The sequence below is a fragment of the Streptomyces sp. NPDC048434 genome, from assembly GCF_043200375.1.
In the GTDB taxonomy this organism is placed as follows: Bacteria; Actinomycetota; Actinomycetes; order Streptomycetales; family Streptomycetaceae; genus Streptomyces.
Genome location: NZ_JBICXQ010000017.1, coordinates 1 through 57,671, shown reverse-complemented (window position 1 = coordinate 57,671; position 57,671 = coordinate 1). Strand labels below are relative to the sequence as shown.

45 protein-coding genes and 2 pseudogenes (1 of these 47 running past the window's edge) are annotated in these 57,671 nt (G+C 72.0%); 21 read left to right on the top strand and 26 right to left on the bottom strand.

Annotated elements, in window-relative coordinates; translation table 11 throughout:
* From ACGFWI_RS20875 to ACGFWI_RS20865, 3 genes and pseudogenes are all read right to left on the bottom strand, one after another.
* On the bottom strand, window positions 1-25 hold the start of the coding sequence (locus tag ACGFWI_RS20875) for an LLM class F420-dependent oxidoreductase (protein WP_393907458.1). The gene continues 962 nt to the left of window position 1, outside the view; the window shows 25 of its 987 coding nt (coding positions 1-25); the start codon lies at window positions 23-25; its stop codon lies off the left edge, out of view.
* 139 nt (window positions 26-164) lie between these two features.
* Window positions 165-325 (bottom strand): annotated as a pseudogene (gene cutA / locus ACGFWI_RS20870) (divalent cation tolerance protein CutA); the annotation flags it as partial.
* A gap of 114 nt (window positions 326-439) precedes the next feature.
* Window positions 440-1,678, bottom strand: a complete 1,239-nt coding sequence (locus ACGFWI_RS20865; RefSeq protein ID WP_393907457.1) for an amidohydrolase family protein — start codon at window positions 1,676-1,678, stop codon at window positions 440-442.
* Between the two features lie 257 nt (window positions 1,679-1,935).
* On the opposite strand from ACGFWI_RS20865, the gene ACGFWI_RS20860 reads away from it, so the two are divergent.
* The 5 genes from ACGFWI_RS20860 to ACGFWI_RS20840 all read left to right on the top strand — a co-directional run bounded on the left by ACGFWI_RS20860 (window position 1,936) and on the right by ACGFWI_RS20840 (window position 8,151).
* Window positions 1,936-4,869 carry a BTAD domain-containing putative transcriptional regulator gene (locus ACGFWI_RS20860; RefSeq protein ID WP_393907456.1) on the top strand — a complete coding sequence of 978 codons (2,934 nt, stop codon included), beginning with the start codon at window positions 1,936-1,938 and terminating at the stop codon, window positions 4,867-4,869.
* Window positions 4,870-5,080: 211 nt separating this feature from the next.
* Complete coding sequence (locus tag ACGFWI_RS20855; protein ID WP_393907455.1) at window positions 5,081-5,353, top strand: hypothetical protein; 273 nt, start codon at window positions 5,081-5,083, stop codon at window positions 5,351-5,353.
* A 206-nt stretch (window positions 5,354-5,559) separates the two neighbouring features.
* Window positions 5,560-5,754, top strand: coding sequence for a hypothetical protein (locus ACGFWI_RS20850; protein WP_393907454.1), 195 nt, complete (start codon window positions 5,560-5,562; stop codon window positions 5,752-5,754).
* A gap of 96 nt (window positions 5,755-5,850) precedes the next feature.
* On the top strand, window positions 5,851-7,419 hold the full coding sequence (locus ACGFWI_RS20845) for a class I adenylate-forming enzyme family protein (protein ID WP_393907453.1): 1,569 nt from the start codon (window positions 5,851-5,853) through the stop codon (window positions 7,417-7,419).
* A 141-nt stretch (window positions 7,420-7,560) separates the two neighbouring features.
* Window positions 7,561-8,151, top strand: a complete 591-nt coding sequence (locus ACGFWI_RS20840) for a TIGR03086 family metal-binding protein (protein ID WP_393907452.1) — start codon at window positions 7,561-7,563, stop codon at window positions 8,149-8,151.
* Window positions 8,152-8,177: 26 nt separating this feature from the next.
* Here the strand turns inward: ACGFWI_RS20840 and ACGFWI_RS20835 are convergent, their stop codons facing one another.
* Entirely contained in the window at window positions 8,178-9,815 is a 1,638-nt protein-coding gene (locus ACGFWI_RS20835) for a FadD3 family acyl-CoA ligase (RefSeq protein WP_393907451.1), read from the bottom strand.
* A 105-nt stretch (window positions 9,816-9,920) separates the two neighbouring features.
* On the opposite strand from ACGFWI_RS20835, the gene ACGFWI_RS20830 reads away from it, so the two are divergent.
* From ACGFWI_RS20830 to ACGFWI_RS20820, 3 genes are read left to right on the top strand one after another with little or no spacing between them, the layout of a single operon-like run.
* The gene (locus ACGFWI_RS20830) at window positions 9,921-11,072 is read left to right on the top strand and encodes a lipid-transfer protein (protein ID WP_393907450.1); all 1,152 of its coding nucleotides are present in this window, start codon (window positions 9,921-9,923) and stop codon (window positions 11,070-11,072) included.
* 36 nt (window positions 11,073-11,108) lie between these two features.
* The gene (locus ACGFWI_RS20825; RefSeq protein ID WP_393907563.1) at window positions 11,109-11,591 is read left to right on the top strand and encodes a Zn-ribbon domain-containing OB-fold protein; all 483 of its coding nucleotides are present in this window, start codon (window positions 11,109-11,111) and stop codon (window positions 11,589-11,591) included.
* Window positions 11,588-12,382: an enoyl-CoA hydratase/isomerase family protein gene (locus ACGFWI_RS20820; protein WP_393907449.1), complete on the top strand. Its 795-nt coding sequence runs from the start codon at window positions 11,588-11,590 to the stop codon at window positions 12,380-12,382. The genes ACGFWI_RS20825 and ACGFWI_RS20820 overlap by 4 nt, the downstream gene beginning before the upstream one ends.
* Window positions 12,383-12,385: 3 nt before the next feature.
* On the opposite strand, the gene ACGFWI_RS20815 is transcribed toward ACGFWI_RS20820, so the two are convergent.
* Window positions 12,386-12,931 (bottom strand): hypothetical protein, encoded by a 546-nt coding sequence (locus tag ACGFWI_RS20815; protein WP_393907448.1) that lies wholly within the window; start codon window positions 12,929-12,931, stop codon window positions 12,386-12,388.
* Window positions 12,932-13,128: 197 nt separating this feature from the next.
* Between ACGFWI_RS20815 and ACGFWI_RS20810 the strand changes: the two genes are divergently transcribed.
* Window positions 13,129-14,037 carry a hypothetical protein gene (locus ACGFWI_RS20810; protein ID WP_393907447.1) on the top strand — a complete coding sequence of 303 codons (909 nt, stop codon included), beginning with the start codon at window positions 13,129-13,131 and terminating at the stop codon, window positions 14,035-14,037.
* Window positions 14,038-14,150: 113 nt separating this feature from the next.
* Here ACGFWI_RS20810 and ACGFWI_RS20805 read toward each other — a convergent pair whose 3' ends face one another.
* Window positions 14,151-16,787 (bottom strand): PQQ-binding-like beta-propeller repeat protein, encoded by a 2,637-nt coding sequence (locus ACGFWI_RS20805; RefSeq protein WP_393907446.1) that lies wholly within the window; start codon window positions 16,785-16,787, stop codon window positions 14,151-14,153.
* Window positions 16,788-17,707: 920 nt separating this feature from the next.
* Here ACGFWI_RS20805 and ACGFWI_RS20800 point away from each other — a divergent pair.
* Complete coding sequence (locus ACGFWI_RS20800; protein ID WP_393907445.1) at window positions 17,708-18,355, top strand: TetR family transcriptional regulator; 648 nt, start codon at window positions 17,708-17,710, stop codon at window positions 18,353-18,355.
* Window positions 18,356-18,578: 223 nt separating this feature from the next.
* On the opposite strand, the gene ACGFWI_RS20795 is transcribed toward ACGFWI_RS20800, so the two are convergent.
* The 3 genes from ACGFWI_RS20795 to ACGFWI_RS20785 all read right to left on the bottom strand — a co-directional run bounded on the left by ACGFWI_RS20795 (window position 18,579) and on the right by ACGFWI_RS20785 (window position 21,172).
* Entirely contained in the window at window positions 18,579-19,049 is a 471-nt protein-coding gene (locus ACGFWI_RS20795) for a nitroreductase family deazaflavin-dependent oxidoreductase (RefSeq protein ID WP_393907444.1), read from the bottom strand.
* Entirely contained in the window at window positions 19,049-20,452 is a 1,404-nt protein-coding gene (locus tag ACGFWI_RS20790) for an acyl-CoA dehydrogenase family protein (protein ID WP_393907443.1), read from the bottom strand. Before ACGFWI_RS20790 ends, ACGFWI_RS20795 begins: the two co-directional genes overlap by 1 nt.
* A 216-nt stretch (window positions 20,453-20,668) precedes the next feature.
* Window positions 20,669-21,172 (bottom strand): hypothetical protein, encoded by a 504-nt coding sequence (locus ACGFWI_RS20785; protein WP_393907442.1) that lies wholly within the window; start codon window positions 21,170-21,172, stop codon window positions 20,669-20,671.
* A gap of 728 nt (window positions 21,173-21,900) precedes the next feature.
* Between ACGFWI_RS20785 and ACGFWI_RS20780 the strand changes: the two genes are divergently transcribed.
* Window positions 21,901-23,085: an acetyl-CoA acetyltransferase gene (locus ACGFWI_RS20780; protein WP_393907441.1), complete on the top strand. Its 1,185-nt coding sequence runs from the start codon at window positions 21,901-21,903 to the stop codon at window positions 23,083-23,085.
* A 63-nt stretch (window positions 23,086-23,148) separates the two neighbouring features.
* Here ACGFWI_RS20780 and ACGFWI_RS20775 read toward each other — a convergent pair whose 3' ends face one another.
* Both ACGFWI_RS20775 and ACGFWI_RS20770 read right to left on the bottom strand, forming a co-directional pair.
* A complete protein-coding gene (locus ACGFWI_RS20775; protein WP_393907440.1) occupies window positions 23,149-24,333 on the bottom strand; it encodes a macrolide family glycosyltransferase in 1,185 nt (394 codons plus the stop codon).
* Window positions 24,334-24,672: 339 nt separating this feature from the next.
* Window positions 24,673-25,449, bottom strand: coding sequence for a VOC family protein (locus ACGFWI_RS20770; protein WP_393907439.1), 777 nt, complete (start codon window positions 25,447-25,449; stop codon window positions 24,673-24,675).
* A 467-nt stretch (window positions 25,450-25,916) separates the two neighbouring features.
* On the opposite strand from ACGFWI_RS20770, the gene ACGFWI_RS20765 reads away from it, so the two are divergent.
* Both ACGFWI_RS20765 and ACGFWI_RS20760 read left to right on the top strand, forming a co-directional pair.
* Window positions 25,917-27,398 carry an FAD-dependent monooxygenase gene (locus tag ACGFWI_RS20765; RefSeq protein ID WP_393907438.1) on the top strand — a complete coding sequence of 494 codons (1,482 nt, stop codon included), beginning with the start codon at window positions 25,917-25,919 and terminating at the stop codon, window positions 27,396-27,398.
* A 1-nt stretch (window position 27,399) separates the two neighbouring features.
* Window positions 27,400-28,134, top strand: a complete 735-nt coding sequence (locus ACGFWI_RS20760) for a pyridoxal 5'-phosphate synthase (protein WP_393907437.1) — start codon at window positions 27,400-27,402, stop codon at window positions 28,132-28,134.
* 241 nt (window positions 28,135-28,375) lie between these two features.
* Here ACGFWI_RS20760 and ACGFWI_RS20755 read toward each other — a convergent pair whose 3' ends face one another.
* From ACGFWI_RS20755 to ACGFWI_RS20745, 3 genes and pseudogenes are all read right to left on the bottom strand, one after another.
* Window positions 28,376-28,864: a GNAT family N-acetyltransferase gene (locus ACGFWI_RS20755; protein ID WP_393907436.1), complete on the bottom strand. Its 489-nt coding sequence runs from the start codon at window positions 28,862-28,864 to the stop codon at window positions 28,376-28,378.
* A gap of 196 nt (window positions 28,865-29,060) precedes the next feature.
* A complete protein-coding gene (locus tag ACGFWI_RS20750) occupies window positions 29,061-29,561 on the bottom strand; it encodes a Zn-ribbon domain-containing OB-fold protein (RefSeq protein WP_393907435.1) in 501 nt (166 codons plus the stop codon).
* 26 nt (window positions 29,562-29,587) lie between these two features.
* Window positions 29,588-29,716: pseudogene (locus tag ACGFWI_RS20745) on the bottom strand (DoxX family protein); the annotation flags it as partial.
* Between the two features lie 225 nt (window positions 29,717-29,941).
* Here ACGFWI_RS20745 and ACGFWI_RS20740 point away from each other — a divergent pair.
* Together ACGFWI_RS20740 and ACGFWI_RS20735 are read left to right on the top strand one after the other, a co-directional pair.
* On the top strand, window positions 29,942-32,197 hold the full coding sequence (locus ACGFWI_RS20740; protein WP_393907434.1) for an acetate--CoA ligase family protein: 2,256 nt from the start codon (window positions 29,942-29,944) through the stop codon (window positions 32,195-32,197).
* Window positions 32,198-32,324: 127 nt separating this feature from the next.
* Entirely contained in the window at window positions 32,325-33,242 is a 918-nt protein-coding gene (locus tag ACGFWI_RS20735; RefSeq protein ID WP_393907433.1) for an enoyl-CoA hydratase/isomerase family protein, read from the top strand.
* Window positions 33,243-33,391: 149 nt separating this feature from the next.
* Here ACGFWI_RS20735 and ACGFWI_RS20730 read toward each other — a convergent pair whose 3' ends face one another.
* Together ACGFWI_RS20730 and ACGFWI_RS20725 are read right to left on the bottom strand one after the other, a co-directional pair.
* Entirely contained in the window at window positions 33,392-34,045 is a 654-nt protein-coding gene (locus ACGFWI_RS20730) for a hypothetical protein (RefSeq protein ID WP_393907432.1), read from the bottom strand.
* An 8-nt stretch (window positions 34,046-34,053) separates the two neighbouring features.
* Window positions 34,054-34,647 carry an RNA polymerase sigma factor gene (locus ACGFWI_RS20725; protein ID WP_393907431.1) on the bottom strand — a complete coding sequence of 198 codons (594 nt, stop codon included), beginning with the start codon at window positions 34,645-34,647 and terminating at the stop codon, window positions 34,054-34,056.
* Window positions 34,648-34,868: 221 nt separating this feature from the next.
* On the opposite strand from ACGFWI_RS20725, the gene ACGFWI_RS20720 reads away from it, so the two are divergent.
* Window positions 34,869-35,483 (top strand): flavin reductase family protein, encoded by a 615-nt coding sequence (locus tag ACGFWI_RS20720; RefSeq protein WP_393907562.1) that lies wholly within the window; start codon window positions 34,869-34,871, stop codon window positions 35,481-35,483.
* A gap of 39 nt (window positions 35,484-35,522) precedes the next feature.
* On the opposite strand, the gene ACGFWI_RS20715 is transcribed toward ACGFWI_RS20720, so the two are convergent.
* The 4 genes from ACGFWI_RS20715 to ACGFWI_RS20700 all read right to left on the bottom strand — a co-directional run bounded on the left by ACGFWI_RS20715 (window position 35,523) and on the right by ACGFWI_RS20700 (window position 40,387).
* Entirely contained in the window at window positions 35,523-36,860 is a 1,338-nt protein-coding gene (locus ACGFWI_RS20715; RefSeq protein WP_393907561.1) for an MFS transporter, read from the bottom strand.
* Window positions 36,861-36,957: 97 nt separating this feature from the next.
* A complete protein-coding gene (locus ACGFWI_RS20710; protein ID WP_393907430.1) occupies window positions 36,958-38,028 on the bottom strand; it encodes a Zn-dependent alcohol dehydrogenase in 1,071 nt (356 codons plus the stop codon).
* Window positions 38,025-39,218: an acyl-CoA dehydrogenase family protein gene (locus tag ACGFWI_RS20705; protein WP_393907429.1), complete on the bottom strand. Its 1,194-nt coding sequence runs from the start codon at window positions 39,216-39,218 to the stop codon at window positions 38,025-38,027. Before ACGFWI_RS20705 ends, ACGFWI_RS20710 begins: the two co-directional genes overlap by 4 nt.
* Window positions 39,219-39,478: 260 nt before the next feature.
* Window positions 39,479-40,387, bottom strand: a complete 909-nt coding sequence (locus ACGFWI_RS20700) for an SDR family oxidoreductase (RefSeq protein WP_393907428.1) — start codon at window positions 40,385-40,387, stop codon at window positions 39,479-39,481.
* A 108-nt stretch (window positions 40,388-40,495) separates the two neighbouring features.
* Here ACGFWI_RS20700 and ACGFWI_RS20695 point away from each other — a divergent pair, with 108 nt between their 5' ends.
* Window positions 40,496-41,422: a cyclase family protein gene (locus ACGFWI_RS20695; protein WP_393907427.1), complete on the top strand. Its 927-nt coding sequence runs from the start codon at window positions 40,496-40,498 to the stop codon at window positions 41,420-41,422.
* A gap of 340 nt (window positions 41,423-41,762) precedes the next feature.
* Here ACGFWI_RS20695 and ACGFWI_RS20690 read toward each other — a convergent pair whose 3' ends face one another.
* The 3 genes from ACGFWI_RS20690 to ACGFWI_RS20680 form a co-directional block, all read right to left on the bottom strand.
* Window positions 41,763-42,248, bottom strand: coding sequence for an ATP-binding protein (locus ACGFWI_RS20690; RefSeq protein WP_393907426.1), 486 nt, complete (start codon window positions 42,246-42,248; stop codon window positions 41,763-41,765).
* A gap of 473 nt (window positions 42,249-42,721) precedes the next feature.
* Window positions 42,722-43,708 carry an acyl-CoA dehydrogenase family protein gene (locus ACGFWI_RS20685; RefSeq protein ID WP_393907425.1) on the bottom strand — a complete coding sequence of 329 codons (987 nt, stop codon included), beginning with the start codon at window positions 43,706-43,708 and terminating at the stop codon, window positions 42,722-42,724.
* Between the two features lie 7 nt (window positions 43,709-43,715).
* Window positions 43,716-44,870 (bottom strand): acyl-CoA dehydrogenase family protein, encoded by a 1,155-nt coding sequence (locus ACGFWI_RS20680; protein WP_393907424.1) that lies wholly within the window; start codon window positions 44,868-44,870, stop codon window positions 43,716-43,718.
* 131 nt (window positions 44,871-45,001) lie between these two features.
* Here ACGFWI_RS20680 and ACGFWI_RS20675 point away from each other — a divergent pair, with 131 nt between their 5' ends.
* Both ACGFWI_RS20675 and ACGFWI_RS20670 read left to right on the top strand, forming a co-directional pair.
* The gene (locus tag ACGFWI_RS20675) at window positions 45,002-46,537 is read left to right on the top strand and encodes an AMP-binding protein (RefSeq protein ID WP_393907423.1); all 1,536 of its coding nucleotides are present in this window, start codon (window positions 45,002-45,004) and stop codon (window positions 46,535-46,537) included.
* A 37-nt stretch (window positions 46,538-46,574) separates the two neighbouring features.
* Window positions 46,575-47,762 carry a winged helix DNA-binding domain-containing protein gene (locus ACGFWI_RS20670; RefSeq protein WP_393907422.1) on the top strand — a complete coding sequence of 396 codons (1,188 nt, stop codon included), beginning with the start codon at window positions 46,575-46,577 and terminating at the stop codon, window positions 47,760-47,762.
* Window positions 47,763-47,907: 145 nt separating this feature from the next.
* On the opposite strand, the gene ACGFWI_RS20665 is transcribed toward ACGFWI_RS20670, so the two are convergent.
* Both ACGFWI_RS20665 and ACGFWI_RS20660 read right to left on the bottom strand, forming a co-directional pair.
* Complete coding sequence (locus ACGFWI_RS20665) at window positions 47,908-50,229, bottom strand: protein kinase (RefSeq protein WP_393907421.1); 2,322 nt, start codon at window positions 50,227-50,229, stop codon at window positions 47,908-47,910.
* A 226-nt stretch (window positions 50,230-50,455) separates the two neighbouring features.
* Window positions 50,456-52,585, bottom strand: a complete 2,130-nt coding sequence (locus ACGFWI_RS20660) for a protein kinase (RefSeq protein WP_393907420.1) — start codon at window positions 52,583-52,585, stop codon at window positions 50,456-50,458.
* Window positions 52,586-52,774: 189 nt separating this feature from the next.
* On the opposite strand from ACGFWI_RS20660, the gene ACGFWI_RS20655 reads away from it, so the two are divergent.
* Window positions 52,775-54,010, top strand: coding sequence for a serine hydrolase domain-containing protein (locus ACGFWI_RS20655; RefSeq protein WP_393907419.1), 1,236 nt, complete (start codon window positions 52,775-52,777; stop codon window positions 54,008-54,010).
* A gap of 18 nt (window positions 54,011-54,028) precedes the next feature.
* Here ACGFWI_RS20655 and ACGFWI_RS20650 read toward each other — a convergent pair whose 3' ends face one another.
* Window positions 54,029-55,735 (bottom strand): glycerol-3-phosphate dehydrogenase/oxidase, encoded by a 1,707-nt coding sequence (locus ACGFWI_RS20650; protein ID WP_393907418.1) that lies wholly within the window; start codon window positions 55,733-55,735, stop codon window positions 54,029-54,031.
* Window positions 55,736-55,957: 222 nt separating this feature from the next.
* Between ACGFWI_RS20650 and ACGFWI_RS20645 the strand changes: the two genes are divergently transcribed.
* Entirely contained in the window at window positions 55,958-57,205 is a 1,248-nt protein-coding gene (locus ACGFWI_RS20645; RefSeq protein ID WP_393907417.1) for a nucleotide sugar dehydrogenase, read from the top strand.
* The last annotated feature ends 466 nt before the right edge of the window (window positions 57,206-57,671 follow it).

The following is a 57,671-nucleotide window of genomic DNA, read 5'->3' as shown; positions in this document are numbered from 1 at the left end:
CGTCCACCACATGCCCTCCAGCCATATCTGACGCACCGTCATATAGCTTGCGCGGGCCATCGTCGTGCTTGCGGGGCCAACAGGCAAGGGGAGGGGGCAGGGGAGGCCGGTCCCGGACGAGCCGCCGCCCCTCGGGGCCAGGGGGCCTTGAGGAGAAGCTGTCACTCCTCACCCGTGCCGAACTCGCCCTGCTGCCAGAACACGGAGACGACGGGCCCTACGATCTGCGCCCTGCGGCGAGCCGCGCGGACACGACCGGCTGCGCCAACTTCACAGCCGCCTCACGGTTCTCCGTAGCGGTGGACACCTGGAGAAACTCCGTCACGCGACGACCTGATCCCCGACTCGGCGGACGGGGGGACGCCGTGAAGGGCTGACAGCCAGCGACCGCCGCGCCCCGAATTTCCCGCCGTCGCCCCGTCCATCAGCCCGTGCCCCGTCAGCCCCCGCTCCCCGCCGCCGACGGCTCCCAGAGCCCCTCCCCCGTCAACCCCAGCAGCGAAATCGCGTTCCCCCGAACGATCTGTTCCACCACGTCCGGCGCGAGGTGCCCCATCTGGGATTCGCCGACCTCCCTCGACTTGGGCCAGGTGGAGTCGGAGTGTGGGTAGTCCGTCTCGTACAGGACGTTCCCGACGCCGATCGCGTCCAGGTTCTTCAGCCCGAAGGCGTCGTCGAAGAAGCAGCCGTAGACGTGCTCGCTGAAGAGTTCGGACGGCGGACGGAGGACCTTGTCGGCGACACCGCCCCAGCCGCGGTTCTCCTCCCAGACCACGTTCGCGCGTTCGAGGATGTACGGGATCCAGCCGATCTGGCCCTCGGCGTACATGATCTTCAGGTCGGGGAAGCGGTCGAACTTGCCGCTCATCAGCCAGTCGACCATCGAGAAGCAGCAGTTGGCGAAGGTGATGGTGGAGCCGACGGCGGGCGGGGCGTCGGCGGAGGTCGAGGGCATCTTCGACGAGGAGCCGATGTGCATCGCGACGACCGTGCCGGTCTCGTCGCAGGCGCGCAGGAAGGGGTCCCAGTAGTCGGTGTGGATGCTGGGCAGCCCCAGATGGGGCGGGATCTCGCTGAAGCAGACCGCCCGTACGCCCCGGGCGGCGTTGCGCCGTACTTCCGCGGCGGCCAGCTCGGCGTCCCACAGGGGGACGAGGGTCAGCGGGATCAGCCGGCCCTGCGCCTGCGGGCCGCACCACTCCTCCACCATCCAGTCGTTGTACGCGCGTACGCCCAGCAGCCCCAGTTCGCGGTCCTTGGCCTCGGTGAAGGTCTGGCCGCAGAAGCGGGGGAAGGTGGGGAAACAGAGCGCGGACTGGACGTGGTTGATGTCCATGTCGGCCAGCCGTTCGGGCACGCTGAACGAGCCCGGACGCATCTGCTCGTAGGTGATGCCTTCGAGCTTGATGTCGTCGCGGGAGTAGCCGACGGCGGTGTCGAGGCGGGTCAGCGGACGCTGCAGATCTTCGTAGACCCACCAGTCGGCTATCGGGCCGTCCTCCGCCGTGGCGCCCATCTTCGGCGCGAACTTGCCGCCCACGAAGGTCATTTCCTTCACGGGCGCCCGGACGATGCGCGGGCCGAGGTCTCGATACTTCGACGGGAGCCGGTCCCGCCAGACGTTGGGGGGCTCCACCGTGTGGTCGTCCACCGAGATGATCTTCGGGAAGGTCTCCATGCGGGATACGGTAGCGCTGATCTGACGATCCGTCAGTGACGGCGAAAGGGCCGGGCGACAACAGGGGGCGCACGGAAGCACGGTCTTCGCGCCCCCGCCTTGCGTCACTCCGACCTCCGCCCCGATCAGCCGAGGAGGCTTTGTGGACGGTCCGGACCCCTACTGACGTAAGAGGGCGCGACAAGGCAGACTGACGGTTGCGCACAGCGAGGTGGTGCGCACAGTGCGAACAAAATGACTGAGAGCAGGGAGACACCATGGACGACGGTCCGGGGCGGGAGCGGCTCCGCTTCACCGTGCTCGGTCCCGTACGGGCCTGGCGTGGCGCAACGCCGCTGGCAGCGGGCTCCCCGCAGCAGCGCGCGCTGCTCGCCGCGCTACTCCTGCGCGGCGGACACACCGCCACCGCGCCCGAGCTCGTCGACGCGCTCTGGGGCGACGAACCGCCGCATGCCGCACTCGCCGCGCTGCGTACGTACGCCTCCCGACTCCGCAAGGCGCTGGGCGCGGACGCCGACACCCTGGTCAGCGAGTCCGGCGGCTACGCGATCCGGCCGGTGAACGGCCGCGCCCTGGACCTCGACCACGACCTTGCCGAGCAGTACGCCGCCGAGGCGGAGAAGGCCAAGGCCTCCGGCGACCGCCGCCGCGCACGCGAACTCCTCGAATGCGCCCTGGCGCTGTGGGACGGCGAGCCACTGGCCGGACTCGCCGGTCCGTACGCCGATACCCAGCGCACCCGCCTCGAGGAGTGGCGGCTCTCCCTCGCCGAATCCCGGCTCGAACTCATACTGGAAGCCGGCTGCCACGCCGACGCGGTGTCCGAGCTGACCGTACTCACCGCCGCCCACCCGCTGCGCGAGCGGCTGCGGGAACTGCTGATGCTGGCGCTGTACCGCAGCGGACGGCAGGCCGAAGCACTCGCGGTGTACGCCGACACGCGTCGGCTGCTCGCCGATGAGCTGGGGGTCGACCCGTGCGCCTCACTCTCCGATCTTCATCAGCGGATTCTTCGCGCGGACACCGATCTGGACGCACCGCCCGTCACCGACAGCCCGGACTCCGCCGACCAGGTCGCCGTACGCCCACAGCAGCTGCCCGCCACCGTGGCGGACTTCACCGGCCGAACGGCCTTCGTCGCCGAACTCGGTGAACAACTCGCCACTGCCGAGGGCAGCGTGATGGCCGTCTCCGCGCTCACCGGCATCGGTGGCGTCGGCAAGACGACCCTCGCCGTTCATGTAGCGCACGCCGCCCGCGAGCACTTTCCCGACGGGCAGCTGTATGTCGACCTCCAGGGCGCCGGCCACACCCCGTCCGAACCCGAGGCCGTACTCGGTGCCTTCCTGCGTTCCCTGGGCACCCCGGACTCCTCCATCCCCGACGGGCTGGAGGAGCGGGCCGCCCTCTACCGCTCCACCCTCGCCGGCCGGCGCGTCCTGGCGCTGCTGGACAATGCCCGCGACGCCGCGCAGATCCGGCCACTGCTCCCCGGCACGGAGGGCTGCGCCGCCCTGGTCACCAGCCGCGCACGCATGATCGACCTGGCCGGCGCGCACCTCATCGACCTCGACGTCATGAGCCCCGAGGAGGCGATGAGCCTCTTCACCCGGATCGTCGGCGAGGAGCGGGTCACCTCCGAACGCAAGGCCGTCATGGCGGTCGTCGGCGCCTGCGGTTTCCTGCCCCTGGCCATCCGCATCGCCGCCTCCCGCCTCGCTGCCCGCCGTACGTGGACGGTCTCGACCCTGGCCCGCAAGCTCGCCGACGAGCGCCGTCGCCTGGACGAACTCCGCGCCGGCGACCTCGCCGTCAAGGCCACCTTCGAACTGGGCTACGGCCAGCTGGAGCCCCAACAGGCCCGTGCCTTCCGACTGTTGGGACTGGCCGACGGCCCGGACATCTCGCTCACGGCCGCGGCCGCCATCCTCGATCTGGACATCGAGGCTGCCGAGGAGCTGCTGGAGTCCCTCGTGGACACCTCCCTGCTGGAATCCGCTGCGCCCGGGCGCTACCGCTACCACGACCTCGTACGGCTGTACGCGCGCGCCTGCGCCGAACGCGACGAGCAGCCGCCCTCCGAGCGCGCGGCCGCGCTGTCGCGGCTGCTGGACTTCTACTCCGCCACCGCCGCCACCATGTATCTGCTCGAACGCCCCGGCGACCGGCTCGTCGATCACAGGGAGGCCACCTCCTACCCGGGCCTGGAGTTCGCCGACCGCACCACTGCCCTGGAGTGGCTGTTCAGCGAGGCCGGCTGCCTGCTGGCCTGCGCTCGCCAGTGCAGCGGACCGACGACCTTGCGGCGCGCCGTCGACCTCTTGCTGCTCACCAAGGACCTGGCCGAATCCGGCGCCGACGCTCTCCAGTACGAGCAGACCAACGTCTCCTTGCTGGCCGCTGCCCAGGAGAGCGGGGACCAGCATGCGCAGGCGAGGATCCACACCTCGCTCACCTATGCCCGTACGCTCGCAGGACGGCTGAACGAGGCCGACGAGAACGCCAAGTCCGCCATGCTGCTCGGCGTTGCCGCCGGAGACCCGTTCTCCTCCTCGTACGCACCCAACGACCGGGCCATCATCGCCAACTCCCAGCGGCGGCACGCCGATGCGGAGGCCTATCTGCGACAGGCCCTGACCGCGTTCCGGGAGGACCGCAACTGGCAGTCCGAGGCCAGCGCGCTGTGCAACCTCTCCCGTGTCCACCTGGACACCGGGCGGGTGGACAGCGCCATACAGCTCGCGGAAGAAGGCATCGCCATCTACCGTCGGGTGGGCGCCAAGCGCCGGCTCGCCAACGGCATGTACGCACTCGCGCTGGCTTACACACAGGCCAACCGGCTGGCGGAGGCGACCGAGCAGCTTCACGCCGCACTGGCCATCTTCCAGGACAGCCGGCAGAGGTTCTGGGAAGGCATGACCAACTTCCGCCTCGCCGAGGTCGATCTCGCCGCGCGCCAGCCGGCCGCGGCCGCCAACCACGCCGAGCAGGCGCTGGCCGCCCTGCGCGGCATCGGAGGCGAATCCCGGCGAGCCAGTGTCCTCACCACGCTCGGCCGGGCGCTCAACGACATCGGGCACACCGACCGGGCGCGAGTGTGCTGGCAGGAGGCACTGGCCATGTTCGAGCGTGTCGGGTCGCCGGAAGGGAAAACGGTCCAGGCGCTGCTGGCTCCCTCAGTGGTCGCATAAGCGCAGGTGCGGGCGCTCATCGCCGACGTTTATCGATCGTTCATCGGCCAGGGCCAGTCTCTTCCTTACCGATCCGCCGCCTCGGGGGGCAAGCGGCTCGGTGACCAGGTCGCCCCGTTAAGGTGAGCGGCCGTGCCGCGCCCGTCCGGCGGTCCTCGGGGGAGTCTCCGGGCGGGCGTGGCAGTTAGCGCCCACACAGGAGTTGATCGCAATGAGCACCGAGAAGCAGGTACAGCATCTGAGGGACCGCGACGTCGTCAAGCCGCTCGACAATCACCAGCCCATCGCGGGGGCCGGCATCACGCCGCAGGCGTCTCCCCAGACGTCGGCACAGGGGGACCGCGATGTCGTCAAACCCCTCGACAACCATCAGCCCATTGCGGGCAGCGACGTCAGCGCCGTTGCCGATGACAATCACCAGCCGACGCCCGGCGAGCGGATCACCACGGCGGACAACCACCAGCCGGTCGGCAAGCCTCAGTAGCACCAACTGAGCCAACGGGGGTATTCGGGGGATCGCAGGGGCTGGATGTCGTGGCCGGGAGGGGAAGCCACCGACACCAGCCCCTGCGGCATTTCTCCGTTCATGCCGACTGTTTCGCCTGCAGGGCGAGAAGCCGAACATCTGCCCGCATGAACCATTATTTTTATGACACGGGGACACATCCCTTTTCTCATCGAGGAGTTGGCATGACGTACACGAAGAAAGCTCTGGCCGTCGGTGCACTCACGCTCGTCGCCTTCGGTGGCGCCGCTGCGCCGGCCCTTGCCGACAGCCATACGCCCGCCCGGCCTCACTCCGCCATGGTGCTGGACAATCACGCGCCGGTGACGCCGCAGGACAGGCACACGCCGGTGATACCGCTGGACAGCCACACCCCCTGAGTGCCCGAGCCCAGGATTCCGGCCAGTACTTGTATCTGACGATGCGTCAGACCTGAGTGCTACAGTCACGCCACCCGCGACCCGCGAGGAGGCGCCGTGTTCGAGTTCGCCCGCATACACACGCTCTGGGAACTGGTCGAGTACCGGGCGCGGGCCTCGCCCGGGGCGCCGATGTTCTACGACGGGGACGGGCGGAGCGTCACCTTCGACGGGGTGCGCGACCAGGCGCTGCGGGTGGCGGCCGGGTTCCGGCAGCTGGGGATCGGGGCGGGGAGCCGGGTGGCCTGGCAGCTGCCGACGCGGATCGAGACGGTGGTCGCCTCACTGGCGCTGGCCCGGCTCGGGGCCGTACAGACGCCGGTCATCCCGCTCCACCGGGAGCGCGAAGTCGGCTTCATCCTGGCCGAGTCGGCGGCGGAGTTCGTACTCGTACCGGGCGAGTGGCGGGGGTTTGACCACACCGCGATGGTGCGGAAACTCGCCGGGGACGGGGTGCGGGTGATCTCGGTGGCCGACGGGCTGCCGGAGGGGGATCCGGGCGCGCTGCCGGCCGCGGCCGGAGCGGACGGGGGGTCCGACGGGGCGGCCGACGGCACCACCTGGATCTACTACACCTCGGGCACCACCGCCTCCCCCAAGGGCGTCGAGCACACCGACGCCACGCTCCTCGCCGGTGGCATCGGGCTGGCCACTGCGCTCGGGATGTCCGCGGACGACATCGGCTCGATCGCCTTCCCGTACGCGCATATCGCCGGCCCGGACTATGTCATCGCCATGCTGGTCAGCGGGTTTCCCGCGGTCATCCTGGACGCCTTCGAGCCGGGCCGCGCGGCCGCCGTCTACCGGCGGCACGGAGTGACGATGGCCGGCGGCAGCACCGCCTTCTACCAGGCGTTCCTCGATGAGTCGCGGCGCTGTCGGCAGCGGCAGCCGGGGGCCGGGCGGTTGATTCCCTCGCTGCGGCTGCTGTCCGGCGGCGGGGCGCCGATGCCCCCGGAGCTGTATGCGGCCGCCGGGCGGGAGCTGGAGTGCGCGATCGTGCACGGGTACGGCATGACCGAGTGCCCGATGATCACGATGGGCACCCCGTACGACAGCGATGAGCAGTTGTCGCGGACCGTGGGCAAGCCAGTGGTGGGGGCGGAGGTCCGGATCGTCCTGCCGGACGGGAGCGAGGCCGGAACCGGGGAGTCCGGTGAGGTGACGCTCAAGGGGGCGATGCTCTTCCGGCGGTACACCGACCCGGCGCTGACCGCCGGGGCTTTTACCGACGACGGCTTCTTCCGCACCGGTGACCTGGGGTATCTGCGTCCCGACGGGCATCTGGTGCTGACCGGACGGCTGAAGGACATCATCATCCGCAAGGGCGAGAACATCTCCGCGCAGGAGATCGAGGACCTGGTGCACACCCATCCCGCGGTGGCGGAGGCGGCGGTGATCGGGCTGCCGGACCGCGAGCGCGGCGAGCGGGTGTGTGTGGTGGTCACGCCCGTCGATCCGGCCGCGCCGCCGCTGACCCTGGACGGGCTGACCGCGCATCTGCGGTCGGCCGGGCTGATGACGCAGAAGCTGCCGGAGCAGCTGGAGATCGCCGGCGAGCTGCCGCGCGGCGGGCCGCTGGACAAGGTGCTCAAGGCGGTGCTGCGGGAGCGGTATACGGAGTAGCCGGGGACTTTACGGCGGTGTGGCGATGAGTTCGGGAGGCCGGCGGAGTCTTCACTGGGAGCGTCACCGGAGGGATGCGCGGCACCCCTCCGGTGGCACGACCCGGCAGAGCGCCCCTGGCAGGACGGAAGGACCCGGACGATGACCGACACGATCGACTTTGCTGCGCAGGCCCGGCTGGTGTCGCAGCTGGCGGCACAGACCGCCGATGAGCAGCTCGACGCCCCCACGCCTTGCGAGGCCTACGCGGTGCGCCATCTGCTGGGCCACCTCGTCGGCCTGTCCGCGGCGTTCCAGCACACCGCGCGCAAGGACCTGGGGCCGATGACCAATGTCGACCCGAATGCGGCGGTTCCCGATGTGGAGCCCGGCTGGCGGGCCGAGCTGGACCGGAACCTCCGCGGAATGGCCGAGGCCTGGCACGATCCGCAGGCCTGGGAGGGCGAGACCCAGGCGGGCGGGGTGACCCTGCCCGCCGCCATCGCGGGCCGGTTCGCACTGAACGAGCTGGTGCTGCACGGCTGGGATCTGGCGCGCGCCACCGGCCAGGAGTACGCACCGGACACGGCCGGCCTCGGGGTGTCGTATGCGCTGCTCGCGCCGCTGGCCGAGGGCCCGGACCGGGTGCCGGTGTTCGGCCCGCCCGTGGAGGTGGCGGCGGATGCACCGCTCCTCGACCAGGTGGTGGCGCTCAGCGGCCGCCGGCCCGACTGGACGCCGCCGGGGGCGTGAGGGGCGCCGGCGGTACGGCGGCCGGGTCACGCCGGAGCGGGGCCCGGGGCTCCGCTCCGCAGCCGGGTCTTGAGGATCTTGCCGCTGGCGTTGCGCGGGAGCTCGGCGACGAAGGCGACCTCCCGCGGGACCTTGTAGTTGGCCATCTCGCGGCGCGACCAGGCGATCAGATCGTCGGCGGTGAGCAAGGAGCCGGCCCGGCGGACCGCATAGGCCTTGCCGACCTCGCCGAGGCGGCGGTCGGGTATGCCGACGACGGCGACCTCGGCGATGTCCGGGTGACGGCCGAGGAGTTGCTCTATTTCGGCCGGATAGGCGTTGAAGCCGCCGACGATGAACATGTCCTTGATGCGGTCGGTGATCCGGAGGTTGCCGTCCGCGTCGAGGACGCCCACGTCGCCGGTGCGCAGCCAGCCGTCGGGGGCGAGCACACGGGCGGTGCCGGCCGGGTCCTCGAAGTAGCCGGACATCACGTGATAGCCGCGGACGTGCACCTCGCCGGGGTCGCCGGGCGGCGCCGGGCGGCCCGCGGCGTCGACGATCCGGACCTCGGTGCCGGGGATGGCCCGGCCGGAGGTCGTGGCGATGACTTCGGGCGGATCGCCGCGGCGGCACATCGTGACGACGCCCGAGCTCTCGGAGAGGCCGTACGCCGTCAGAACGGTGGAGATCTTCAGCTCGCTGCGCAGCCGCTCGACCAGCTCCAGGGGGACCACGGCGGCGCCGGTGACCACCACGCGCAGCGCGGAGAGGTCGTGCAGGGCGCGGACGGGGTGGTCGAGGATCTGCTGATGGAGGGTGGGCGGTCCGGGGAGTACGGAGATCCGCTCGGCGGCGATATTGGCGAGCGCGGTCTCCACGCTGAAGACCGGCTGCGGGACCATCGTCGCGCCGCGCAGCAGACAGGCGATGATCCCGGCCTTGTAGCCGAAGGTGTGGAAGAACGGGTTGACGATCAGATAGCGGTCGCCCTCCCGGAGGCCGGCCAGTTCGCTCCACACGTCGTAGGCACGCAGGGTCTGTGCATGCGTGATCACGGCGCCTTTGGGGCGGCCGGTGGTGCCGGAGGTGAAGATGATGTCCGAGGGGGCGTCGGGGTCCAGGGCGTCGGCCCGGCCGCGGACCGTTTCCGGGGACACCGCCGCTCCGTCGGCGAGAAAGTCCTGCCAGGTGGCGAAGTCGGCTGGGGCGTCCTCGGAGAGCACCACGACCTTTTCCAGCTGCGGCAGTCCGGGCAGCGGGCCGCGGCCGGTGCCCTCCTGGGCGGCGCGGCGGAGTGAGGCGACGTAGGACGTGCCGAGGAAGGTGCCGGTGACGAAGAGGAGCTTGGCGCGGGTGCGGCGCAGGACGTAGGCGGCTTCGGTGCCCTTGAAGCGGGTGTTGACGGGGACGAGGACGGCGCCGGCGGTGACGGCCCCGAGGGCGGAGACGATCCAGTCGAGGGTGTTGGGCGCCCATACGGCGACGCGGTCGCCCGCTGCGACCCCGGAGGCGATACAGGCGGCCGCCGCCTTTTCCACCCGCTCGCCGAGCTCGGCGTACGACACCCGGGTGCGGCCCTCGACCACGGCCTCCCGGGAGGCGTACCGCCGGGCGGCCGTGCGCACCAGCCGGGGGATGGCGCCGTACTCCAGATCCGCCCGCGCCTCCAGGTCGTCGCACATCGCGCTGCCTCCCGCCAAAGAGCCGTACGCCACTAGCTGACTACCCGTCAGATTAGCGGTAGCCTCCTCCGCTGTCAGCACTGACGACCGACCACGGAGGTGGCGATGGGGGCGACCCTCAAGGACGCTACGGCGATAGCCGGCATCGGACAGACTCCGTTCGCCAGACAACTCCCCGCATCCGAGAAGACCTTGGCCTGCCGCGCGATCATCGCGGCGCTGGACGACGCCGGGATCGCGCCCTCGGAGGTGGACGCCTTCGCCTCCTACACCATGGAGGAGACCGACGAGGTCGAGATAGCCAAGGCCATCGGCGCCGGGGACCTCACCCACTTCTCCAAGGTCGGCTACGGCGGCGGCGGTTCCTGCGCCACGGTGGCCCATCTGGCAGCCGCCATCGCCACCGGCCAGGCGAGCGTCGGCGTCGCCTGGCGGTCCCGCAAACGCGGGTCGGGACCGCGCCCCTGGAAGAACACCCAGGTCCAGCTGCCCACCCCGGGACAGTGGACCCGCCCCTTCGGACTGCTGCGCCCCGCCGACGAGATCGGCATGCTGGCCCGCCGCTATATGCACGAATTCGGCGCCACCCGCGACCACCTCTTCAATGTCGCGCTCGCCTGCCGCAACCGCGCCAACCAGAACCCGGCCGCGATCATGTACGAGCGCCCGCTGACCCGCGAGATGTATATGACCGCCCGCTGGATCAGCGAGCCGCTCTGCCTCTTCGACAACTGCCTGGAGACCGACGGCGCGCTGGCCTGTGTCGTGGTCTCCGCCGAGCGGGCCCGCGACTGCCGGCAGCGGCCCGTCTACGTCCACTCCGCCGCCCAGGGCCTGCCCGCCCAGCACCACGGCATGGTCAACTACTGGAACGACGACCCGCTCACCGGCCCCGCCTGGACCGCCGCCCGTCACCTGTGGAAGGGCGCCGACCTCGGACCGCAGGACGTCGACGTGGCACAGATCTATGACGCCTTCACCCCCCTGATCCCCCTCTCGCTGGAGGGCTACGGCTTCTGCGGACGCGGTGAGGGCGCGGCCTTCACCGAGGGCGGCGCGCTGGAGATCGGCGGCCGGCTCCCCCTCAACACCGGCGGCGGCGGTCTCTCCGAGGCGTACGTCCACGGTTTCAACCTCATCACCGAAGGCGTCAAGCAGCTGCGCGGCACCAGCACCGCACAGGTCCCCGACGCCGCCACCTGCCTGGTCACCGCGGGCGAGGGCGTCCCCACCTCGGCCCTGCTGCTGAGGAGTTGATACGCCATGAGCGCTGGTGAATCCGTTCGCGATGCCATGTCCCCGATGGTGGCACCCGCCACTGACAACCGGCCCGACAGCGGCGCCGGCCTGCTGCTTCCCGTCCCCGATGACGACGGGGCACCCTTCTGGGAGTACACCGCCAGGGGAGAGCTGCGCATCCAGGCCTGCTCCGGCTGCGACGAACTGCGCTTCCCGCCCCGGCCCTGCTGTCCGCACTGCCAGTCGTTCGCCGCTCGCTGGCAGCGGATGAGCGGCCGCGGCCGCATCTGGTCCTATGTGCTGCCGCACCCGCCGCTGCTGCCCGCGTACGCCGACCAGCCGGGGTACAACGCGATCGTCGTGGAGCTGGCCGAGGCCCCGCGTATCCGCCTCGTCGGCAACCTCGTCGCCGCCGCGGACGCCCCCCTCAACTCCGTGGAACCGGCGCGGCTGCGCATCGGCGCCCCGGTGAAAGCCGCCTTCCACACCATGCCAGGAGGCGTGACCGTACCCCGCTGGCTCCTGGAGCGCCCGTGACGGTCCGCACGGAGATCGAGGACGGCGTCGCCCTGGTCACCCTCGACCGGCCCGAGCGGCACAACGCCGTCGACCTGGACACCGCCGCCGAACTCGCCGCCGTCTGGCGGGCGTTCCGCTTCGACGACGCCGTACGGGCCGCGGTGGTCACCGGCGCCGGCGGCCGGGCCTTCTGCACCGGCATCGACCGCTCCGCCGACGTCCCCCAGCCGCCCTCGCCCTACTCCCTCGACGACCCCATGATCCGCATCGGCCCGAAGGCCAACGACCTGTGGAAGCCGGTCATCGCCGCCGTGGACGGAATGGCCTGCGGCGGCGCGTTCTATCTCCTGGGCGAGGCCGAGTTCCTCATCGCCTCAGAGAACTCCACCTTCTTCGACCCGCACACCACCTACGGGATGGTCAGCGCGTACGAGTCCATCTACATGGCGCAGCGGATGCCCTTAGGGGAGATCGCCCGGCTGGCCCTGATGGGGACCGCGGAGCGGCTGGGCGCCCCCCGCGCATACGAGATCGGGCTGGTCTCCGAGCTGACCGCACCCGGCGCCGCGGCCGAGGTGGCACTGCGCCGCGCGGCCGTGCTCGCCGCCCAGCCGACCGAGCCGGTCCAGGGCACCGTACGCGCCCTGTGGGCGGCCAAGGAGGCGGCCCGGACACAGGCCCTGGCACACGCCCCCCAGCTGATCGCGCTGGGCAATCTGCCCCCGGACCGCCAGGCCGGGCTGTTCGCCGCCCGCACCCGCCACGACGACCGGGGCGGCGGGCAAGAGGGTCGGCCCCCGGTCCGGTGACCCCTACATCCGTGTCTTGTGCGCCCGCGTGATCCGGCAGGTGTACCAGAACTGCCCGACGGAGGACTGATTGACCGTGTACTTGGCGGTGTACGTCTCGGTGTCGCCGGGGCCGACGATGATCGAGCGCTCGTGCAGCCCGTACGCCTTGCCGTCGGCCGGCTTGGCCTTCATCCAGTTGACGGCCATGTCATAGGAGAAGGAGTCGGTCGTCGACGGATTGGTGAGGGAGACCGTGTACGTGAACTGGCGCAGCGAATTGGAGTAGTCGCAGTTGCTGCCGCTGGCGTCCGACCGCCCGTCCGGGTCGTAGGTCTCCTGGGTCGGCGAGGGCGAGAAGGTGGGCTCGTCCGTCGGGGTGGGGTCGTTCGGGTCGTACCCGCTGCTCGACGTGGGGCTCGGGATGTACGTCGGCACGTGGACCCGAGGCCGGCTGAAGGCGCAGCCGCCGACCGTGGCGACCGTGGCCAGTGCCAGTCCGGTCGCCGCCGCTGCCCTGATACCCGTACGGGCGGAACCGCGGCCGCCCATGCGTGTGCGCTGCTTCATTCTGCTGTCCATCCCCCGTGAAAACTCTGAACCCATCAGCCATGGTTTGACGCGTACACGGCACCCTAGCAAGGCCGGGTGACACCCCGTACGGGCCCCGGCAACGCGGGCGGGCGTACTTCTCTCGCGAGCACAGAGGCTCAGGCGTAGCGTCGGTCACGGAGGATGACCGGACGACTCGAAGCGAGGCGACGCCCGTGGTGCGCAACGTTCTCGGGTCGCTGATCGCCCTCGCCGGAGCGGCGGCCGCCGTCTGGAGCCCCTTCCGTCCCTGGTACGACGGCCGTCACGGCAGCGACGTCCGGATCGAAGACCTCTTCAACGGCATCACCCGCAACAGCGCCGCGCTCTTCGGCTCCGTCGTCCTCCCCATGGCGTTCGCCGCCCTGCTGACCCTGATCGGCGTTGCCCTGCGTTCCCGGGCGCTGGTCACCGTCGCGGGCCTGGTGGTACTCGGTTTCACGATCCTGTGGATGGTCCGCCAGGGGCAGGCCGCCAGCGAGCTGACGGCCGGTGCCCGCGGCCTCGGGGTGGGCGTGGCCAGCGCGTTGGGCGGCGGCGCGCTGCTGCTGCTCGGCGCCCTGGTCATGCGCGGCCGCGGCCGGCGGGTCTATGACCGCGGCTATGACGACCGGCGGTACGACGACGGGCGCTACGGGCCCTCCGCGCACGACGACCGCTACGACGAGCGTGCGCCCTACGACCCGCACACGCCCTACCCGCCGGGGACGCCCGAACCATGGGACGCGGGCCGCCCCGGGGCCGAGGAGTGGAACCCGGAGCCGTACCCGACGGGCCCCGGCACCACCGGACCCCCGGCAGGCCCCGCGACGCCCGGCGGACCCCACCACGGCGCCCACGGCCCGCACCAGGACACCCCCACCGCTCCCCTGCCGGTCACCCCGCCGCCGCCACCGCCCACCCAGCAGCAGCGGACACAGTCACCACAACAGCCGCAACAGCCGCAACAACAACCGCCGACCATGCCGGCCCGTCAGCAGCCCCCCACGCCTCCGGTGGAGTGGGGCAAGGAACACCGGCAACCGGGCCCCTCACACCCCGGGCGGTCAGAACGGCCCGAACAGCCCCCCGAGGACCGGGAGTAGCCGGCCGGGCAGATACAGGGGACCGACCCCGCGGCCCGCCACCGCCGCCGTGTCACGATCGCCACGTCACGTCACGTTCGCCACGTCACGACCGCCATGTCACGACCGCCATGTCACGACCGCCGTGCCAGGCCCGTCCCCTTGGCCGCGTCCAGCGCATACACACAGCGGTCCTTGCTGCAGGCGTACACCACACCGCCGACCGCCACCGGTGAACCGGTGATCTCGCCGCCGGTCGCCAGCTTCCAGCGCAGCTGGCCGCCCATCGCATCGAGGGTGTAGAGACAGTGGTCGGCCGAGCCGAAGTGCACCCGGCCCTCCACGACGACCGGTGCGCCGACGACCTCCGCGCCGGCCTGGAACCGCCAGCGCGGGGTGCCGGTCACCGCGTCCAGTGTGTAGAGCGCCTTGCCGCTGCCCAGGTGGACCGCGCCGTGCGCGACCAGCACGGGTTCGGTGGACTGCCGCGCCTCGGTGGCGATCCGCCAGCGGTCGCGGCCGTCGGCCGCGTCCAGTGCGTAGACCGTGCCGAGGTAGTCCGCCAGATAGACCCCGCCGCCGGTGACGGCCGGGCCGGGGGCGAAGGCGGGCGGGCTCAGGAACACCGCGGGCGCCTCGAAGTGCCAGCGCACGTCGCCGCGTGCGATGTCGATCGCCAGCACCCGGGTGCCGGCCACGACGTAGACCGCACCGTCCGAAGCGGGCAGCAGCCGCACCGGCACCCCGCCGCAGGACGCGGCGTCGCCCACCGGGTACGACCAGCGCTCGGCGCCGGTCCGCGCCTCCAGCGCCTTCAGCCGTGCGTCGGCCCAGACGAAGACCGTGCCGTCGTGCACCACGGGTCCGGCCTCGGCGGTCTCGAAGTCGGCCTGGACGCCGCCGATCTCCCACAGCCGTTCGCCGGAGGCCGCCTCCCAGGCCTGGACGCCGCCGCCCCGGGTACTGGTGACGACGGTCCCGCGGTCGGCCTGGAGGGCGTAGACCCAGCCCTCGGTGTGCAGCCGCCAGCGCTCGGTGCCGTCGTCGGCGTCCAGCGCGTACAGGCTCGGGCCGTCCGAGGCATGGATCCGGCCGTCCGCGACCGCCATCGCCCAGGCGACATCACGGGTCTTGAACTTACGGCGCCCGCTGGCCACATCGAGCGCATGCACCTCGAAGGACGTGACGTACAGCAGGTCGTCGGCGACGGCGGGGGTGCCCCACACGTCGTTCGACATCCGGAACCGCCAGGGGCGCCAGCGGCCGGGCTCGGCGGGCGGTGCCTCGGGCGGTGCGGGCGGAGCTGCCTCGCCGCGGGCCGGGCTCTCCCCGGCCAGGGCACCGCCCCCCTGGCCCTGTGGCGGCACACCGGCCACGGGTCCGGCACCGGGCGGCCGCACCCAGTTCGTCGCGGCACCGGCCTGCCCGCGCGGCTGCGGGCCAGGGGCGTCGGCGCGCGGCCCCGGCCCGATCGGGGCAGGCGAGCCACCGAGGCGTACGGGGCCGGCGGCGCCGTCAGCGGAGACGGCCGGCGGTGCGGACAGTGCGGCGGCGGGGGGCGGCGCCGCGGAGACCGGGGTCACCCGGGCCGTCGAGGCATCCGGGCCGAGCGCCGCGGGCTGCGGCATCGGGCCGGGGTTGCCACCGCGCGGGTCGCCGCCGCGGTGCGCGCCGGGACCCGCGCCGATATGGCCGGGCCAGCCGGACTCCGCGCCGGCCGGTGCGCTCTCCGGCCGCGGCGGCGCCGGGACGGGCTGCGGTGCGGGCATCGGGGGCGCCAGGGGCGGGGATGGCGGCGCGGCGGGCGCCGAACGGCCGGCGCTGCGCCCCGAGCCGGCCCGCTGGCTGTTGTTGAGCACGGCGGAGCGGCCGCCCCGCCGGCCCTCGATGAGCGCCACCGCGCCGGGCGGCAGCCAGGCCGAGGCGGTACCGCTGTCGTCGCTGCCGGAGCCGAAGAGATGCGGCGCGAGCTGGGACTGCAGATCGGCGGGGGACGGCCGCCGGCCGGCCTCCATCTGCATACAGGACTCCATGAGCGGGCGCAGTTCGTCCGGCAGCCCGGCCAGGTCGGGGCCCTCACGCAGCAGCATGAAGACGGTCTCGACGGGGTTGGCCCCATGGAACGGCGCATGCCCGGTGGCGGCGAAGACCAGCGTCGAGCCGAGGGAGAAGACATCGCTCGCGCCCGTCACACTGCGCGAGTCACGGGCCTGCTCGGGCGACATATAGGCGGGCGTGCCCACGGCGACGTTGGTCATCGTCAGACGGGTGTTGGACACCCCGGAGGCGATACCGAAGTCGATCACCCGGGGGCCGTCCTCGACGACCAGCACATTCGACGGCTTCAGGTCACGGTGCACCAGGCCCGCGCCATGGATGGACTGCAGCGCCTCGGCGATCCCGGCCGCCAGCCAGCGCACCGCCTGGGCCGGGAGCGGCCCGCACTCATTGACTATTTCCTCGAGGGAGGGCGCGGGGACATACGCCGTGGCGAGCCAGGGCACCGCCGCGCGCGGATCGGCGTCCACCACCGCGGCCGTGTAGAAGCCGCTGACCGCGCGGGCCGCCTCGACCTCGCGTGTGAAGCGGACCCGGAACAGCTGGTCCTCGGCGAGCTCGGTACGCACCGTCTTGATCGCCACGCGCCGGCCGGACGCCGAGCGCGCCAGATACACCAGACCCATGCCGCCGGCCCCGAGACGGCCGAGCACCTCGAACGGGCCGATCCGCCGGGGATCGTGCTGCGTCAGCTGTTTCAGCTGCTCCACCACTTGCCTGCCACCTCCCCGTGGGGCGTAAAAAAGAGACTCTCAAAAGCCACGAGCCGCCGAGAGCCACTGCCCCGTGCAGCGTCTCACCGCCTGGCCGAAACGGCCGTACGCGTGCTGATTGTTCCTGGCCGGGCCGACGGTTGCGAACCCGGGGCCCGCCCGCCGTGTCACGGCATGCCCCCCGTAGCCCGCGCCGGAACCGTTACCTGACGTAACCCAACCCCGCCTGACGTGCTGCGATACGTCCCCTGACGGGCGGTTACCGAGCGGGTTACCGGTGGGTTACGGATCTGCCCCGCACGACACCGCCCGAATTGCGGACGGTCACCATTCCGTTTGACGGGCCCGCGGCGGCAGCGGTTCGCCCTCCTGGACGTCCGGTGGCCGCGGTGGCCAAAAACCCGCTGCTCCTCCGACTGCGCACACCCATCCCCCACCGGTCTCGCCATCCCCGTCGCCGTTCCCGACCCGTCAGCCCAATTCTGCGCGTTCGAAGGTCATTTCGGCGCCATGACACCTGGCGTGGCGCCCTCCCGGACATCCGGACAGGCCCGGCCACCGGCCGCCGCGGCGGCCAGATCTCCAAGCTAGCGCCGGTTCGTACGGTTCGCCCGGTGAAAAATCGTACACACGGTCGATTCCCGCGAGGCTTGCGGGGCGCGGAAGCGGCGGGGCCGATGTTCAACTGAAGGCCATCGCCGTGCACTTGCCGCACGGAGGGTGACCGCTTATCCACCAAAGTTGTCCACAGCCTGTTGATAACACTCTTCACCGGTTCGGACCAAGCGGCGCGGCGCGATCCGCGGCCACCGGCGGGCCCGCCACCAGCACGCTCACGGCGGCCACGCACCCCGAACTCCCCCATCCCCATTTGCAGGCAGCCAAATCGCGCTCCGATCACCCCTCGGTAAGCTGACGGCATGACAGGACAAGTTCGAACCGTCGACGGCAGAGTTGCCGGCCGCCGCGGACAGGCGACGCGGCAAAAGCTTCTCGACTGCCTCAGTGAAATGCTCAGTTCGTCCCCCTACCGGGACGTCAAGGTCATCGATGTAGCCCGAAAAGCGGGGACTTCACCCGCAACGTTCTATCAGTACTTCCCAGACGTCGAGGGCGCCGTCCTCGAAATCGCCGAGGAGATGGCCAAAGAAGGCGCCACTCTGACCGATCTTGTCGCCGGACGCTCCTGGGTGGGCAAGTCCGCATGGCAGGCGGCGGAGGATCTGGTCGAAGGCTTCCTCTCCTTCTGGCGGAAGCATGACGCGATTCTGCGCGTCATCGACCTGGGCGCAGCCGAGGGCGACAAGCGGTTCTACAAGATCCGCATGAAGATCCTTAATGCCGTCACCAACTCCCTTACGGATTCGGTCAAGGAACTGCAGAGCAAGGGCAAGGTCGACAAGGACGTGAGTGCGCCCGCGATGGCCGGCTCGCTCGTCGCGATGCTGGCGGCGGTCGCCGGGCACCAGAAGGGCTTCCAGAGCTGGGGCGTCAAGCAGTCCGAGCTCAAGCCGACGCTGGCGTTGCTGGTGCACCTCGGCGTGACCGGCAAGAAGCCGACCAAATAACGAGATAACCGCGAAACATCCGAGGAAGCGCCGGAGAAGCAGTCGCGCCTCGAAGTCCCGGTGTTCCCCGGGCAGTTCGCCATCCGTCCTGATATCCGTCCTGCCATAGCTGTACCGCACACACAGCGGGCGTCGCGCGGCCCTCAGGGGTCCGCCGCAGCGCCCGCTGTGTGCATGGCGGACCGGGCGGACAAGGGCGAAGCCCCGTTACGCACCGGCCGGGTCACCGCCGCTCCAGCCGGAACAGCCGGATCTCCCGCGCCACCCGCGCCTGGTACGTGGCGTACGGCGGCCAGAAGGTCAGCGCCGCCCGCCATGCCTGCGCCCGCTCCTCACCGGTGAGCAGCCGGGCCCGCACCGGGATGTCCCGGCCGCGCCAACTCACCTCGGCGTCCGGATTCCTGAGCAGATTGCCGGTCCAGGCCGGATGCCCCGGCCGTCCGAAATTGCTGCCGATCAGCAGCCAGCCGCCGCCTTCCTCCGGCAGGCACGCCAGCGGAGTACGCCGCGGCTGCCCGCTCCTGGCCCCGGTCGCGGTCAGGACCACACCGGGCAGCATCCGCGCGCTGAGCAGCACCTTTCCGCGGGTCAGCCGATGCACCGTACGGTCCAGCGCGGGGATGAAGTGCGGCGCGATCCGGGCGAACGTACGGGTCGCGGAGACCTTCTGGAGCAACCGCTCACCCGGCGGCATCAGGCCTCCACCTCCTCTGGCGTACGGGCTCCCCCCGGCACACCGGCCGCGTCCCGGCTTGCGGGTGTCACCCTGCTCCCGCCGGTCTCCCTGCCACCGCTGGCCTCCCCCGCCCCACCCGTGAACAGCCCCGCCTCCTCCGCGGCCCGTGCCCGGAGCCGGTGCACGGGACCCAGCAGCAGTTCATCGCAGGCCGCACGCTTGAAGTACAGATGCGCGTCGTGCTCCCAGGTGAAGCCGATGCCGCCGTGCAGCTGCACGGCCTCGGCCGCCACCGCACGCAGCGTCTCCAGTGCCTGCGCCAGCGCGAGCGCCCCCACACCGGGCTCGGCGCCCCGGCCCCCGGACCGTCCGCCGCCCGCCGACCACGCCGCGTAGTACGCCGCCGAGCGCGCCGCCTGCAGCGTCACATACAGATCGGCGAGCCGGTGCTGCACCGCTTGGAAAGAGCCGATGGGCCGGCCGAACTGCTCGCGCTCTTGGACGTAGGCCACGGTGCGGGCCAGCGCCGTATCGGCCGCCCCGACCGCCTCGGCGGCCAGCGCCGCGGCGGCCGTCACCCCGGTCGCGGCGAGCGCCCCGGCCACCGCAGCCTCGTCGCCGTCCCCCTCCCCCAGCAACTCGGCCGGCACCTCGCGCAGTTCGAGGCGCGCCTGCGGGCGGGTCTCGTCCAGCGCGGTCTGCCGGGTCCGCAACAGACCGGGAACGACGGGCTCTTCAGCGCGCCGGGCGTCCGGCCGGTCCGCCGGCCGGTCCGCCGGCCGGTCCGCCGGGTGGGGTGCCGGGTGGGGTGCCGTCGCCCGCACGAGAAAGAGCAGGGTACGGCTGTGCGCGAACCCACCGGCGTGTGCGGCAACCACCAGCACCTCCGCGGTGTGCCCGTTCAGCACCTGACCGGCCTCCCCGTACAGCCGCCACGTTCCGTCCTGCACCCGCGCCTGGATGCCACCGGCCCGGCCGCCGCCCGCCCAGTCGCCGTCGTTCGGCCCGGTCAGCGCCAGTGCGGTGGCGAGCTGCCCGCCCGGTACGGCGAGCGTTCCGGTCAGCTCTCCGGTGGCGAGGGCCGGCAGCAGTTCGCTGCGCTGGCGTTCACTGCCCAGCGCGAGGATCAGCGGCGCGGCCAGCGCGGCGGTGGCGATCAGCGGCGAGGGAAGCACGGCGCGGCCGGTCTCCTCGCAGGCCAGGGCGAGTTCGGTGGGCCCGCAGCCCACCCCTCCGTATGCGGCGGGCAGCGCCAGGCCGGGCAGGCCGAGCTGAGCGGCGAGCTGTCGCCACAGCTGCTCGTCGTACCCGGGCGGGGTGCGCACCGCCGCCTTGACCTCGTCCGGACCGCAGCGCTTGAGCAGCAGTTCGCGCAGCGTGCGGCGGATTTCGTGCTGCTCCTCGGTGAACGCGGCATCCATCGGCGGGCTCCTCCCGGCCGTGCGACAACGCCCGTCCGGTCCGACGGGCCCCCGCTTCCGATCTGACGGGCCGTCATAGTAGGGACGGGGGGTGCACTTTCCTAGGCCGTGTCCGCAAGTCGTCGGGAGGATGGGGCGCGCGCCCCCGGCGCCGCCCCATGACGTCGCCCTCGGCCTCGTCGATACGGTCGGGGCCGAGGGCAGCGTGCGGGTGGGTCAGAGGATGAGATGGACCGTGAGCTGCGTTTCCGTTTGAGTGATGTTGACGGCGTGGAGGTAGCCGTGGGCGGTGCGGTAGCGGCCCGTGCCTCCGGTGATCGCCATGTCGATGTTGCCGGGGCCGGCCGTGGTGACGGTGAACCGGCCTTGCACGGTGAGCTGCCCCTGGGAGAGGGACAGATCGGATGCGCACTGCAGGTCGAACTCATCCGTGGGCTCGAAGCGGGTCAGCGTGCAGATCTCGCTGAAGGTGCCGACCGCGATACTGCCGCGGAACAGATTCCCGCTGAAGACGAATTCGTCCCCCAGGCTTGGCCCGCCCGATCCGTCCACATCGACGAGACCGCCCTGAGTCTGCTTCGCGACCAGCTGGAAGACTTCCTCTCTCGGCGGATTGGGCCCGCCGCCCGTACCGGTGAAAGCCGATGCCGAGGGCGCGCAGAAAAGGAGAGCGGCCAATCCGGTGACCGCACTCAGAGCGACATGCTTGAAGTGACGCACGGTTTTCTCCTGTGAGGCTGGAAGGGAATTTCACTGACCATTTGCCATGAGATGCAATAATTTCCGGGGCGATATCGGGCGGACGGCGTGACGGCATGACGCCATGGCCCTGCGACTTCCGCCTGACGGGCAAACCAGGGCCAAGTCGGCCGGGAGCTCGGCATTCCGGCGCCGTCATTCCGGCACCCGTTCCCGCATTTCTGCTGGTCACATGCGCGAGCGCCCCGTCGGGGAAGAGAAGAATGCGATGCCGGGAATGACGTCCCCCGCCAAGAATCCGTCAGTCATTCCGGAGCCGCGCGCCTGGGCAGGCACCGGCCATCGCAATGCGAAGGCGAACATGACACTCCCTGAGACAGGCGGGAACCTCTCGTCCCGCACACGGAAATGCCTGCTCCACCGCATGGGCAACAGCGAGCAGTCAACCGGTCGAAGTCCGGACCGGTGAAATACACACAGCGAATGGAGAATACCCGCCGCGGGAAAGCATTTAAAGACCGCGCCATTATCTCCGATTCTCCGATAATCGCTTTATGTCGCCTTCCTTGGGCGGCCCAATGCCGGGTCGTGGCCGACCTGTCGGTCGCGTCGGCCGGGCACAAGGCGGGGAGGCCGGACGCAGGCCACGAAGGCCGAGCAGGACGCGGAGGCCGGGTGGGCGCCGGGCGGACGCCGGGCGGCGATCCGCACTCTGCCCGCCCTCCAGGATCTGATGTACCGTCAGATCCATGACTTCAGGGACCCGTTACGGGAAGCGCAAGGTCGCCGTCGCCGGAGTGGCCCTGTCCGATTGCGGGCGCGTGGACGAGGCCACCCCGTACGCCCTGCACGCCCAAGCCGCCCGCCGGGCACTCGCCGACAGCGGTCTGGACCGTTCGGTGATCGACGGCTTCGCCTCGGCGGGCCTGGGCACCCTCGCGCCCGTCGAAGTCGCCGAATATCTGGGACTGCACCCCACCTGGGTCGACTCGACTTCGGTCGGCGGCTCCACCTGGGAAGTACTGGCCGCGCACGCCGCCGACGCGATCGCCGCCGGCCACGCCAACGCCGTACTTCTCGTCTACGGTTCCACCGCCCGCGCCGACCTCAAGGCCGGGCGCCGCACCGCGAACCTCTCCTTCGGGGCCCGCGGCCCACTCCAGTTCGAGGTCCCCTACGGGCACACCCTGGTCGCCAAGTACGCCATGGCCGCCCGCCGCCATATGTACCAATACGGCACCACCCTGGAGCAGTTGGCCCAGATAGCCGTCCAGGCGCGCGCCAATGCGGCGGCCAACCCCGACGCCATGTACCGCGACCCGATCACCGTCGACGAGGTTCTCTCCGGCCCCGTGATCGCCGACCCGTTCACCAAACTGCACTGCTGCATCCGCTCCGACGGCGGCTGCGCGGTCCTGCTCGTCGCCGAGGACTACGTCGAGGACCTCGCCAAACCCCCGGTATGGGTGCTCGGTTCCGGCACCGCGGTCTCGCACACCACCATGTCGGAGTGGGACGACTTCACCGTCTCGCCCGCCGCGGTCTCCGGCCGGCTGGCCTTCGAACGCGCCGGTGTCCGCCCCTCCGAGATCGACCTCGCGGAACTCTATGACGCCTTCACCTATATGACCCTGGTGACCCTGGAGGACCTGGGCTTCTGCGCCAAGGGGGAGGGCGGTGCGTTCGTCGAGAAGGGGCGGCTGCTGCGGGACGGGGAGCTGCCGGTCAACACCGACGGGGGTGGGCTGGCCGCCTGCCATCCCGGTATGCGCGGCCTGTTCCTGCTGGTCGAGGCGGTACGCCAACTCCGCGGCGAGGCCGGCCCGGACCGCCAGGTTCGTCAACGCGACGGCGCGCTGCCGCAGCTCGCGGTCGCCTCGGGCACGGGTGGCTGGTTCTGTTCATCGGGGACGGTGGTGTTGGGACGGGGGTGACGGGGCTGCGCCCGAGCCCCGCCCCGCCCCATCCGCCCGGCCCGTCCGCCCGGCCCCGGGGCGTCAGCCCAGCCGCTTCTCGATCAGGTCGGCGGCGCGGCGGGCGCCCCCCTCCGCGCGGGACTCCGCCCGTAGCTCGGCGGAACGTGCGGCGACCTGGGGATCGGTGGTGAGTTCCGTCAGAGCACTGCGCAAGGCCACCGCCGTGGCGTCGGCGGTGTCGAGGCGCCGGGCGACGCCCAGCTCCACCAGTCGGTCGGCGTTGTGGAACTGCTCGGCGCCCTGCGGGACGGCGATCATCGGCACACCGACGTACAGCCCCTCACTGCTGCCGCCCATCCCCGCATGCGTCACAAACGCATCCGCCTGCTCCAGTACCGCCAACTGCGGTACGCACGACCGCACTTCGATGTTCGCGGGGATCTCTTCCCCCAGCTCCGCCGGGTCGGTGTACTTGCCGATCTGCAGCACCACATGCCATCCCGGCAGCTCTCCGAACGCCGCCACGCACTGCCGGTAGAACTCGGGCTGTCGCGTGTACGCAGAGCCGAGCGACACCAGCAGCACCTTGTCGGCGCCGGCCGGCCGCGTCCAGCCGCCCTGTTCCGCACGGCTGCCGAAGCACGGCCCGACGAAGGTCACCGCGGCGTCGTCCACCCGGTCCGCACACGGCTGCATGGCGCGCGGGATCATGGCCAGCGCCCGGCGCGGCCGGCCGGAGAATTCGTCGACATCCGTGGTGACCGCACCGCACCGTGCCAGCCAGGCCGCGAACCGCGCGCGGTAGGCATCCGCCCCCGGCAGCCCGGCGAACAGCGCGCCGAACTCCTCCTGGGCCCCCTCCCAGCCCACATAGGTCGGTGACAGTTGAACGAGGTCGCGGCCCTGCGACTCGGCCAGCGCACGGGCCGCGTAGGCGGCGATGTCGTAGAGGTAGAGGTCGGCGGGGTCCTCGTCGTACGCGGCACGCAGCTGCGGCAGGACCGCGATCGCGTCGTCAAGGAAGAGCGAGGAGGCGGCGACGGGGTCCTGCGGCCAGTTGCCGTCGACCGGCAGGGTGGAGGTGTAGCGGACGAACTCGGCGCCGGTGGGGGCGATCAGCTCGGCCGCATGGTCGGTGTTGGCGTACGTCACGCGATGGCCGCGGGCCACCAGCTCACGGATGATCTCCAGGCTGGGCAGCACATGGCTAACCATGGGCGCGCCGACCATGGCGATATGGGCGGGCGCAGAAACAGAGCGACGCATAGGAGCAGGACTTCCTTCGGTACAGAGCTACGGAACGGGGACACGGAAGCCCGACGGTCCAGGCGGCATCGCGCGACACCGGCAACGAAGCCGGCGCGCCGCGGGCGCACCTGGGTGCGGGCGGGGCGGTGGAACGCCCTCGGCCGTGTCAGCCGTAGATCTGCAGGAAGTTCATGGGGGAAGCGTAGGCGGGGCCCTGCGGCGGGGCGAATGGATTTTTTCCGCGGCGGCGCCGTGGTGGCGTGACGGGGTGGGGGCCCGGCGGGTCGGGGGCGCGGCATGGCTGGTCCGAGCCGGGCCGGGCCGGGCCTGGAGCCCGGACCGGACCGCGGGCGATGGCTAACTGGCGCTCGACGGGCGGGTGATGACGCTGAAGGCCGTCCCGAACGGATCGGTGATCGCGGCCATGCGGCCGTAGGGGGCGTCCTCCGGGGTGCCTGCGGTACCCCCTGCGGCGAGGGCCCTGCCCACCAGTGCGTCGGTGTCCGCGACCTCGAACACCGTCTGCCAACGGGATGCCGTGGCCGACGGATCGCCGAAGATGCCGCCGATCTCATGGCCGTCGGGGCGGCGCAGGAAGGTGAAGTCGAAGTCGGGGAGGTCGTCGTTGCCGTCGAGAGTGAAGTCGAAGACGGTGGCGTAGAAGCGGCGGGCAGGGCCGGGGTCCGGGCAGGCGAGGTCGTTGCGGACCAGCGTGCAGGGCTCGTTGACCAGCTCACCGCCCGGCAGCGTACGTCCCTGCCAGAGGCTGAAGCGAGCTCCGGTGGGGTCCGCCACGACGGCCGTACGCCCCAGGTCCGCCGCGTCCGCAGGCGGTGCGAGCACCCTCCCGCCACCGACGGCGATCTGCTTGGCCGTACCGTCACAGTCGTCCGTGGCGAAGTAGACGTGCCACCAGGACTCGCCCTCGATGTCGGCGGCGGAGGCGGGCCGCAGCGCCGCCACCCGCTGACCGCGCAGCAGGCACAGCGTGAACGGGCCGGTCGCCGCCGACCGCTCCTCGTACTCCCAGCCGAACAGCGCGCGGTAGAACGCCTTCGCACGGTCGAGGTCGGGGACCCCCAGGTCGATCCAGGCCGGCGTTCCGAGCGGCTGGTTGGTGCTGATCTTGCTCAACTTCTGCTCCTTCGCAGTGACACTGCCAAGGCCGACGCTAGTGACGATCGAGGTCAGGAGGTGTCCTACTTGCCGCCGCGGCGGACAACGCCTTGAGCAGGGCCTTGAGTAGGGCCTTGAGTAGGGCCTTGAGCAGGGCCATCAGCAAGGTCATGAGCGATGAGACTTCGGGCGGCGCGGCAGGCAATCCGGCCATCACCGACCGGCTCGCACGGCGTCATGAACAACCGCCTATGACAACTGGCCGGTGAACGGCTGCCGGTGAACGAATGCCAATGAACGACTGCCGGTGAACGACTGCCATTGAGTAATCGTCACGAACAGACGTCATGTACAAATGTCATAGACAAGTGTTTAAGACGCTCGTATAGTCCGTCCCACCGGTCGGCGAGTGCGTCACGACCGAGCGCCGGGATCACCCGGCGCAGTCCGTTCAGGAGCCCCACGACCCCGAAGGGAACCCCGTCATGCCCGGCACCGACCCGTCGCCCTGCACTACGCCCCAGACCGTGCTGATTTCCGGCGCGAGCATCGCCGGCCCGGCGCTCGCGTACTGGCTGCACCGCTACGGCTTCGCGGTGACCGTCGTCGAGCGCGCCCCCGAGCTGCGGACCGGCGGCTACAAGGTCGATATCCGGGGCGCCGCGATCGAGGTCGTCGAACGGATGGGGATCCTGGAGGAGATCCAGCGCGCCAGTACGGACATGCGGACCGGCGCGTACGTGAACGACGACGGCAAGCGGATCGCCACCCTCCCCGCCGATATCTTCGGCGCCCGGGTCGGCCGCGACGACGAGATCATGCGCGGCGATCTGGCGCGCATCCTCTACGAGCGCACCCGGACGGATGTCGAGTACCTCTTCGGCGACTCGATCACCTCGATCACCACTCCTGACACCCCGGCCACCACTGCCGCTCCTGCCGCCCCCGGCACCTCGGTCACCCCTGTCACCGGGCGACCGGACGGTCACCACGATGCCGACGGCGTCGCAGGAGTCGCGGACGTTGCAGACGTCGTAGGCGTCATGGGCGTCATGGGCGTCACGGGCGTCACGGGCACCACAGACGCCACGGGCGTCGAGGTCACGTTCGAGCGTGCCGCTCCCCGTCGCTTCGACCTCGTCGTCGGCGCGGACGGTCTGCACTCCACCGTCCGGCGGCTGGTCTTCGGCCCGGAGGAGCAGTTCCTACGGCACCTCGGGGCGTATGCCTCCGCTTTCTCCATGCCGAATGAACTCGGCCTGGACCACGAGGAGTTGTACCACGCCCAACCCGGCAGGCTGATCTGTGCCTACAGCTCTGCCGGGGACCCCGCGGCCAAGGGCCTGCTCATCTTCCGCTCACCGCGGCTGAGCTACGACCACCGGGACCCGGATCAGCAACGGGCGTTGCTGGAAGCCGCGTTCGAGGGGCTGGGCGTCCCCCCGGCCGGAGGCTGGCGGGAGGTCCCACGGCTGCTCGAAGCGGCTCGCGAGGCGAGCGACTTCTACTTCGACGGGCTGCAGCTGATCGAGATGGACCGCTGGTCGCGCGGCCGGGTGGTGCTGCTCGGCGATGCCGCGCACTGCGCGTCACCGGCGTCGGGTCAGGGCACGGGGATGGCGCTGGTCGGCGCGTATGTCCTGGCCGGGGAACTCGCGGCGGCCGACCGCGATCCGGAGACGGCCTTCGGGCGCTACGAGGAGGAGATGCGCGGCTATGTCGCGGGCAATCATGCGCTGGCGACGGAGTTCGCCCAGGAGATGACGGTGGGCACCCGGCGGCAGATCCGGTTCCGGCATCTGATGATGCGGATCCTGCCCCACATGCCGTGGAAGAACCTGGTCGCGAAGAAGATCGCCGAGGACGTACAGCGTGGGGCCAACGCGATCACGCTCAAGGACCATCCGGTATCGAACGGGGCCGCCGGTCCCGCTCCGGCCGCCGCACGCCCCACGTACGCTGCCTGACATGACTGATCATCCCGGGCACCGGAACACGCCGGATGCCGTCCCCGCCGACGCCACCGCGGACCACTCCGGAGCTGCGGACGCCCGCGCGTTCCATGAGCTGCTGCGCGGGCTGCGGGTCTGGGACGTCGAGCTGCCGTCGTTCGACCCGGCAACGGCTCCGGACGATCCGCTGCCACTGTTCCGGCAGTGGTTGCGGGAGGCCGCCGAGGCCGGTGTGCCCGAGCCGCACACCATGACGCTCGGCACCGCGGACGCGGCCGGTGACCCCTCCGTGCGGACCCTGATGCTGCACGACGCCGATGAGCAGGGCTGGCACTTCGCCTCGCATCGCGGCAGCCGTAAGGGCCGCGAACTGGCCGAGCGGCCGCGGGCGGCGCTCGGTTTCTACTGGGCCGCGGTCGGCCGCCAGGTGCGGGTCCGGGGATCGGTGACCGCGGCGGGCCCCGAGGAGAGCGCCGCCGATCTGCACCGCCGCTCCACGGGCGCGCTGGCCGCGGCGCTGGTCGGCCGGCAGAGCGAGGTGCTCGGCTCGACGGCGGAGCTGGCGCGCGCCTCGGACGCCGCATGGGAGCACGCCCGGCGCGAGCCGGAGGCGCCGGTGCCGAGCTGGACGCTGTATGTGCTGCGCGCCGAGGAGGTCGAGTTCTTCCAGGGCGATGCACGGCGCCGTCATGTGCGCCTCAACTACCGCTACGAGGGCGGGAGCTGGGTGAAGGAACTGCTCTGGCCGTGAGCCGGGGAGCGGGTCCGGAAGTCGTCGGAGGAACGGGCGTCTCGGTCGGCCCGGACGTCGTCGAAGAGAACAAGCATCTCGGCCGGGCCGGGCGTCGTCGAAGAGAACGGGCATCTCGGCCGGTCCAAGCGTCACAGCCGGGCCGAGCGTCACAGCCGGTCCCGGCGTCGCAGCCGGTCCAGAGGTCTCGGCCGGCCCGGTCCTCACCGCGGCCCTCTTACCTCCGCCGGTCCGCTCGCCCTCACAGTTGCTGATACATGATGTGCAGCCCCACATAGCCCTTGGTGGGGTGCCGGAAACCCTCGGGGAGCGTCGTCATGATCCGGAAGCCCAGGGACTCCCAGAGGGCGACGGCACCAGTGTTGGTCTCCACGACAGCGTTGAACTGCATCGCGCGATAGCCCTCGGCGCGGGCCCAGGCCAGTACGTGTTCGCCCAGCGCCCGGCCGACGCCGCGTCCGCCGCGCTGCGGATCGACCATGAAGCTCGCACTGGCGATATGCGCGGCGCCGCCCATGTGGTTGGGGTTCATCTTGGCCGTACCGAGCACCGTGCCGGACTCGTCGACGGCGACGACCGTGCGGCCGGGCGCCGTCAGCATCCACATCTCGCGGGCCGTCGCCTCATCGAGGTCCCGTGGATAGGCATAGGTCTCCCCGGCCGCCACGATGGCGTGGAAGAAGGGCCAGATGGCGGGCCAGTCGCCCGCGGTCGCGTCACGAATCAGCACGGCCACAGCATCCCGCGGACGCGGCGCGCCCGCCACCGCATTACGCCGCGTCCCTGTCCAGGGGCACAGGGTGGCGGGAAGGTGAGCACATGGACGCATGGACGCATGGGCGCATGGGCGCATGGGCGCATGGGCGCATGGGCGCATGGGCGCATGGACGCACGTGGGGACGCAGGCCCTCAGGCACACCCTGACGTCACGCGGGCCGGAAGACAGGGACGGCGACCCTGCCGCCCGCGCCCTCCCCGTCGCCTGCGCCCTGGCCCTCGCACTCGCCCTCTCCCTCACGACGGAAGTGCACCGCGAGCGGCATCCCGATCCGTAGTTCCGGCTCCGGGCAGTCGGTGATCTCGGTCATCATCCGGGGGCCTTCGACGAGATCGACCACGGCCGCGATGTACGGGACCCGGTCGCCGAACGGCGGAAGGTCGTTACGGTGCACGACGGACCAGGTGTAGAGGGTGGCGCGGCCGGTGGCCTGTGCCCAGCCGACATCCTCACTCCAGCAGTACGGGCAGAACTCACGCGGGTAGTGATGCGCCGCACCACACCCCTCCGCCCGGCAGCGACGCAGCAGCAGCCGCCCCTCGGCCGCCGCATCCCAGTACGGCCGGGTGAAGGCATCCACCTCCGGCAGATCGAAACGCGCCGCACTCCGCGCCGCACTCCGCTCCGCACGCGGCACACCACCTTGCATCCCTCTCGTCCCAGCAGTCCCGGCCATTACGCGAACACCCCCACCGCTTCATCGACCGACCACGTCTGCCGGCTCCTCGCGAACGGGGCGACCAGCGAGATCAGCGCCATCATGGCGTTCTGCCCCTGCTCCGCCCGGTCATGGACGCACCACACGCCTCCACCCTTCCCTGACGGTACGTCAGTTCAGCCGATACGGAACGCATTACGCAAGGGGCCCTGCGCAATCCACGCCCACCCCGGGAAGCCGAGGCCGCCCCCGGACCGAACCCCGCAAGCTTTTACCGTGCAGCCCCATTCCTGACGCGCCGTCAGTTCAGTAACCTGACTATGCGTCAGTTAAGGAGAACGAGAGGCCTCACACAGGAGCGGGCGTCTGCGATGCTTGGATCGACTCACGGCACCCTCACCACTCACTCCCGGCCGGCCCGCGTCATGGCCTGTGGGGAGCAACCACCACACTCCGTCCACGGCATCAGTGAACCGCACCCCGGCGACGGCGGACAGGGCGCCGGGGCGGTCGACCGCGATGTCAGCGGGCGCCCGCTGCACGCTCCGGTGCCCGACCTGGACCGGTTCTTCCGGCCCGAGTCCGTGGCCGTGGTCGGCGCCTCGGACAGCGAGGGCCGCCCCAACACGGGCATCACCCGCCAGCTGATCGCCTGGGCGGAGCGCGTCGGCGCCCGGCTCCACCCCGTGAACCCGGGACGCACCCAGGTCTTCGGGCGGCCTTGTCACGCCACCGTCGCCGATCTGCCGGAGACCGTCGATCTCGCCGTACTCCTCGTCGGCGATCCCCTGCCGGTCATCGAGCAACTCGCCGAGGCGAAAGTGAAGTTCGCCGTGGCCTTCGCTTCCGGTTTCGCCGAGACCGGCGAGCGCGGCGCGGCCGCCCAGGCCCGGCTGGCCGAGGCCGTCGAGCGCTCCGGTCTGCGACTGCTCGGCCCGAACACCAACCTCAACGCCTTCGAGAAGTTCCGCGAGGACCTGGACGGCCCGGCCATCGCCCTGATCACGCAGTCAGGCCACCAGGGCCGCCCCGTCTTCAGCCTTCAGGAACTGGGCATCCGCCTCTCGCACTGGGCACCCACCGGCAACGAGGCCGATCTGGAGACCGCTGACTTTCTCTCCTACTTCGCCACCCGCCCCGAGGTCGGCGCCATCGCCGCGTATGTGGAAGGCCTCAAGGACGGCCGCAGCTTTCTGCTGGCCGCCGACCGCGCCGCCCGCAACAAGGTGCCCGTCGTCGCCGTCAAGGTCGGACGCACCGAGACCGGTGCCCGGACGGCCGCCTCGCACACCGGCAAGCTCACCGGCGCCGATGGCGTCGTGGACGCGGCGATGCGGCAGTTCGGGGTGATCCGGGTGGACGGGCTCGACGAGCTGCAGGACACCGCGGCCCTGCTGGCCCGCGCCGGCAAGCCCACCGCGGAGGGCATAGCCGTCTATTCGATCTCCGGTGGCACCGGCGCCCACTTCTCCGACCTGGCGACGGCGGCGGGGCTGCGGCTGCCCACCCTCGGTGAGGTCAAGCAGGCCGAACTGCACCAGTGGATACCGGACTACCTCAACGTCGCCAATCCGATCGACAACGGCGGGCACCCGGTCGGCGACTGGCGCGGCCGCAAGATCATCGACGCGATCCTGGCCGACCCGTCCATCGGCGTACTGATCTGCCCGATCACCGGGCCCTTCCCGCCCATGAGCGACAAGCTCGCGCAGGATCTGGTGGATGCGGCGGAGCAGACGGACAAGCTGGTGTGTGTGGTGTGGGGCTCGCCGGTCGGTACCGAGGACGCCTATCGCAGCACCCTCCTCGGCTCCTCGCGGGTGGCGACCTTCCGCACCTTCGCCAACTGCATCACCGCCGTACGCGCCTACCTCGACCACCACCGCTTCGCTGCCGGCTACCGCTCCCCCTTCGAGGACGCCCCGCGCATCCCGTCCCCGTCCGCGCGCAAGGCGCAGGCCCTGATGCGTCCGGGCCAGCCGCTCAGTGAGCACGGGGCCAAGCAGCTGCTGCGCGCGTACGGCATCCGGGTCCCGCGCGAACAGCTGGTGACCAGCGCGGCGGCGGCCGTACGGGCGGCGAGTCTGGTCGGCTACCCCGTGGTCATGAAGGCCTCCGGGCCGCAGCTGGCGCACAAGACCGAACTCGGCCTGGTCAAGGTCCAACTGACCTCGGCCAGCCAGGTCAGGGACGCCTATCGCGAGCTCACCGACATCGCCCGTTACGAGGACGTCCCGCTGGACGGTGTACTGGTCTGCCAGATGATCCAGCGGGGCGTCGAGATGGTCGTCGGCATCACCCACGACAGCCTCTTCGGGCCGACCGTGACCGTCGGCCTCGGCGGGGTGCTCGTCGAGGTCCTGCAGGACGTCGCGGTGGGCATCCCGCCCTTCGGTGAGGACCAGGCGCGCGCGATGCTCGACGAGCTCCGCGGCCGCGCCCTCCTGGACGGTGCACGCGGCGCACCGCCCGCGGATATCGATGCGCTGGTCGAGGTCGTGCTCAGGGTGCAGCGGATGGCGCTCGAACTCGACGGCGAACTGGCCGAGTTGGACATCAATCCGCTGGTGGTGCTGCCACGCGGGGAGGGCGCCGTCGCCCTGGACGCGCTGGCCATCTGCCCTTGACCGGCCCCGTAGCCGCAGGCACACCCACGCCCGCACCCGCACGAACGCCGTCAGCCACCACGCCGCCGCCCGCCACGCCGCGACCCGCCGTCCACACCCTGACCGCACCCTTGGGAGCCGCTCCCCCATGACGCCCTCACCGTCCCCCGGTTCCGTTCCCCCTGCCGACGGCGCCGCCGGGCCCGACAGGCCCGACGGACCCGGCCGGCCCGCCGACGGCACCACCAGTGTCGATCCCCCCGACCGCGCGGACCCCGTCGATTCATTGGTACTGCACGCCACTGACAACGGCGTCTCGTGGATCACCCTCAACCGGCCGGAGGCGATGAACGCCGTCACCTGGGAGCAGCGCGAACGCCTCATCGGCCGGCTCGCCGACGCCTCGGCCGACCCGGACGTACGGGCCGTGGTCATCACCGCGACCGGCAGGGGCTTCTGTGCGGGCGCCGATCTCCGCGGCTCGCCGTCGTCGGGCGAACGGGTCGCCGGTGATGTCGCCCGGATGATCCGCGACGGCGCCCAGCGGCTCATCGCGGCGGTGCTGGACTGCGAGAAGCCGGTCATCGCCGCCGTCAACGGCACCGCGGCCGGGCTCGGCGCCCATCTCGCGCTCGCCTGCGATCTGGTGCTGGCCGCCGAATCGGCCCGTTTCATCGAGGTGTTCGTACGCCGCGGTCTGGTCCCGGACGGCGGCGGCGCCTACCTCCTGCCACGGCTGGTCGGCCCGCAGCGCGCCAAGGAGCTGATGTTCTTCGGCGACGCGGTACCGGCCGCCGAGGCGGCACGGATGGGACTGGTCAACCGAGTCGTCCTGGACTGCGAGCTGGCAAAGACGGCCCGGGAGTGGGCAGAGCGGCTGGCGGCGGGCCCGACCCGGGCGCTGGCCCTGACCAAACAGCTGGTCAATGCCTCGCTCGACGCCGACCGTGCCGCGGCCTTCGCGGCCGAGGCCACCGCCCAGGAGATCAATATGACGACGGCGGACGCACAGGAGGGGGTCGCCTCCTTCGTGGAGCGACGCAACCCGGTCTACCGGGGGCGGTGACCCGCCGCGCCGGACGCACGGGAGACGAAGGGGAGGCGAAGGGCAGACGAAGAGCCCGCGCCCGGCGTACGGGCAAGACGAACATCCGGCGCCCTACGCCTCGCAGGCGCCGCCCTTCCGCGGGCCGCCCACCGGCCCCCGTAGACCGCTTACTTCGCACCGGCCGGACACTCCGGCACCTCACGGGTGTTCCGCGTCCGCACCCCCGGCAGCCAGCCCCGCGCCCCCGTCCCGCTGGTGACCAGATACCAGCGGGTGGAGGTGATGCCCGCTTCGTCGCGGACCATCCGGCCGTCGGTCACCACACAGCGCGCGGCCAGGTCATCGCCGTGCCAGACCCGGCCGGCGGAGTTGCCGCGCGCGGCGTACTGGGCGCGCGGGTCCCGGGCCAGCCGCAACGCGCACTCCAGGGAGCGGCCCGTGCGGCAGGCCTGTTCGCTGTTGTAGACCGTGACTTTCACCGTCGGGGACGGCCCCGCCGGCTGCAGGGTGACGGGCCCGGGACGCACCAGCCACCACACCCCGAGCGCCACCGCGGCCACCGCCGCCGCGACCACGAGCGCGACCGCGTACGGCCGCTTCCGGGGCAGCGCGACCACGGCGGGCTCCGGCGCACTGCCGGGTTCCCTGATCCGGTCCCACAGGCCCGGCGGTGTCTCGATCTGTTCGTCCGCGAGCCGTAGGCGCGCACGCAGCAGCGCCTCGGCATCGTCCCCGGCGCCGTCGCCCCGGCCGCCGCCGAAGTCCCGGCCGCCGCCGCCCGTTCCGCCCACACCGCCGTCGTACCGTGGCCCCACGCCCACTGCGCCGCTCACCTCCCGGCCTGCCCGTGCTCCGATTCAACGAGGTAGGCGCGCAGCCTGTCCAGCGCACGGGCGCGATGGCGGGCGGCGGTGCCACGGTGCACCTTCATGATCTTCGCGGCCTGGTCGATGGTGTAGCCGTCGAGGTCGACGAGGATGACGATGCCGGCCTGCCGGTGCGACAACTTCCCCAGCAGACGCACCGCTTCGATCTCGGCCTGCCGCCGCTCCACCCCACCGTCCCAACCGCCGGACGCCACACCGGGCCCCGCACCGGCGCCACCCCCCATCCCGCCCGCACCGGCTTCCTCGACGCCGTCCATCCCGTCGACCAGCACCTGCCGCCGGTCCTTGCGGTAGGCGTCACGGGCGACGTTGAGCACGGCGGTGAAGGCGTAGGCGTACGGCTCCGGATGGGCGAGTAAGCGCTGTGGACGGGCGGCGAGTTTGAGATACGCCTCATGCACCACATCCTCCGCGGACTGTCTCGATCCGGCCAGCATCACCGCCCTCCGATAGAGGCGGGGCAGCAGCCCGCAGAAGACCTCGTCGAAGGTGGGTGACGCGGCAGACGAAGCTGATGACGATGTCGCATCGGCCATGTACCGGAACTCTCCCCCGTGCTCGGCTACGGACGCGGCCGAAGTGGACGCTACCCGTGCGGGCGACACGCAATCAGGAATCCGCCCCTCAATCTCCTGCGAATCCCCCAAGATCGGCCCTGATCGCCCGGCAAACCACACGTGCGGGTGGCCGCCGCTCCCCGCACCTTCACATCTGATGCACCATCAGATTCAATAAAGCCATGATGGGACACGCTGCAATGGCAGCCATGGCCGTGCGGTACCTGCGCTCCGTCGGCGCACCCACCACGGCCGCCGCGCCGGCCACCGCACCCGCCGGGCCACTTCCACGCCCCGCCCTGCGGGCTGTACGCGACGACGAGCGCGCCCCCTTGGACCCGGCCGAATTCCGCTCCGTCCTGGGGCACTTCGCCAGCGGCGTCACGGTCATCACGTCCCCCGGGGAGCCGAGGCCGGCCGGTTTCGCCTGCCAGTCCTTCGCCTCGCTCTCCCTCGACCCGCCGCTGGTGGCGTTCATGGTGGCGCGTACGTCGACCACCTGGCCGCGGATCGCCCGCGCCGGGGTGTTCTGTGTCAACATCCTCGGCGCCGGACAGGGCGAGCTCTGCCGGGGCTTCGCGGTCAGCGGCGGCGACAAGTTCGCCGGTGTCCACTACGGGGCCGCGCCCGCGACCGGCTCGCCCCGGCTGGCGGACGTTCCGGCCTGGATCGACTGCACGGTCCAGGCCGTGCACACCGGCGGCGACCATCTGATCGTGGTCGGCCGGGTCGACGCCCTCGGCACGGACCCGGCCGCCGCCGAGAGCGGCCCGCTCCTCTTCCACCGGGGCGCCTTCGGGCATCTCGGTGCGTGAGCGCGGCCGGTGCGGTCGCGCACGCAAGCCTCCGGCGGTCTACGCCGCGGCCGGCCTTCCCTCCCCCGCGCCCGCGCGCCGCTGCCGGATGACCAGGGCCATCAGCGCCGCGACGGCACACAGCGCACCCGACGCGTACCAGACCGGGTTGTAGGTGCCGAAGGCGTCGCGCGCCAGGCCGCCGAGGAAGGCGATCAGGGCGGCGCCCACCTGGTGGGCGGCCAGCACCCAGCCGAAGACGATCGCGCTGTCCTCGCCGTAGTACTCGCGGCACAGGGCGATGGTCGGCGGGACGGTCGCCACCCAGTCGAGGCCGTAGAAGACGATGAAGAAGACCATCGGAGGGTGGACGGTGCCGGCCAGCAGCAGCGGCAGGAAGATCAGCGACAGTCCGCGCAGGCCGTAGTAGACGGCAAGCAGCCGGCGGGGGTCGAAGCGGTCGGTGAACCAGCCGGAAGCGATGGTTCCGGCGATATCGAAGATGCCGATCACCGCGAGCAGTGAGGCGGCCGCCGTGATCGGCATGCCATGGTCGTGCGCCGCGGGCACGAAGTGCGTCTTGACCAGGCCGTTCGTCGTGGCACCGCAGATCGCGAAGGTGCCCGCCAGCAGCCAGAACGGACCCGTGGGGGTTCCCCCCGGCCGCGGGAGGGCCGCCGAGACCAGCGCCCGCACCGCGCGCCGGGCCGCGCCCCGCTGCGGCGGCGGCTTGGGGAGGAACTCCTCGGCCCCGTACGGCGCGAGGCCCACATCCGCCGGATGGTCGCGCAGCAGCAGCCACACCAGGGGGACGACGGCGAGCGCGGCGAGCGCGACGGTCACCGCGGCCGGGCGCCAGTCGTGCCGGTCGACGATCCAGGAGAGGGCCGGCAGGAAGATCAGCTGCCCGGAGGCGCCGGCCGCGGTGAGGACGCCGGTGACCAGCCCGCGCCGCGCGGTGAACCAGCGGCCGGTGACCGTCGCCGCGAAGGCGAGCGCCATCGACCCGCTGCCCAGGCCGACCAGCACACCCCAGAAGAGGACGAGTTGCCAGGCGGCGGTCATGAAGACGGTCAGCCCGGCACCTGCCGCGATCACCGTCAGGGCGGTGGCGACCACCCGCCGGATACCGAACCGGTCCATCAGCGCGGCGGCGAACGGCGCCGTCAGCCCGTAGAGGGCGAGGTTCACCGACACCGCGAAGCCGATGGTGCCGCGCGACCAGTGGAACTCGCGGTGCAGCGGGTCGACGAGCAGGCCGGGGAGGGAGGCGAAGCCGGCCGCGCCGATGATGGTGAGGAAGGTGACGGCGGCGACGGACCAGGCCCGGTGCGGGCGCCGCCGACGGGGTACGGGAGCGGGGACGGGGTCCGCCGCACGCAGGGGCAGTTCGGGTATGCGGTTCACCGGAGCAGCCTCGTCCGTCACCCCCGGCCGGAACGAGTGGCCGGAAGGCCAGGGATCAAAAGGATCGGGCCAGGCCGGGACAAGGCCCTTACCCGAAGGTCAGCACCGCCCGCGCCACCCGCCCGTGATGCGCATCGTCCGCCGCCTTCGCGAAGTCCTCCACCGGATACGTCTTCGTCACCAACTCGTCCAGCAGCAGCCGCCCTTCGCGGTACAGCCGGGCGTAGAGCGCGATGTCCCGCTGCGGGCGGGCCGACCCGTAGCGGCAGCCCAGGATCGACTTGTCCAGATACATCGACGACACCCGGAACGACGCCTCCGCGGTGGCCGGCGGGACACCGAGCAGCACCGCCTGGCCGTGCCGGTCCAGCAGATCGATGGCCTGCCGGATCAGCCGGGTGCTGCCCACGCACTCGAAGGCATGGTCGGCACCGGTCGGCAGGATCTCCTTCACCGCCTTGACGCCGTCCGTCACCACCGACGCATCGATGAAGTGGGTTGCCCCGAACTGCCGCGCCGCCGCCTCCTTCGCGGGGTTGGCGTCCACCGCCACGATCACCGATGCCCCGGCGATCCGTGCCCCCTGGAGCACATTGAGGCCGATCCCGCCGGCCCCGATCACCACGACCGAGTCCCCGCGGTCCACCCGCGCCCGGTTGAGCACCGCCCCGACCCCGGTCAGCACCCCGCACCCGATCAGCGCGGCCGACGTCAGCGGAATGTCCTCGGCGATCTTCACCGCCTGCACCGCCTTGACGACCGTGCGCTCCGCGAACGCCGAGTTCGACGCGAAGCTGAACAGCTCGGTATCGCCCCGCCGGAACGGCTTCTGGGGCATCCCGATCGCCTTCCGGCACATCGTCGGCCGCCCCCGGTCGCACTCCGCGCACGCCCCGCAGTTGGCCAGCGTCGACAGCGCGACATGATCACCGGGCACCACATGGCCGACGCCCGCGCCCACGGCCTCGACCACCCCCGCCCCCTCGTGCCCCAGCACCACCGGCACCGGAAACGGAATGGTCCCGTCGACCACCGACAGATCGCTGTGGCACAGCCCCGCGGCCCGGATGCCGACCAGCACCTCGCCCGGCCCCGGCTCCCGCACCTCCAGATCGTCCACGACCCGGGGCTGCTCGCCGTCGAAGATGACGCCCCTCATATCCGCTCCACTCTGGGCAGGCCGAGCACCCGCTCGGCGATGATGTTGCGCTGGATCTCGTCCGAGCCGCCGTAGAGGGTGTCGGCCCGGGTGAACAGGAACAGCCGCTGCAGTGGGTCCAGTTCGTACGGCGCCTGAGCGGTCCAGTCGGCGGGGCCCAGCGCCGCGGCGGCCCCGCGCACCCGCATCGCGAGCTGCCCGAGCCGCTGGTGCCAGCCGCCCCACAGCAGCTTCGCCACACTCGGTGCGCCGGCGTCCCCGGCCGCACCCAAGGTCCGCAGCGCGTTCCACCGCATGACCTTCAACTCTGCCCACTGGCGGATGAGTTGCTCACGCAGCACCGGATCGCGCAGCGCGCCGCAGCGCACCGCCGTCCCGACGACCTCATCCAGCTCCGCCGCGAACCCGATCTGCTGGACGAGCGTGGACACCCCGCGCTCGCGCGCGAGCAGCCCCATCGCCACCCGCCAGCCCGCGCCCTCCCCGCCCACCACGTGCCCGGCCACCGCACCGTCGAAGAACACCTCGTTGAACTCCGCCGTCCCCGACATCTGCCGGATCGGCCGCACCTCGATGCGCCCCGGCTGGTCCATCGGCACCAGCAGGAACGAGAGCCCACGGTGCCGCCGCTCGGCCGGATCCGTCCGCGCCAGCACGAAGCACCAGTCGGCCGCCATGGCCAGCGACGTCCAGATCTTCTGCCCGCTGACGCGATAGCCGGCACCGTCCCGGACCGCCACCGTCCGCAGCCCCGCCAGATCCGACCCCGCGTCCGGCTCGCTGTACCCCTGGCACCACAGTTCCTCCCCCCGCGCGATGGCCGGTAGAAACCGCCGCCGCTGCGCCTCGTCCCCGTACGCGATCAGCGTGGGCGCCAGCAGGTTCTCCCCGATGTGCCCCACCCGCCCCGGCGCCCTGGCCCGCGCATACTCCTCGGCCCACACAACCTGCTGGGTCAGGCTCGCCGCACGGTTCCCGTACGCCCCCTCCGCGCAGTCCCACCCGAGCCCGATCCACCCGCCGGCCCCCAGCTCCCGCTCCCACGCCCGCCGCTCCTCGGCCCCCTCGTGCTCGCTCCCGGGGCCGCCGCGCCCCGCCAACTCGGCGTATCCGCCCACGAGATGACCGGCAAGCCAGTCACGGGCCGCCGCCCGGAACTCCCCATCCCCGCTCCCGAACTCAAAGTCCACGAAGACCTCCCATCACGCCCCCACCAAGCCTCTCCCCACCCGGACACGGGAGGGGGTGGGCCGGAGGGCCGGGGCGATGGGACGTAAAGCGAAGCAGTCCCACACCCCGGCCCGGCAGGCCCGTCACCGCACCCCGACAGCCCCGCGCAGCGGACCGAAGAACAACGGACGGCACCGCACCCGGCAACACAGGGACACCACACCGGTCGGGCCGCACCCGCGCCACCACGGCGCCGCACCCGGCAACGCAGGCAAGCCACCTACCGGTTGGGCCGCGCCTTCGCCGCCGCAGCGCTCGCCATCGCCGACAGCTGCGCCAGCATCGGCATCGGGTCGGTCCCCACGGACCCCGGCAGCACCTCCGCCACCCGCTCCGGCGTCCAGCCGGCCCCGTCGGCGTACACGGAGCGAAGTTCCCTCGGCTGAGCCCATACGGCGATCTTCGGCCCGGCAACCGTGTAGACCTGCCCAGTGACCTCCAGGGCCCGGTCGCTCAGCAGATAGACGACCAGCGCCGCGACATCCTCCGGCTCACCGATCTCCGTCAGCTCCATCGGCACATTCGCCGACATCCGCGTCCGCGCCACGGGCGCCACCGCATTGGCCGTCACTCCGTACTTGTGCAGCCCCAGCGCGGCACTCCGCACCAGCGAGATGATCCCGCCCTTCGCGGACGCATAGTTGGCCTGGGACACCGATCCCTGATGGTTCCCGCTGGTGAAGCCCAGCAGGGTCCCCGACCCCTGCCGGCGCATGACGGCCGACGCCGCCCGGAAGACCGTGAACGTCCCCTTCAGATGGGTGGCGACCACCGGGTCCCACTCCTCCTCGGACATATTGAAGAGCATCCGCTCCCGCAGGATCCCGGCCACACACACCACGCCGTCGATCCGTCCGTACTGCGCCAGCGCGGTGTCCACGATCCGCTGGCCGCCGGCCATGGTGGACACATCGTCGGCCACCGCGGCCGCAAGGCCCCCGGCCGCCTCGATCTCCTTCACCACGGATTCGGCGACCTCGCTGCTGGGTTCGCCGCCCTCGATGGAGACCCCGTAGTCGTTGACGATCACCTTGGCGCCCTGTTCCGCACAGGCGAGAGCCACCGCCCGCCCGATACCGCGGCCCGCCCCGGTGACGGCGATCACCTTGTCGGCCAAGAAGTTCCCCATGCCGTGACCCTTCCCGCAGTTTCTGACGGACCGTTAGATTTTTGAGCAGACACGGTACGAACACAAGACCCCGGGGCGTACCGAACCCAGCCATCCCGAGGAGGCCCCATGTCCCTGCCGCAGGAGTTCCACGACATCGCCAAACGCGTGAACAACTGGGGGCGTTGGGGGGCGGACGACGAGATCGGGACCCTCAACCTCATCACCGACCAGGTCGTACGGGAGGCCGTGGGCTGCGTCCGCAGCGGCCACCGCATCCCGCTCGCACTCCCGCTCCAACAGGACGGCGTACAGACCGGCATGATTCCCGGCCGGGTCAACCCGCTGCACACCATGACCGCCATCAACCAGGAGATCTTCGGCCCCGGCACAGTCGCCACCACGGACGACGCGGTCACCATGGGCCTCCAGGCCGCCACCCACTGGGACGGCCTCGCCCATGTCTCGCACTCCGGGCGGCTCTACAACAACCGCCCCGCCGACTCGGTCACCGCGCACCACGGCGCCACCGGCCTCGGCATCGAAAGAGCCACCCCGATCGTCTCCCGCGGGGTCCTCCTGGACGTGGCCCGTGTGCACCGCACCGACCGGCTGCCCGGCGGGTACGCCGTCACGCCGGAAGACCTGGACGCCGCCGAGGAACTGGCCGGGACGAAGGTGCGGGCCGGCGACATCGTCCTCGTACGGACCGGGCAGCTGCGGCACTACCTCGCCGGCGACCGGCAGGCCTATGCGTTCCCGTCGTCCGGCCTGTCGCTGCGCACCCCGGAGTGGTTCCACGCCCGCGATGTCGCGGCGGTCGCCAACGACACCCTGACCTTCGAGATCTTCCCGCCGGAGATCGAGAACCTCTGGATGCCGGTGCATGCGCTCGATCTCGTCGAGATGGGCATGCTGCAGGGCCAGAACTGGAATCTGGAGGAGCTGTCGACGGCCTGCGCGGAGGCGGGGCGCTGTGCGTTCCTGCTGTCCGCGATGGCCGAGCCGTTCGTCGGGGGGTCCGGGGCGCCGGTCGCGCCCGTGGCGGTCCTCTGACCGGGTCGCTCCGGGCCGCCGGCCCTGACGGCCGGCGACCCGACGGCGCCCGGCCGGCCGGGTGGCGGTGCGCTCATGCGCGCCCCGAGCACGGCACCGCGGACCGCCACCCACCCCCAGCTGCCACTGGGGAGCCCCACCGGGCCGCGATCCGCACTCGCCAAGGCCAGGACCGGAATCCCGGTCCCCCCACGACCTCGGCGTCCCCTCGCGGCGCATCGCTCCACCCAAGAGTGATCAACCGGGCACGCCACGTCAACACCTGGTCTGGACTAATTTCGTTACGCCCGTTTTGCCGCACCCGTCGGCAAAACAATGCCTCTGTGCTGATCTGAGCGGATCACGCCCGATGCGTCACGGCGCGCGACGCTGCGCGATGGGGCTCGTAGGCCCCCAGGTCGGATCCTGCCGCCAACAGCAGGGGCTGGCCGCGGTCCACCTCGCACCAGATCCGCTTGCCGCCGCCCTCCTGCTGCCACCCCCAGCGGTCGGCCAGTCCGTCGACCAGCTCCAGGCCACGGCCGTTGGTGTCGTCACCGTCGGCGTGCCGCTGACGTGGCGGGCGGGCGCTGACGTCCACCACCTCGACCCGGACCGTCCCGACCACGGCGCCCGATCCGGAGAAGCACATCCGCAGCTCGGCCGCCGCGCCGGTGTGCACCACGGCGTTGGTGACGAGCTCGGAGATCAGGAGGATCAGTGTCTCCGCAAGTGGCTCGTCGACCCCTATACCGGAACCCACGAGCCGCGACCTGGCCCACCGCCGGGCCCTCCCCACCTCCGCGGGGTCGGGCCGTACGTCCAATTGCACCTGAAGCACCTGCACCGCTCACACCATCCGAACCGGCGGAAACATCGCCTCGCGCCTCCACGGAGTCACGGTGCGTGACCCCGGTGAAGCACAGCATGGTTGACGTTCAGTCACCCCAACAAGCGCTTCGGGCATATTCCAGCGCAAGGGAGTATGCGTCCTGCATACTGTGCGACGCACTTTGCGGGGAGTCGAACAAGGGGGGCGATCCGGCCCCGCCCAAGGGCGAGCGGCGCGCAGTCCGTACCCCGGAGCCGTCTTTCCGACGGCACCGAGTCCGTTGCGCCTCAGAACCACTCGCACCCAACGGAGCGTACCCGAGCGGAACGCCGACTCCCCCCTGTGACGAGTCACGCCTAGGACACAACCCGATATCGACCCTCCGTGACCACTTCTGCATGGCGAGTCCGACATTTCGCATACGAGGTGCCAGAGTCTGACATCGCCGGGCGCCGCACACCCCCGCAACGGCCTTCGCGCTGCCACCGTCAGGCGATCAAGCCCGCCGCCAGCGCTTCTTCCGCCTCGCGCGCCGCCTCCCAGCGCTCGGCCCGCAACCAGGCCCGTTTGAGGTGCAGATGAACATCGGCTTCCCATGTGAAGCCCATTCCGCCGTGGACCTGCAGACAATCCCGCGCGTTGCCCACCGCGGCCTCGTCGGCGAGCAACTTCGCTGCCGTGACGTCGAGAACACTGTCCGTGACCGCCGCCGCATATACCGCACTTCGGGCGATTTCCGCCCGTACGAGCATCTGCGCGCACAGATGCTTGACCGCCTGGAACGAGCCGATGGGCGCGCCGAACTGCTCGCGCTCACGGGCGTGGCGCACCGCCATCTCGACCGTGCGGGCCGCGCTGCCGAGCTGCTGGGCCGCGGTGAGCAACGCGGCCTCGCGGCGGAGCCGGCGGACGTCCAGGGCCAGCGACTCGGTGCGCGGCACGTTCATGACGCGGGCGAGCGGGGTGAGGGGGTCGATGGAGGCAAACGGGGCGCAGACCACCCGGTCCGACGCGCTCCGGTATGCACCGCCTGTGCGCCCCTGTGCGCCCCCGGGCCCGTCGCCGCCGTGACCCGCATCCCGCTCCACCAAGATCAACTCATCGCAGTCCGCCGGGTGTTCCCACAGCACCGGCTCCCGCTCCGCCTCGCACAGCCCGACGGTCCGCTCGCCGGCCGCGACGCCGTCCACCGCACCGGCGAGCAGCTGGCACGCCACCAGCGGCCCCGGCAGCAGCGCCCGCCCGGCCTCCTCGAAGACCAGCACCGCCGCCGGCAGTCCGAGCCCCACCCCGCCGTCCTCCTCCGGCAGCCGCAGCGCGAAGAACCCGGCCGCGCCCAGCTCACGCCACAGCGCACGGTCCAGCGCCGGGTCACCCACGGCGGCCCGCAGCCGGTCCCGGCCGAACCGTCCGGCCAGCAGCTCGCGGGTACCGTCCCGCAACGCCCGCTGATCATCGGTGAGTTGGAAGTCCATGGCCCGGTCACCGCCCCTTCGGCAGGCCGAGGATCCGCTCGGCGACGATGTTCTGCTGGATCTGCGAGGTACCGGCCGCGATGGTGTACGAGAGGGACGACAGCCGGTCGGCGACCCACTCGTGGCCCACGTCCAGCGCGCCGGCGCCGAGCACCTCGGCCGCCGTGTCGTACAGCTCCTGGCGGATGTGCGAATAGCGCAGCTTGAAGACCGAGCCGCCGGTTCCCGGGACGCCGCCGCCGCGTTGCGCCTCGCTCACATTCCACTGGGTCAGCCGCCACAGCGCCGTGAACTGTGCGCTCAGCCGGCCCAGTCTGCGGCGCAGCACGGCGTCGTCCCAGCGGCCGTTGGCGCGCGCCGCCCGGGCCAGCGCGCCGAGCACCCGGCGACAGGCCACCACCTCGCCGACGAAGGCGGTGCCGCGCTCGAAGGACAGCGTCACCATCGTCACCCGCCAGCCGTCGTTCTCCGCGCCGACGCGGTTGCCGACCGGCACCCGCACCTCGTCGAGGAACATCTCGGCGAACTCCGTCGAGCCGGCCAGGGTGCGCAGCGGCCGGACCGTCACCCCCGGTGCGTCCATGGGCATCGCCAGCCAGCTGATGCCGCGGTGCCTGGGCGCGGCCGGGTCGGTGCGGACGAGCAGCTCGCACCAGTCGGCGACCTCGGCGTGCGAGGTCCAGATCTTGGTGCCGCTGACGACGTAGCTGTCCCCGTCGCGCACGGCCCTGGTCCGCAGTGCGGCGAGGTCGGAGCCGGCGTCCGGTTCGCTGAAGCCCTGGCACCAGATCTCGTCACCGCGCAGGATCGGCGGCAGCCAGCGGGCGCGCTGTCCGGCGCTGCCCTCGGCGGCGAGGGTCGGCCCCGCGTGCAGCAGCCCGACGAAGTTCGCGCCGACGTAGGGCGCCCCGGCACGCTCGGTCTCCTCCAGGAAGATCAGGTGCTGGGTGGGGGTGGCGCCCTGCCCGCCGGCGTCCCGCGGCCAGTGCAGGCCCGCATATCCGGCGTCGTGGAGCATCCGCTGCCAGGCCGTGTCATACGCCCGGCGGCCGGGCCAGTCGGCCGCGGCGGGCTTCGCGGGGAGCCTTGGCAGCACCTCACCGAGCCAGGTGCGCAGCCGGGCCCGGAAGTCTTCCTCTTCCGGTGAGTACGTGAGGTCCATCGCTGTCCCCTCGCCATTTTCTGATGGCCCGTCAGAAATAGGCTAGCCCCGGCCCCTCTGGACCGACAAGGCGCCGGCCTCTACTCTCGGCACCAAATCTGACACATCGTCAGCTACCTGTGGAGGGGCGGATGGCCGGCACTCTCTGGGACCTGGTCGCCCGGCGCGCCCGCCGCACCCCCGGCGCCACCGCCCTCATCCAGGGCGCCGGGTCCGCCCGGCAGGAGCGGCGGATCACCTTCGGCGCCCTGCACCGGCGCGCGGAACGGGTCGCGGCCGGCCTGTACGAGCTGGGCGTACGGCCCGGCAGCCGGGTCGTCTGGCAGCTGCCGACCCGTATCGAGACCGTGCTGCTCAGCCTCGCCCTGGCCCGTATCGGCGCCGTCCAGAGCCCGGTCGTCCCGCTCTACCGCGACCACGAGGTGGGCCAGGTGCTGGTCCGCACCCGTGCCGCGTTCTTCGCCGTCCCCGGCACCTGGCGCGGCTTCGACCACCGCGCGATGGCCCACCGGCTGGCCGCCGGCCTGCCCGGCCCGCTCACCGTCATCGACGCGTACGACACCCTCCCCGACGCCGACCCGGCCGTACTGCCCCCGCCGCCCGCCGACGCCGGCGAGGTCCGGTGGATCCACTGGACCTCCGGCACCACCGCGGGCCCCAAGGGCGTCCTGCACACCGACCACAGCCTGGGCACGGCCGGCCGCCACCTGGCCGACGCACTGCGCCTCGGCCCCACCGACATCGGCTCGATGGCCTTTCCGTACGCCCATGTCGCGGGCATCGAATACACCGTCCTGCTCCTGCTGCACGGCATCCCGGCCGTCCTGCTGGAACACTTCGCGCTGCCCGGCTCCCTCCCCGCCTACCGCCGCCACCGCGTCACCGTCGCCGGCGGCTCCACCGCCTTCTACTCCCTCTTCCTCGCCGAACAGCGCAAGCTGCCACCGGGGCGCCGGCTGCTGCCGTCGCTGCGGCTGCTGGCCGGCGGCGGCGCGCCCAAACCCCCCGGGCTGTACCACGAGGTCGTCGCCGAGCTGGGCTGCCAACTCACCCATGGCTACGCCATGACCGAGGCCCCGATGGTCACCATGGGCGATCCGCACGACAGCCCCGAACACCTCGCCACCACCGACGGCCGCCCACCCGCCAGCATGGAGATCCGTATCGCCCCCGGCACCGGCGAGATATCCCTGCGCGGCCCGGCCGTCTGCCGTGGCTACCTCGACGAGCCCGACCACCGCGACGCCGACGGCTTTCTGCCCACCGGCGACCTCGGTCGCCTCACCCCCACCGGCCACCTCGTCATCACCGGCCGCCTCAAAGACATCATCATCCGCAAGGGCGAGAACATCTCCGCCCAGGAGATCGAGGCACTCCTCCACCGGCATCCGGACGTGGCCGACGCCGCGGTCATCGGGCTGCCGGATGCCCAGCGCGGGGAACGGGTCTGCGCGGTCGTCGAACAGCCGCCGGGAGCGGCACAGTTGACGCTCGACGCGGTCTCGGCTCACCTCGTCTCCCAAGGCCTCGCCCCCAACAAACTCCCGGAACAGCTGGAGGTGCTGGCCGCCCTGCCGCGCGGGGCGACCCTGCGCAAGGTACTCAAGCAGGAGCTGCGGGAGCGGTTCGGGGCGGGCGGGGCATCCGACGAAGCCCCGGGCGGGTAGGACACCCGCTGTCCTACCCACCCCCTACGGTCACCCCATGAGTCACTCCCGACCCCTGATCGACACCGCCGGGCGCCGTGCCCGCCTCGGGCGGCGGCAACTGCTCGCGCCCGCGTACCGGGCGGCCCGTACGGAGGAGGTTGCCGAGGCGGTCGTGGGGCTGCATGCCAGCGATCCGGCGACCGTCCATCTGGCGGCCTGCGCCCGGCTGGCCGACCCGGACCCGGCCGATGTGGAGCGCGCGCTGTACGACGAGGGGTCGCTGGTGCGGCTGCTGTGCATGCGCCGCACGCTCTTCGCGGTCGGTGCCGCGCTCGCACCGGTCGTCACCTCCTCCACCGCGCAGGCGATCGCCGCCAAGGAGCGGGCGGGGTTGGTCAAGTGGCTCACCGACGGCGCCCCGGGGTGGGACGAGCGGCGGCTGGCCGAGGTCGAGACGAGGACGCTGGCCGCGCTGAGCGCACACGGCGAGGCGACCGCGGCCGAACTCGCCGCCGAGGTGCCCGACCTGCGCGACACCATCGTGGTCTCCCCCGGCAAGCCGTACCAGGCCACCGTCGCCGTCTCCAGCCGGATCCTGCGCACCCTGGCCGCCGAGGGCCGTATCCGGCGCGGGCGGCCGCGCGGCGGCTGGACCAGCAGCTCCTTCCGCTGGACGCCGGGCACCGCGTTCGCCGAGCTGCCCGCGCCACCGGCCCCCGAGGCGCGCGCCGCACTCGCCCGCCGCTGGCTCGCCTCGTACGGCCCGGCGACCGTCGAGGACCTCAAGTGGTGGACGGGCTGGACGCTCACCGCCACCCGGCAGGCGCTGGCCGCCACCGGCGCCGTCGAGGTGGACCTGGATGGCGGCACCCCCGGCGTGGCGCTGCCCGGCGACCTCGAACCGGTCGCCGCACCCGGCCCCTGGGCCGCCCTGCTGCCCGGCCTCGACCCCACCGCGATGGGCTGGAAGGCCCGCGACTGGTACCTCGACCCGGACCACGTACCGCAGCTCTTCGACCGCACCGGCAACATCGGGCCGACGGTGTGGTGGCACGGCCGGATCATCGGCGGCTGGGCCCAGCGCGCGAACGGCGAGATCGTCTGGCGGCTGCTGACGGACGACGGCGGCAGCGAGGCCGCCGCGGCGGTGACGGACGAGGCGGCCCGGCTGGCGGCCTGGGTCGGGGACGTCCGCGTCACCCCGCGCTTCCGGACTCCGCTGGAACGGGAGTTGAGCGCGTGACGACGGGCGGACGCACCCGCTTCCGCACCCCCGCCGGGAGCGGGAGTTGATCAGGTGACGACCGGCGGCCCCACCCGCTTCCGGGCCCCGCTGGAACAGGAGTTGAGCGCCTGACGACCGGCGGCCCCACCGCCGCCCGGCCGCCTCAGCTCGGGCGGTAGGCGCTCGTCGCCTGCTCGTACAGCTGGTCCGCCTCGTGCCGGCCGCTGTCCGGGCCGATGACGAGGACGAGGTGGTAGCGGCCCTTGTGGATCATCGCGAGGTTCCGCACATATACCTCGCGGCCGCTGCCGTCGCGCCAGGAGAAGGTGCCCTCGGCCATCGCCGTCTTCCCGACGTCGATCCGCTGCAGACCGGAGGCCGAGGCCCAGCCGGAGGAGCGGTACGGCGCCAGCTCGGCTTCCTTGTCCTGCATATACGCCATCGGGTCGGTGCCGGAATGCGCCGTCGTGTCGCGGCCGGGCACGATCACCAGCTCGAAGTCCCCGCCGACATACCGCACCTGGCCCCGGTCGTTCGCCCCGCGCCGCTGCCAGCCCTTGCGGACCGCGACCTGGAAACCCTCGGGGTCGGTGCGGACCTCGAAGCCCTTGGCGACCCCCGTCGGCCTGGTGGTCTGCGGCGCGCCGGAGCCGGGGGAGCCGCCGTCCCCCTTGGTCCCCCGGTCGCCGGACGGCGTGGGGCTGCCGCCGGGCGCCGCGCCCGAGGTGCCCGCACGGTCCGCGCCGCGCCCGCCGTCCTTGGCGTCCTGGCCGGACTTGGGCAGGAACGCCATCGCATAGATGACCGCGCCGACGAGGAGGAGCAGGATCGCGGTGAGCAGCAGCCGGCCGAGGTGGCGCGGTGCACGCGCCGGGCGTGGTGCGGCTTCCAGGCCGACCTGGTCCGGCAACTCCTGATCGTACGGATCCGGGTCCGCGCTCCGCCCGTGCGGCGTGGACGGCTCGGCGGGCCGCTCCACCCGGGCCGGCCTGGGCTGCCGGAGCGGCTTGGGCTGCTTCGGGGGGCGGGGTGGACGGGGCGCGGGAGCGAACGGGGCGGAGTGCTCCGGGCCCGGTGCCTGCGGGACGGGCGGTGCGGCCGCGGCGGCTGCCGCCCCGACGACGGCCGGGGCCGGCTGCGGCCGGGCGCGCCGGGGCGTCCGGGGCTTCTTGTGGCGCCCCCTCCGCACGAGCTCCCCGCGGCGCCGCACGATCGGCAGCCGCCGCGGATCGGCGCTCTGCGACGCCGGCACCGTCACCAGCCCGCTGCCGGCCTCCGGCTCCGGTGCCGTACGGATCAACGAGCGCAGCCAGCCGTTCAGCTCCTCGGAATCCGGCCGGTCGGCGGGGTCCTGGCGCAGCAGGGACTCGACGACGGGACGCAGCGCCCCGCACTCCTCGGCGACCGCGGGCGGCTGTGAACAGACCAGCTGCGCCAGTTCGACGGCGCTGTCCTCCGGGAACGGCGGCTGCCCCTGCACGCTCCGGTAGAGCAGCGCACCGACCGCCCACAGGTCGGTGGCCGGGCCGACCGGCGGCGCCAACTGCCAGTTCTCGTGCACCGGCCCGGCCTGCTCCGGCGCCCAGCGCTCGGTGACCGGGCCGATGGCCGTCAGCCGCGCCTGCCGCGCCCGCTCGGCGGCGAGCCCGGCGGTGGGCCGCCCGTATGCAGTGGTGGTGTCGCCGTCGGGTGCGGGCTTGGTCAGCGAGGTCTTGGCGGCGGGGCCGTCCGCCGCGGGCTCACCGGCGGCGGGGCCGTCCGCCGCGGGCTCACCGGCGGCGGGGCCGTCCGCCGCGGGCTCACCGGCGGCGGGGCCGTCCGTCGCGGGCCGTGTCTGCGGGGCCCCGGCCGCGGCGGGGGAATCGTATCCGCACAGCGCCTCCTGGGCCGCGCCCGCCGCCAGGCCGGTCAGGATGGCCCGGCCGTCGTCACAGACCAGGACCGTACGGGCGGTGATGTTGCGGTGCAGCCAGCCGTTCGCATGGAGCACCCGCAGCGCGGTGAGCAGATCCGCGGCGATCTCGGCGGCGCGGTGCGGGGACAGCGGCCGCTCGGCGAGCAGCGCGGACAGCGGGCGGGCGGTGAGGAGTTCGGCGACGATCCACAGGCTGCCGTCCTGTGCAAAGGCATCGAAGACCTGCTCCAGCCGGGGGTGGTCGGCCAGCTGGGCCGCGGTGGTCGCGGCCTCCAGCGCGCGTCGTACCGCGGGATCCCGAGGACTGCGGTCGGCCGCCCCCGCCGTCACACCCGCCGGCACCCGCGCGGCACCGAAGCGGCCGCCACCGGAGCCGCGCGCGACCGGCCCGGCCGGCTCCGCCCCCACGACCTCCGCCTCGACGACCTCCGGCAGCGGCACCTGACGGACCAGCACCTCCTGGCCGCTGAAGGTGTCGAATGCCCGGGTCTCGGTGAAATCGTCGTCACCGAGGGGCCGCAACGGCAGGCGGTAACGCTCGGCGAGCACCCTTCCCGCGTACTCGTCCACGACGCCTCCCCGCAGCGCGCGCTGTGTCTACCGCCGCGCCGGAGCCGCCGTCGGCGCTGGCGCCTGCGGTCACTTCCGGTCGTCTTCCCGCCGATTGCGGATGCGTACGGTCTTCGTTGTCTCACGATACGTGCCCGCATCGGAGGTTGCGGCCCGGTCGGCGCAACGACGCGCGACCTCTCCGTTCCGCGTCCGTCCCGTGCCCGGGTCCGTCGCCCGGTCCCCCTCAGTCCTTCAGCGTGAAGGTCTTGAACGCGGTCGTGATCATCTGCTGGCAGGCCTTGTCCGACCAGGCATCCGCCTTGCAGGTGATCATGATGGCGTAGCCGTGGTGGTCATCGGCCCTGAAGCCACGGTCGAGGATCCGTACCTTCTGGCCGCTCTGCCGACGGGTGAACGACCAGTCGGCGACGGTCGGATAGCCCCGCCACTTCACCGACTTGATGCCGATGAGGTGGTAGTCCTCGCTGGAGGAGCGCACGGCCGGCTCCAGGCTGCGCCAGGAGGCCGCCGCATCGGCGCCGGGCTTGGCGTTGTAGTCGATCTGGATGCGCGGGAAGCCGCCCGAGGCGCTGTATATGGCGCCGGACCCCTGCCCCGCCGTCGCGGTCTGCTTGAAGCCCTTGGGCATCGCCATACGGAAGTGGAACTTCCCGTTGGAGAGCTCGGCGAAGCCGCCCGGCACGGCCTTGCCGCCCTTGTCACCCTTGGCGTCCTTGCCGCCGTTGTCCTCGGCCGGGGTGAGGTTCGGCGGCTGCGGGCTCGGCGAGGCCTTGTCCTTTGCCGCGTCCCCGCTCGCATCGGCCGCGTCCGTCGAGGGCTTCGCCCGGCTCGCGGACGACGCCTTGTCCTGCTTGCCGGACGACTTGCCGCCCTTCCGCGCCGAGTCGTCGCCGCTCAGTGCGAGGGCCAGCACCGTGCCCAGCACCGCCAGGACGACGACCACGGCCACGATGATCAGCGTCCGGCGCGGGACGACATCGGTCACCGACGCGCGCGCCGGCGGACGGCTGCCGTCGCCCGGTCTGGCGTCCGTACGGGCCGTCACCGCGGCGGCGGCGCTGCGCACGGACTGCAGGGCGCCGCGCACCCGCTCCTTGGCGGCCTCGGCGTCGAACCCGGGCCGGGCGCCCGCCGGACGGTCCGCGCCCGAGCCGGCCAAGCCGGCACGACCCGCATCCGTACGGTCCGGACCGGTCGCCTCGTCGGCCGTCGGGGCGGCCGCCTTCTTCCGCGGGCGCTCGGTCCGCACCGGCGCGCTCGCCGCGGCGGCCTTGGCGGCACCCACCTTGCTTCCGCCCGCCTTGGCTCCCGCGGACGTGTCTGCGCCCGCCTTGCCACCGTCGGACGTGCTCGCGTTCCCGGCCGCCGGCGCGGCAGCGGGCTTCGGCTTGCGCGGCGCCCGCGACTTCGGGGCGGGCTTCGGCTTCGGCTTCGGCTCCGCCCGCTCCCGGGGCACCGTCGGCAGCGCCATCGCCCGGGTCGCGTCCATCGGGGGCTCCGGCGCCTGCGCCTCGGGGGCGTGGATCACGTCCTCCAGCAGCACCCGCGCACCGGCGTCGTCCAGCCGGCCCGCCGGGTCCTTCACCAACAGGCCGTAGATGACCTCTTCCAGCGCACCGGCGCTCTTCGGCGGCTCGACCGGCTCGGTCATCACCGCGGTGAGCGTGGCGATCGCGGAGCCCTTGTCGTACGGCGGAACGCCCTCGACACAGGCGTACAGCAGACCGCCCAGCGACCACATGTCGGCCGGCGGGCCCGGCTTGTGGCCGCGGGCGCGCTCCGGGGAGATGTAGGAGGGGGCGCCGACGAGCATGCCGGTCGAGGTCACGGAGGGGTCGCCCTCGACCTGGGCGATACCGAAGTCGGTCAGCACGACCCGGCCGTCGTCGGACATCAGGACGTTGGACGGCTTCACATCGCGGTGCAGGATGCCCTCGGCGTGCGCGGCACGCAGCACATCGAGCACGACCAGACCGACCTCGGCGGCGCGGCGCGGGGTGAGCGGGCCGTCATCGCGGACGACCTCGGCCAGCGAGCGGCCCTCGACCAGCTCCATCACGATCCACGGGCGGTCGTCCTCGTCGACCACGTCGTAGACCGTCACCGCGCCGTTGTTCCGGATCCGGGCGATCGCCTTGGCCTCGCGCAGCGTGCGGGTGATCAGACGACGCTTCTCGTCCTCCTCGACCCCGCCCGGAAAGCGCAGTTCCTTGACTGCGACCGTACGGCCCAGGACCTCGTCGCGTGCCCGCCAAACGGTGCCCATGCCACCCCGGCCGAGAACATCGGCGAGCCGGTACCGCCCGGCGAGCAGCCTGCCCCCTTTGCCGTCCATCTCGACCTCGTCGCCCACTGAATCCCCTCTGCAATCCAGCCGAGTTGGCAGCTTCGACGTCCCATCGATCACCAAACTGGCCCAACTCGGACAACCCACCCTGGCAGAGCCTTCATTCTCCCTCATCCGCAGCCATGCGGAAGGCCCGGGTCGGTGCCGGACGACACCGCGTACCCGTCATGATGGCCCCGACGAACGGGAGTCCCGATGCCGAAGCGCTCGCCCCGCCCGGCCGCGAACGCCGCACTTACCCCTGTGCCACCGGTCGCCGGCCGCCACCGCGCCCTGGTCCGTTCGGGTGCCCTGGCCGTGCTGACCGTACTCGCCCTGACCGCCTGCACCGGCCGGCCCCGCCTGGCTCCCCTCGCGAGCGGAACGCACGAACGGCCGCCCGCGACCACGACGCATGCACTGCACCGTCTGGTCGACGACGGGGCCCCGGGCGCGGCCTCCCTCACCACCCGCGCCGGGTACCCCGCCGCGCGCTACTCCACGGCCGGCGTGGCCGATCTGCGCAGCGGCCGCACGATGGGCCCGCAGGACCACTTCCGGGCCGGCAGCCTCACCAAGACCCTGGTCGCGACGGTCGTCCTGCAGCTCGTCGCCGAGGGCAGGCTGTCCCTGCACGACAGCGCCGCCGCCCACCTCCCGCCCGGCGTGCCGGCCGCGGGGGACGGCGACCGCAGCGAGCTACGCAGGGTGACGATCCGCCAGCTGCTGGACCATACGAGTGGCCTGTTCAACTACACCCAGGACCCCCGGCTCTCGAAGCAGCTCTTCGGCAAGGGCTTCGGCGCCCACCGCTACGACAGCCACACCCCGGCCGAGCTGCTGCGGATCGCCCTCAGCCACCCGCCGGTGGCCGCACCGGGCACCCGGTACGCCTACTCCAACACCAACTACCTCGTGCTCGGCCTGGTCATCCAGGCGGTCACCGGAAACCCGTACGCCACGGAGATCCGCCGCCGCATCCTCGTCCCCGCCCGGCTCGACCACACCTCCTTCCCCGGCACCGACCCGGTGCTGCCCAGGCCGCACGGCCGCGCGTACTCCCGGGCCGGTGACCGGCGGGTGGACGCCACGTCCCTGGACCCCAGCCGGGCGGGCGCGGCCGGCGAGATGGTCACCACCCTGGGCGATCTCAACCGCTTCTTCTCCGCGCTGCTCGACGGCGCGTTCCTGGCGCCGCGCCAGATGGCCCAGATACGCAACGAGAAGGGCACCGGCGGCGCGTACGGCCTCGGCCTGTACGCGACCAGGCTGCCCTGTGGCGTCACGGTCTGGGGCCACAACGGCGACATCAACGGCTCCTACGCCCGGACCGCAGGCACCGCCGACGGCCGCCGCATCATCAGCTACCGCGTCAACACCGACACCCTGCCCGACCCGGCGCACGGCACGGCGGTACTGACCGCGGAGTTCTGCGCAGCACGGCGTCCCTAGCGCCCGCGGTCCGCCGGCCTACAGCGGCACGATGTCCGGAGCCCCCAGCCGCGCCGCATCCGCCGTCAGATCGTCCGGCTGCCGCTGGGATTCGCGCTCCGCCTCGACCCGCTTCTGGTAGTGCGTGACCTCCTTCTCGATCTGGTCGTGGTCCCAGCCCAGCGCGGGCGCGATCAGCTCGGCCACCTCGCGGGCGCTCCGGGTGCCCCGGTCGAAGGTCTCGATGGAGATGCGGGTGCGCCGGGTCAGTACGTCGTCGAGATGGCGGGCGCCCTCGTGCGTACAGGCGTAGACCGCCTCGGCCCGCAGATAGTCGTCCGCGGCCGCCAGCGGTTCGCCCAGTGAAGGATCGGCCACCACCAGCTCCAGCAGCTCCTCGGCCAGCGAGCCGTACCGGTTCAACAGATGCTCGATGCGCGCCACATGGAGTCCGGTGCGCGCCGCGATCCGGGCCCGCGCGTTCCACAATGCCTTGTAGCCCTCGGCCCCGACCAGCGGAATGTCCTCGGTGACACTCTCCGCGACCCGCTGGTCGAGCCCGTGCACCGCCTCGTCCACCGCGTCCTTCGCCATCACCCGGTACGTCGTGTACTTGCCGCCCGCGACCACGACCAGCCCCGGCACCGGATGCGCGACGGTGTGCTCCCGCGACAGCTTGCTGGTGGCATCCGACTCCCCGGCCAGCAGCGGACGCAGCCCCGCGTACACGCCCTCCACGTCATCCCTGGTCAGCGGAGTCGCCAGCACCTCATTCACATGCTCCAGCAGATAGTCGATATCCGCGCTGGAGGCCGCCGGATGCGCCTTGTCCAGATTCCATTCGGTGTCCGTCGTCCCCACGATCCAGTGCCGCCCCCACGGGATGACGAACAGCACGCTCTTCTCCGTCCGCAGGATCAGCCCGGTCGTCGAATGGATCCGGTCCTTGGGGACGACCAGGTGAATTCCCTTCGACGCACGGACATGGAACTGCCCGCGCTCACCGATCAGCGCCTGGGTGTCATCCGTCCACACCCCGGTGGCATTGACGATCTGCTGCGCCCGGATCTCGTACTCGCCGCCGCCCTCGACGTCCTGCACCCGCGCGCCGACCACCCGCTCGCCCTCGCGCAGAAAACCCACCACCCGCGCGCCATTGGCGACCTGCGCGTCATAGGCGGCCGCGGTCCGCACCATCGTCGCCACATAGCGCGCATCGTCCATCTGCGCGTCGTAGTACTGCAGCGCGCCGACCAGCGCGTCCTTCTTCAGACAGGGCGCCACCCGCAGGGCCCGCTGATGCGACAGATGCCGGTGGTGGGGCAGTCCGCGGCCGTGCCCCGACGAGATGGACATCGCGTCGTACAGCGCCACACCGGAACCCGCGTACCAGCGCTCCCAGCCCTTGTGCTGCAGCGGATACAGAAACGGCACCGGCTTGACCAGATGCGGCGCCAGCCGCTCCAGCAGCAGCCCCCGCTCCTTCAGCGCCTCTCTCACCAGCGAGAAGTCCAGCATTTCCAGATACCGCAGACCACCGTGGATGAGCTTGCTCGACCGGCTGGACGTGCCCGAGGCCCAGTCGCGCGCCTCGACGAGTCCGGTGGAAAGGCCGCGGGTCGCCGCGTCCAGAGCCGTCCCCGCGCCGACGACTCCGCCGCCGACCACGAGAATGTCCAGCTCCCGCTCCGCCATTCGGGCGAGCGCCTCGGCCCGCTGCGCCGGTCCCAGTATCGCTGTCTTCACCGCTGCCTCCCGCTGTGATCGGGGCCACACCCCCCGTCCGTCGATTCTGTCCGCGCTGCGTTCCGCTATCCACCCTCCGCTCCCGGCGACAACACCCCGCCGCCTTGATCCATCAATCCCTATTCTGGGTCAAATATCCGCTTAGTCTATTTATGCGCCATCGCCATCCACTGACGCATGCGCACACGTCATTCGCAGTCGCTCGGGAAGGACGGCCGCAGCATGCCCGCAGACCTCGCCGTCATCGGACTCGGTCACCTCGGCCTCCCCCTCGCCCAGGCCGCCACCACCGCCGGCATCGGCACCATCGGCTACGACCCCGACCCGCACACCGCCGCCCTCTCCGGCGCCGACGGGCCGCTGTCGGCCACCGAAGTACGCCGCCTGCTCTCCGCCGGCTTCCGCACCACCACCGACCCCACCGCCCTCGGCCGGGTCCGTACCGCCGTCCTCTGCGCGCCCACGCCGCTCGGCGAGGACCGCGCGCTGGACCTCACCGCCCTCGCCGACGCCGCCCGCACACTGGCCGCACAACTGCGCCCGCACACCACGGTGATCCTCGAATCCACCGCCTACCCGGGCACCACCGAGGAATTCCTGCGCCCCCTCCTGGAAGAGGGCTCGGGCCTCACCGCCGGCCGCGACTTCCACCTCGCCTGCTCGCCCGGCCGCCACGACCCCGGCAACCGCACCCACCGCTACGCCAACACCCCCAAGGTCATCGGCGGCCTCACCCCCGCCTGCACGGAGGCCGCCGCCGCCTTCTACAGCCGCCTCACCGACAAGGTCGTACGCGCCCGCGGCCCCCGCGAGGCCGAGACCGCCAAGCTCCTGGAAACCAACTACCGCCACATCAACATCGCCCTGATGAACGAGATGGCGGTCTTCTGCCATGACATCGGCGTCGACCTGTGGGACGTCATCCGCTGCGCGGAAACCAAGCCGTTCGGCTTCCAGTCCTTCCGCCCCGGCCCCGGAGTGGGCGGCCACGCCGCCCCCATCGACCCCAACTACCTCTCCTACAAGGGCCGTTCCCTGGGCCACCCGCTGCGCATGGTCGAGCTTGCCCAGGAGGTGAACGGCCGTATGCCGCGCTACGTCATCCAGCGCTGCGCCACCCTCCTCAACGAACACGGCAAGTCCGCCCGCGGCGCCCGGGTACTGCTGCTCGGCGTCACCTACAAGCCGGACATCACCGACCAGGCAGGCTCTCCGGCCCGCGAGATCGCCTCCCGCCTGATGGAACTGGGAGCGCACCTGACCTACCACGACCCGTACGTCCCCCAGTGGAACGTCCTGGACCGCCCGGTCCCACGGGCCGACTCCCTCTACGAGGCCGCTGCCGCCGCGGACCTGACGGTGCTGTTGCAGGCGCATCGCACGTATGACCTCCAGGGGCTGGCCGTGAAAGCGCAGTTGCTCCTGGACACCAGGGGCGCGACTCCTACGGGTGCCGCGCATCGCTTGTAGCCGCACGTTGTCGTCTGCGGCGGGGTCGCCTCCGGCGGTGTCGCCTCCGGCGGGGGTGGCGGTGTTTGGGCGGGGGCTGGGTGTCGCCTCCGGCGGGTGGTGGTTGGGCGGGGGCCGCGTGTCGCCTCCGGCGGGGGTGGCAGTGGTTGGGCGGGGGCCGCGTGCTGTCCGTAGTGGGTGCCGTTGGCGGGCCTCCGGGGCCTGCGTGGTGGACTGCTGCGCTTTACGTCCACCACACAGGCCCCTCCGGCCCACCACCTCCCGCCCGGGAGGGCGGCTCCCGCCCGGTGGGGGTGAAGGAATTCAAAAACCAGAAGCTCGGCCGCGTCGTGGCGTGGCCGAGCTTCTGGTTTTTGGTTTTCTCCTGCTCCTCCACCGGGGTGGGGCCCACAACTGACGGGAGGGGGCGGGGCCGCAGGGGTGGGTGTGCGGACGTAAAGCGCAGCAGTCCGCACACCCACCCCGG

Coding starts and splice junctions, on each gene's coding strand:
- ACGFWI_RS20865 (WP_393907457.1), bottom strand. CDS start 1,678: ATGGAGACCTTCCCGAAGATCATCTCGGTGGACGACCACACGGTGGAG.
- ACGFWI_RS20860 (WP_393907456.1), top strand. CDS start 1,936: ATGGACGACGGTCCGGGGCGGGAGCGGCTCCGCTTCACCGTGCTCGGT.
- ACGFWI_RS20855 (WP_393907455.1), top strand. CDS start 5,081: ATGAGCACCGAGAAGCAGGTACAGCATCTGAGGGACCGCGACGTCGTC.
- ACGFWI_RS20850 (WP_393907454.1), top strand. CDS start 5,560: ATGACGTACACGAAGAAAGCTCTGGCCGTCGGTGCACTCACGCTCGTC.
- ACGFWI_RS20840 (WP_393907452.1), top strand. CDS start 7,561: ATGACCGACACGATCGACTTTGCTGCGCAGGCCCGGCTGGTGTCGCAG.
- ACGFWI_RS20835 (WP_393907451.1), bottom strand. CDS start 9,815: ATGTGCGACGACCTGGAGGCGCGGGCGGATCTGGAGTACGGCGCCATC.
- ACGFWI_RS20830 (WP_393907450.1), top strand. CDS start 9,921: ATGGGGGCGACCCTCAAGGACGCTACGGCGATAGCCGGCATCGGACAG.
- ACGFWI_RS20825 (WP_393907563.1), top strand. CDS start 11,109: ATGTCCCCGATGGTGGCACCCGCCACTGACAACCGGCCCGACAGCGGC.
- ACGFWI_RS20815 (WP_393907448.1), bottom strand. CDS start 12,931: ATGAAGCAGCGCACACGCATGGGCGGCCGCGGTTCCGCCCGTACGGGT.
- ACGFWI_RS20800 (WP_393907445.1), top strand. CDS start 17,708: ATGACAGGACAAGTTCGAACCGTCGACGGCAGAGTTGCCGGCCGCCGC.
- ACGFWI_RS20795 (WP_393907444.1), bottom strand. CDS start 19,049: ATGCCGCCGGGTGAGCGGTTGCTCCAGAAGGTCTCCGCGACCCGTACG.
- ACGFWI_RS20790 (WP_393907443.1), bottom strand. CDS start 20,452: ATGGATGCCGCGTTCACCGAGGAGCAGCACGAAATCCGCCGCACGCTG.
- ACGFWI_RS20780 (WP_393907441.1), top strand. CDS start 21,901: ATGACTTCAGGGACCCGTTACGGGAAGCGCAAGGTCGCCGTCGCCGGA.
- ACGFWI_RS20775 (WP_393907440.1), bottom strand. CDS start 24,333: ATGCGTCGCTCTGTTTCTGCGCCCGCCCATATCGCCATGGTCGGCGCG.
- ACGFWI_RS20765 (WP_393907438.1), top strand. CDS start 25,917: ATGCCCGGCACCGACCCGTCGCCCTGCACTACGCCCCAGACCGTGCTG.
- ACGFWI_RS20760 (WP_393907437.1), top strand. CDS start 27,400: ATGACTGATCATCCCGGGCACCGGAACACGCCGGATGCCGTCCCCGCC.
- ACGFWI_RS20750 (WP_393907435.1), bottom strand. CDS start 29,561: ATGCAAGGTGGTGTGCCGCGTGCGGAGCGGAGTGCGGCGCGGAGTGCG.
- ACGFWI_RS20740 (WP_393907434.1), top strand. CDS start 29,942: ATGCTTGGATCGACTCACGGCACCCTCACCACTCACTCCCGGCCGGCC.
- ACGFWI_RS20735 (WP_393907433.1), top strand. CDS start 32,325: ATGACGCCCTCACCGTCCCCCGGTTCCGTTCCCCCTGCCGACGGCGCC.
- ACGFWI_RS20725 (WP_393907431.1), bottom strand. CDS start 34,647: ATGGCCGATGCGACATCGTCATCAGCTTCGTCTGCCGCGTCACCCACC.
- ACGFWI_RS20720 (WP_393907562.1), top strand. CDS start 34,869: ATGGCAGCCATGGCCGTGCGGTACCTGCGCTCCGTCGGCGCACCCACC.
- ACGFWI_RS20710 (WP_393907430.1), bottom strand. CDS start 38,028: ATGAGGGGCGTCATCTTCGACGGCGAGCAGCCCCGGGTCGTGGACGAT.
- ACGFWI_RS20700 (WP_393907428.1), bottom strand. CDS start 40,387: ATGGGGAACTTCTTGGCCGACAAGGTGATCGCCGTCACCGGGGCGGGC.
- ACGFWI_RS20695 (WP_393907427.1), top strand. CDS start 40,496: ATGTCCCTGCCGCAGGAGTTCCACGACATCGCCAAACGCGTGAACAAC.
- ACGFWI_RS20685 (WP_393907425.1), bottom strand. CDS start 43,708: ATGGACTTCCAACTCACCGATGATCAGCGGGCGTTGCGGGACGGTACC.
- ACGFWI_RS20680 (WP_393907424.1), bottom strand. CDS start 44,870: ATGGACCTCACGTACTCACCGGAAGAGGAAGACTTCCGGGCCCGGCTG.
- ACGFWI_RS20675 (WP_393907423.1), top strand. CDS start 45,002: ATGGCCGGCACTCTCTGGGACCTGGTCGCCCGGCGCGCCCGCCGCACC.
- ACGFWI_RS20670 (WP_393907422.1), top strand. CDS start 46,575: ATGAGTCACTCCCGACCCCTGATCGACACCGCCGGGCGCCGTGCCCGC.
- ACGFWI_RS20655 (WP_393907419.1), top strand. CDS start 52,775: ATGCCGAAGCGCTCGCCCCGCCCGGCCGCGAACGCCGCACTTACCCCT.
- ACGFWI_RS20645 (WP_393907417.1), top strand. CDS start 55,958: ATGCCCGCAGACCTCGCCGTCATCGGACTCGGTCACCTCGGCCTCCCC.